The organism is Arthrobacter sp. AZCC_0090 (assembly GCF_014207375.1).
Taxonomy (GTDB): Bacteria; Actinomycetota; Actinomycetes; order Actinomycetales; family Micrococcaceae; genus Arthrobacter.
In genome coordinates, this window is sequence record NZ_JACHEE010000021.1 from 1 (window position 1) to 56,360 (window position 56,360).

Below are 56,360 nucleotides of genomic sequence, written 5' to 3' on the forward strand. Positions count from 1 at the left end.
TGGGCGTCATCCGCCACGTCGACGCCGGCTACCCCCGCGCCATCGAAGTCGCCCACGAACGCGGCGTCCGCATCCCCATGACCGAAACCAACTAAGACTTCGATTCCCAACTAACTCGCACTAGATGTCGCTATGAGCCCCCAAAACGACAACAACTGCGAGCTAGTTGGGGAGGTCAACCGCCCATCTTTGAAAGAATCACTTTCATGATCGAAATCGACGGCGTCCGGCTGCACCTGGCCGATATTGCCAAGGTGGCCGCAGGTGGCACGAAGGTGACCCTGTCGCCGTCGGGCGCTGAACGTATGGCCGCATCGCAGCGGTCCGCTCACGCGACGGCGTTGTCCCGGCCCGTCTACGGACGGTCCACAGGCGTCGGGGCTAATCGCTCGGTTGCCTTGGATACCGCGGACAAGGAAGCCAATGCGCACGGACTGAATCTTTTGCGCAGCCACGCCGTCGACGCCGGACGAGTCCTTGACCGCGAAACCGTCAGGGCAATGCTGGTCATCAGGCTTTCCCAGCTCGCCGCGGGATCGTCCGGCATCAACCCGGCTGTGGCTGATGCCGTCGTGGAGATGCTCAACGCCAACGCCTTGCCGGAAGTGCGGGAATTCGGCGGAATCGGCACTGCGGACCTGCCCGCGTTGGCAGGAACGGCCCTCACTCTCCTCGGCGAGCGCCCCACCATGGACGGCAAGCTCGTCCCGGTGCCACTGGACACCTGGGCCACCGAGGATGCTCTGCCATTCATCAGTTCCAGCGCACTCACGATCGCCCAAGCCGTCCTGGCCCACCAGAAGTTGGTGACCCTTCTGGGGAACCTGACCACCGTGAGCGCACTGTCCTTCGCGGCAATGTCCGGCAATCCGGAAGCCTTGAGTCCAGAAGTCGCAAAGGCCGCGGACGCGCCGGCTATCAGGGACATGGCCGGGGTAATCCGCGGCCTTGTGGAAGGCAGTGGTGATCCGGCAAGGATCCAGGACCCGTACTGCCTACGCACCCTGCCGCAGGTTCTTGGCTCAGTGGCCGAGGAACTCGAGGCGCTCAGCATCCTTTTGGAGCGTCTGGTGGTGGCCGGCCATGAGAACCCCCTCGTGTACGGCGATGCCGAGGATGGCAGCAACGGGGTGGCCCACCATGGCCTGTTCCAGATGACTAGCTTGGCCCGCCGCGTCGATGCCCTGCAGTTGGCCATCGGTGCGGCGTGCGCAACGAATCTCCGGAGGATCAGCCTGTTGTGCGATCCCAGCTACACGGGCCTCCACAGATTCCTGGCGGTCGACGACGGCGGCCAGTCGGGCGTCATGATGTTGGAGTATGTGGCCGCCGCAGCGGTGGGCCGGATTCGGACCAATGCTCAGCCGGTGAGCCTGCAGACGGTGGTCCTCTCCCTGGGCGCAGAAGAAGATGCCAGTTTCGCGAGTGTGGCCACTTCCCGCCTGGATTCCACGGTGCGGGCGCTGTCAACGGTTGTTGGCATTGAACTCCTTTGCGCGTCACGGGCACTCAGGCTGCAGGGCCGGACGCCGGAAGAATTCGCGAGCCTTCGGTTCCGAAAGGCCTTCGACGCCGGTCTGTCGTTACCCTCCGACGTTCAGGACCGGGACCTTCGCCCCGATGTCGACGCGGCGATCCGCTTGACGATCCTTCCCGAGTTCGGGCACTAAGCATGCTTAGCTATGGACTACTGCCCAGGACGGGCGTAACTTAAGGTCCAAACACCGCACTGGGGAGGTGGCGTGTTTGGCCGGGTATCTGGGGTGCCGTGGCATTTGGTTGTTGCGCCCTATGCTTCTCGCCGTCATCGGCGCATTCGTGTGGTTGCTGTGGCTCGCCGGGCCATCGCAGGCCAGTGATCTTCTGCCGTCAGTTCCGCCTGCCCCGTCGCCTTCCGTTTTGCCTGCGCCCGTTGCCCCTTCCGATCTCATAGGGTCAATCGCCCAGGATGTTCCTCCCGCTATTCCAGGTCCGAGCCAATTGGCCGCGATTCCCAAGACCCTCGTCAATCTGTTGCCGGGCGATGCCGTGCCACCGGTCGTTGGTGGAATCATCGACGCCGCGCCACCGCTGGTTGACAACACGATCGGTCAACTCCCAGGACTGCCCGGGCCGCCTTCGGTGCCACCGGTGCCGCCGGTGCTGCCATTGCCACCGGTGCCGCCACTGCCCGGGATCCTGCCTCCCCCGGGAATAGACGTTCCGGCCGTTCCGCTGCAGGGGAGCGGCTCCGGTGCACTGACGCCGCCTGGTTCGGCCACACTCTTCCGTACCAGCGCGCCAACTGCCGACGGCGGATCGGCTGCGTACGCACCAATCCCCGTTTTCATTCCGGACGAAGCTGTTCCGATATTCCCCGCCGAATTGGCGATGACTAACTCGTTGCCTGATCCTAGGGATCCTCTGGCAGACACACCGGCTCCTGCCGCGGCGTCCCCACCTGAGTCCAGCTCGATGTCGGGACCACACGGCGGATCCGCCGGCGGGGCGGCAGATCTCCCGGAACAGCGTGCATTGGCACCGCCCTTCCACGACGGCCGCATCCCTGATGGCGGTCAAGAACCCGCTGCCGAACCCGCGTTCGATCCGGGGTCTTCTCCCGACTGACCAGGCCGCCCCTGCCTCGATGGCAGGCACGACCCACCTGCGCCACACGCGTAGGGACAAGCCTCAGTCAGGAGAAGACCATGCAGGACCAGACGAGATTCATCGGCAATTGGCCCGACCCAATGTCTGAAGGAAGGAGCAAATAGATAGCATCTCGGCAGGCGCTCAGCGCCCATAAGGAAACAACGACGCCGGCCGTGCAGTCAGTCTCACTGCACGGCCGGCGTCGTGGTGCTGAAGACAGGCCAAAGGATCGTTAGAACAGGCCGTTGACCACCGCTTGAGTGAGCTGGTGGAAGACGTCAGTGCGGGCGGGAATGTCGCTCTCGTCCTGTCCTTTCGTGTACACCACGAACACGTAGGAACTGGCGCCCTTGGTGAGGATGCTGGCGTCGTGGAGTTCGTCGTCGAGCAGCCCGTACTTATGAAAGACCGTGATGCTGGCCGGTACAGCGGCTGGGATGAGCGTTTCGTAGTTCGTGTTCTGCATGTAGGACAGCAGTTGCGCGGTGTCCTGCTGGTTCAAGAGCTTTCCGGTGTAGAGGTCGGACAGAATGCCGGCCATCTCGCTTGGAGTCAACGTGTTGTTCAAGGGGTCGTAGCTGACGCCGATTGACGCCGCATACGCCTGCAGTTCCGAGTAGCCGACTGCGTCCATGATCAAGGACCAGGAATCGTTGTCGCTCTCTTGGATCATCTCCTTGATCTGGAATCCGGATGTGTAGTCCCCCAAGGGATCGTCAAGCGACACTTCGCCCTTCTCTACCAGATGGTAGTACGCGGCTGCGGCCAAGACCTTGGCCGTGCTGGCCGCCTCGAATGGCGCCTGGACCCCGTACTGGTGGCTTGAGCCATTCGACAAGTCGATCAGCGTGACGCCGATCTGGTACTGGCTGTTGGCGTTGATGATGCCGTTGATCTCCGCATCCAAGGCAGGGGTCACGCCTGCCGCCGGGGCGGCGGGCACCACTGGCGCCACCGCCGCGGGAGCAGCAGCCACTGCAGACGCCGTCGGTGTCTCGGGCTCCACAGAAGCGGCCGACGACGGCGTGCCGCTAGGTACCGCCGATACGGTGCGGGAGGCGGTTGAGCGCGCATGCGCTGCAGAGTAGATCGTTGCCGTAAGGGTCAGCGCCAAAACAACCGCGCAGGCTGTCAGCAAAGCCGATCGATATCGGAGGGAACCCCAAAAGTTCCGCCGATTTCGCTTCCGTCCGGGTCCGAGTCCGGAACGATAGGGCTCTTGCTCTTCCATAGTGAACCAAACGTAGCTACGGCAGCTATGTAAGAGCTATGAAAATCCTGTCCGCCAGCCACGTGTCGGCTGGGTGAATTTCACGCGTCGCGGATCGGCGAGCCCAACACGGTGAACCGGGTACCGCTCATCTCCCCGGAGAGCAACGGCATTGCCTCAGCGATGGCGGCCCTCACGCCGTCCAACTGCAAAGATGCTTGGTGTGCCTCCGCCGACTCCCACAGCTCGCAGACAAACACCGTGTCCGGGGCTTCGTCATTGATGCCCACCTCGTAGAGCGAGCAGCCCGCTTCCCGAAGCTCCGGTTTCGGCCTGAGGAGGATGCCGACGACGGCGTCGCGCTGGCCAGGTTTCGTGCCAAGACTTCCCACGTTTGCAAAGGTCATGCGCCCATTGTGCTTCATTCCGCCGACGCTATTGGGGACCTGCGTACCGCAGGACAAAGTTCTTGAGGATCTTCATCGGTTCGGTCGCCGAGATCTTCCGGGCATCTGCCATCAACTGCTCAGCGGCCTCGGGCGGGAAGTATCCGGAGTGGCGGTAGGTGCTGATCCGGGTGACCAGCCCCTCGGCGTCGAGCTCCGGATGGAACTGGGTGGCGTATAGGTTCCTCTTGATACGGAACATCTGCACCGGGCAGGCTGCCGAGCTGGCCAGCAACACGGCGTGTCCGGGCAAAACGGTGCACGCTTCCTTGTGACCGGTGAAGGCAACAAAGCGCTCGGACATGCCCTCGAGGAGCGGATCTCGGAGCCCCTCTGCCGTGAGTTTTATGGTGACCCCGCCGAGTCCTTCGCCGTAGGTGCGGTCAATCACCGCTCCTTGGTGGAGGCCCAGGGTTCCGACCCCGTAGCAAGCCCCCAGAAATGGAAAGTCGGCCGCGACAATCCCGTCCAGCAGCCGCGAAAGAGCCTTCTCCACCCGCTTCTGGACGGGGCTCTTGTGCTCAGGCGGATCGCTCGAGGTGAAGGGGCTACCACCCACAATTACGCCGGAATAGTCGGAGAGCTCAAGCGCCGGCAGGGGCTCAGCTTCCAACCGGATGCGGATTAGCTGCTCGGGAGCCAGCCCTCCAAAACGAAGATACGCCTGATACTCTTCCCCGGCGGCGGCGTCTTCGGCACGAGATGCGAGCAGGAGAAACGGCTTCACAGGCTAAGTGTGCGCGCGGCGGCCGTGACGCGCCAGCGTTCGGCTGAAACATCCATCGGGGGCGGTGAGCACCCGTTCACGTGGAAGAAATGTCCGGGTTTCTGGCCCGATGGCATGATTTCAACTCCAGCCACTCCCGAATCCGCGGAAACACGGCGATCCTATGGGCACCTCGCGGGCAGCCCGCGTCCGCGCGCAGGTGGCGTTAACATGCCCGAAACATCCCCGTCATGCGTTCTTCACGCCAGGCCTGTTTATGTAACGTCCCTGCAATTTTTCCTCGCATTGCCCGAAACACGAACCCGGAAATATTGGGCAGGGGAAGAACGGGGCCAGCCACGGCGGCCCTCCTACGCACTCCGATAAGAAGGGAAACGCACGTGCATATCACTGCGGAAAACGTTTGGGTGATGGTGTCAGCGGCACTTGCACTGCTCATGACTCCGGCGCTCGGCCTCTTCTACGGTGGCATGACCCGGGCGAAGGCCTCCCTCAACATGATCATGATGAGCTTCATCTCCGCGGGCATCGTTGGCGCCGTGTGGATCTTGTGGGGTTACTCGATGATCAGCGGCAAGAGCGTTCTGGGGCTTTTCGGCAACCCGTTCAGCAGCTTCGGTTCGGCGGACCTGGTTGGCTCCACCGATCTCATCAAGCTGGGTTTCAGTGCTACCTTCGCGATCGTCACCGTGGCCCTCATCAGTGGGGCGATTGCCGACCGCGCCAAGTTCACTTCCTGGGTCATCTTCGTCCCCATCTGGATCACGCTGGTGTACTGCCCCCTGGCGTTCATGGTCTGGGGCGGCGGCCTCCTGAGCCCCGGCGGAGCCATCAGTTCCGTGTTCGGCCAGGTGATTGACTTCGCCGGTGGCACGGTTGTGGAAATCAGTTCGGGCGCTGCCGCCTTTGTCCTGGCGTTGATCCTGGGCAAGCGTCACGGCTTTGGAAAGGACCCGAACCACCGCCCGCACAACCTCCCCTTCATCATGCTTGGCGCAGGCCTCCTCTGGTTCGGCTGGTTCGGCTTCAATGCCGGGGCTGCCACGACGGCAGAACAGGCAGGCTTGATCTGGGTCAACACCCTCGTCGCCCCCGCCGGGGCCATGATCAGCTGGCTCGTGACGGAGAAGATCCGGCACGGCCACCCCACGTCCTTGGGTGCGGCATCCGGCGTCGTTGCCGGCCTCGTGGCTATCACTCCGGCCTGCGCTAATGTGGCTCCTTCCGCCGCACTTGGCCTGGGCCTCGTGGCTGGTGCCGCCTGTGCCGTGTTCGTGGACCTGAAGCACAAGTTCGGCTTCGATGACTCGCTGGACGTAGTGGGCGTCCACCTTGGTGGCGGACTCGTCGGCACCCTCGCGCTCGGTTTCATTGCGCTGCCGGTCAACGGTAAGGGTGGAGGATTGTTCTACGGCGGCGGGCTCCAACAGCTCGTGGCGCAGATCGTGGCCATTCTTGTCACCCTTGCACTCTCTGGAATCATGACGGCAATCATTGCCCTGGTCATCCACAAGACCGTTGGATTCCGGGTCAGCCACGAGGCCGAGCTTGCCGGTGTGGACTTGTCCGAGCATGCCGAGACCGCCTACGAGTTCGGCGGATTGTCCCGGAGCCACTTCAACGCCCTGCCCCACGTCCACATCCCGGTTGCCGCCGCAGCCGTCCCGGTTTCAGCCCGAGCCGCTGCCGCCGCTTCGGCCCCCGCGGCCTCTGCCGCCGTCGAGCTCCAGCGCCAAAAGCAAGCCGACCCCGCATAAAGGAAGCGGGCATTTCCGCAGCCGCACCGGGCGCGTACGCTCAATTTGTGGATATCGTCGATTTCCTCTCTGAGCGTCTGAATGAGGACGAGGCTGCGGCGCGGAAACTCCTCGGCGACCGGTCAGTCTCCGAAGCGGGCAAATGGTACGAACGCCGGCTTCTCCTGGAATGCGAATCAAAGCGACGGCTACTAAGCATTGTGGAATCTGCACGGCAAACGGCCTTGGCCACGATGGTCCGCCATGCGTTTGGGGATGACCCGCAGTTGATTCCGGAGTCGATCGAATGGACCACAAAATCGTTGAATGCCCTCGCATTGCCCTACTCGGACCATCCCGATTTCGAGCCGGAGTGGCTGGCGGGGACGTAACTGGAGGGGTGCGCGGCGCGTTCCTCACGTTAGCCGGGGCCCAAGAGTAGGAATCGGCAGTATCTTGCCGAAATGCGCCCCTGGCGGTCTACCGACGCTCCAAAAGTCAGTTTTCGGCAGTATCTTGCCGATTTTCGCTAGATGGGCGAGAATGCGAGTATGGAACAAGCAAATCGGCAATATCGTGCCGAATAGGTGGGACCCATGGAAGACCTAGCGGCCATTGCTGCGACTATACGAAAAGCACGCAAGGAAGCCGGGATAACGCAGGCGGATCTTGCGGACCTTGCGGGGACCTCCGAAAGGACCATTCGGGCGATTGAAACGGCCAGTGGGAATCCTTCACTGGCAGCCGTCGTGGCGGTGGCGAACGCCGTCGGGATTCACATAGTGGCCAGCTGATGGTCGACAATTTCCAGGACTTGAAGTTCGTCCGCGCGGCCGACGTCCACAAAGGCGGGGTCCTGGCCGGTCATCTCGTCCGGACGGCCCGCGGCGGGGTGAATTTCTCCTATACGGCAGAGTATCTGACCTCCGGTTTGCCCGCGGTTGCCAGTTCATTGCCTTTGGCAGATCTTCCCGTGGAGACTCCCGCTGGCGCCCTTCCTTCATTTTTCGCCGGCCTGCTGCCGGAGGGGCACCGGCTTAGTGTGCTTAGGGACGCCACCAAAACCAGCCTCGACGACGAACTCACCCTCCTGCTCGCAGTCGGAGCCGATGCCCCCGGCGACGTCCAAGTGGTTCCCGCTGGGGAAAGCCCCGTGGAACCGGCGCCGCTGGCCGACACGTCCCGACCCGAGGATCTGGACTTCGCCGCCCTCGCGAACTCCGTCGATCGCCATGCGATCCCCGGTGTCCAAGACAAGGCAAGTGCCTCGATGCTGACCACGCCGCTGTCACTCAAGGGGCAGCGGTACCTGCTCAAACTTGACCCGCCCAACCATGCCCATTTGCTGGCGAACGAAGCGGCACACCTCTCCGCGGCCAAGGATCTCAAGATCCCGGTGGCAAAGAGCCGCATCATCACGGACATGCACGGGTTACCGGGGTTGTTGGTGGAACGCTTCGACCGCGTCCGGGACAAGAACCGTATCTGGGTGCGCTTGCCTATGGAAGACGGAGCCCAAGTCATGGGCCTACCGCCGGCTTCCAAGTATTCGGTGGCATCGGAGGAGGTGGCCTCTGCATTGGCTGGGATGTGCAAAGCACCTCTCGTGGCAATCCGCAATCTATACCTACAGTTTGTCTTTGCGTGGCTGACCGGGAACGGCGACCTCCATGCCAAGAATCTATCGATCCTCGGTAGCGAGGATGGCGGATTTGTCATGGCGCCGATCTACGACATTCCATGCACGCTGTTGTACGGAGACGACTCGCTCGCATTGCCGGTATCCGGAAAAACCAAAAACCTCAAAGCCAAGCACTGGGCCGATTTCGCGGCGTCTGTTGGCTTGCCGCAGCGCGCAGCTGACAAGGCCAATGCACTGGCCTTGTCAGCTTCTGGAAAGGTCAGCTTGGAGGACCTACCGTTCACGGGGTCACCGCTCCGAGGTGCTCTGCGGGAGTTGCGATTCCGACGGGGAGAGTTGGAGGCTAGCTGACTGCCGCCTGCCGCGCCCACACCCGAGGACCTTTAGATCGACTGCCGGCATCCGAAGAACTCGTGGTTCATGGGAGCAAAGGGTACCGTCCGACCCACTTCATCAGTTCACTGATGATTTAGCTGTCGGTTCCCTGCGAGTCGGGCCACTGTGTTTCAAGGCACCTAGCTTTGGGATCATGAAATTCAAAACAATCCCGGTCATCATCGGAACATTGTCTTGTGCGCTGGTAAGCGGAGCTGCCTTTGCGGCGGTTTCCACCTTTGCCGGCCCTCATGAGGACGGCTCAGCGGTCACGCCAGTCGGTATGCGGGTCACTCCAACCGGACAGCAGACCTCACTCGGAGACCTCCCGCTGAACTCCGCCATCTCCGCCGACGGCAAGAGGCTCGCCGTCACCAACAACGGTCAAGGTACCCAGTCCCTGCAACTCGTCGATCTGGCAGACCACGAGGTAGACCAGACCATCTCCTACAAGTCCCCTGAGTCTCTCTACATGGGTTTGGTGTGGAGCCCGGACGGCACCAGGCTTTACGCAAGCGCCGCAGCAAATTCCAAAATCCGCACCTTCAGCTACTCCGGCGGCAAGCTGGCAGAAGGTGCGCCGATCCAGCTTCCCACCACGACGCCCGCGGGCAAGGCACTCAACCTCTTCCCGGCCGGATTGGCGATCACACCCGACGGGAAGCGGCTGGTTGTTGCCGACCAGCTCGCTGACGCCGTGTCCGTCGTCGACCTCTCCACTGGCAACGTCTCGACGACGCCGGCCGGTCACCGCCCGCTTTCGGTCACGGTTTCGCCGGATGGCACGACGGCGTTCGTCACCAATCAGGGCGCCTCAGACCTCTCCGCTGTGGACATCACAGGCGCCGAACCGAAGGTTTCCCGCACCGTCACGGTAGGTCTCCACCCCAACAAATCCGTCCTGTCGAAGGACGGCCGGACGCTTTACGTTGCCAACGGCGATGACGACACGGTCTCGGTTGTCGATACCGCGGCCGGCACAAGCTCGAGTGTCAGCGTCGCACCTGAAAAGGGCGCACCGGTAGGGACCAATCCCACCGGACTGGCCTTGGACGAAGCCGGGCACCGCCTCTTCGTGAGCAACTCCGGTAACAACGACGTCGCCGTCGTCGATCTTGCTCGCAACACGGTTGCCGGTGTGGTGCCTGTGGGCTGGTATCCGAGTTCGTTGGTCTTCAGCGGCGGGACATTGCATGTCACCAACGCGAAAGGGCTAGGCGCCGGACCTAACAACGGACCTGGCCACCCGAACCCCGAGTCAACCGCTCCGGCCGCGGAAAACCAATACAGCGGATCGATGATCGTTGGTACGCTGAGCAGTTTCAGCGTTCCGGAGGGCGGCCAGTTGCAGAAGGCCACCGAGCAGGTCAAAAACAACAACCGCCCGGACACCACTGGTGGCAACATCATCCCGCGCCAACCCGGCCAAGAGAGCCCCATCAAACACGTGATCTACGTGGTCAAGGAAAACCGCACCTATGACCAGGTGCTCGGCAGCCTCGGCAAGGGCAACGGCGATCCCTCGCTGAATCTCTTCGGCGACGAGTCTGCCCCGAATATGAGGGCCCTGTCCAAGACAGTTCACCACGATTGACAACTTCTACGCCGATGCTGAAGTTAGTGCCAACGGTTGGAACTGGGTGGCCTCGGCCAACTCGAACCCCTACGCCGAGCAGATGTGGCCGGCCAACTACTCGGGCCGCAAGGCGCCGTATCCCAGCGAAGGAAACGCCCCTGAAATCGCGGCCCAACAGCCTGACAACACGTATGTCTGGCAGCGGCTCGCCAAGGCAGGCGTCAGCTTCCGCAACTACGGCTTCTACGTTTCCAACAACGCCGGCACGTTCAACGCCGCGGACCCCGTTCTGGATGCGCAGACCGACTCAATGTCCAGAAGGACAGGAAGGGTCTTCCCGTCCGGAGTCCAAGCTGCGCCGTTCTGCAGAAAGTAATTGGCCTGGGCCACTCCGGACGACCGGTCGGGCAGCGCGAAGTGGTAGGCGCCGTGCAGGAGCCCGGCATCTGAGGATCCTGCATATTGGCCTGCGAAATACGGATTGAGGTAGTCGGTTCCCTCACTGACTTTGACATAGGCAAACTTGGCGCCATTCGCGGCCGCGGTGTGCCAATCCACAGTGCCCTGGTGGCTGCTGACATCCATGCCCGGCACCCCGGATGCGACCGACGCGGGCGCGACGGCCTGCGCAAACATCTGCGTCTGCGCGGCGGGCTCGTGGCTGCGGACAGTTGAACCCATCGCGTGATCATTCGGGGTATTTGACGTCGCGGACGGGGATGGGGATGGGGTAGTCGTCGCGGAAGCCGCGCCCGCTCCGGGCGCGACAAGAACGATGCTTGCCACGAGGACAGCTACGTACCCGGCGACGCCCTTCCGGATACGGGGCCGGACGGCGTTCTGCCGTCTGGAAGCGTGCAGGATGGACACGTTCAGAGGAAATTCCTTCCGTTTTGGCAACGGAAGAGACCCGCGCCTGCCAATAGGCGCCCGCAGGAGCGGACGAGAGGGATATTACCAGCCTTCATCAAGACGAATGACAAACAGGCGAGATCCCCTGCGCGGGTCCGGTCCCTTTCAGACGACGACGGCGGCGCTCCGGACAGTTGCCGGCCGAGTCCCGCGAAAAACGGGGCGCACTTCCCCTGTCAAAGAATTAATCCAGAATCTATTCTGTTGATGGACCGTTATATTCGCGGTCCTCAGGCCACCGGCACGTCCCGGGAAGCCCATCCCGCTCCGGGGGCCGTCTTCGATGAGGAGGCGTCCATGTCAACTCCTGATGTGCCAACGCGGGGGCCGGCCAGGCCCGGTCCATATGTCGGCGCCGGGATACTGCTAGCCATCTCCATTCTGGTTCCCCTGTTCGTTCCGGCGTATTCGATTGACAAGCCGCGGTTTGCCGGCATGCCGTTCTTCTACTGGTACCAAATGCTCTGGGTTCCCATCACGGCATGCATGATTGGCATCGCATATCGGCTGGTTACCAAGGAAGACCGTCGCCGTCGCGAGGCTGCGCGGGGCGCACGCACCGGGGAGCCAGAACAATGAGCGCGCTCGCTGTCCCGCTGGCGACCACCCCCGATCGGCCCGTCAGCGGTGTCGCGCTCACCGTTGTCGTCGTCCTCTTCATTCTGGTGGCGGTATTGGGCTTCTTCGCTGCACGCTGGCGCGCGGGCAAAGAGACCGGATTGCATAGCCTCGATGAGTGGGGTCTGGGCGGTCGCGGGTTTGGGACGTGGGTAACGTGGTTCCTCCTCGGTGGGGACCTCTACACTGCCTACACGTTCGTGGCCGTCCCGGCCGCAATGTGGGCCACTGGAGCCGTGAGCGGCTTCTTCGCAGTGCCGTACACCATCGTGCTGTACCCGATCGTATTCCTGCTGATGAGCCGGTTGTGGTCGGTCTCGCATAGGCACGGGTTCGTCACGCCGGCCGATTTCGTTGGCGGGCGCTACGGCAGTAGGGCGTTGACGGTTGCTGTGGCCCTCACTGGCATTGTCGCAACCATGCCGTACATCGCGCTGCAATTGGTTGGTATCAAGGCCGTGCTGACGGTGTTGGGCCTCGGTAGCGCGGAGAATGTGCTGCTGACTGACCTGCCGCTGATCATCGCTTTCGTGGTCCTGGCCGCCTACACCTACACTTCAGGCCTTCGGGCGCCGGCGCTTATCGCCGTCGTGAAGGATCTCCTCATCTATCTGGCGGTCATCGTCGCGGTGATATACCTGCCGATCAAGTTCGGCGGCTGGGACAACATCTTTGGCGCCGCCCAAACGAAACTCGACGCCATCAGCCCGGCCACGGGCAAGCCAGCCGGCGTCTTCATCCCGGGCGCGGCGAGCTACTCGGCGTACTGGACACTGGCTCTTGGCTCCGCGCTGGCCTTGTTTATGTACCCGCACTCGGTCACCGGGGTCCTTGCGACCAAGAGCAGGAACACCATACGCAAGAACGCGGCAGTGCTTCCGCTGTACTCGCTCATGTTGGGATTCCTTGCGCTACTGGGTTACGCGGCCATCTCTGCGGGCACCAAGCCTATTGACCTCAACGGTGCCGTCAACCCGCAACTCGTGGTTCCGCAGCTGTTCCTCGACAACTTCCCGGCGTGGTTCGCCGGGATCGCCTTGGCGGCTATCGCCATCGGCGCCTTGGTCCCGGCAGCCATTATGTCGATCGCCGCCGCCAACCTGTTCACCCGCAACATCTACCGGGACTTGATCCGGCCCAACGCCGACCCGCGGCAGGAAGCGAAGGTCTCCAAAATCGCCTCCCTCGTGGTGAAGTTCGGCGCGCTGATCTTCGTCATCGCGATGGACCAGTCGGCCGCGATCAACATGCAGCTCCTCGGTGGCATCTGGATCCTGCAGACCTTCCCGGCGATCGTGGCAGGGCTCTACACCCGCTGGTTCCATCGCTGGGCGCTCTTCGCGGGCTGGGCAGCTGGAATCATCTACGGAACCATCGCCGCTTATAACGTGGTCAACCCGGTGACGAAGGCCAACTTCGGAGGCTCCATCGCCGCCATCCCCGGCACCAACGTGCAGGTCTACATCGCGGTGGTGGCGTTCGCGATCAACCTCATCGTTGCGGCCGTCCTGTCGCTGATCTTCCGCGCGATGAAGGTCCCCGACGGAAAGGACATCACCCGGGACTCGGACTACGGAGCCGACGAGGACGACCCCAAAGTTACCCAACTCCAACGGGAGTACCCGCTGGGCGAAACGGGAGGCGGCACGTTCTGACGCCGACGGCGGACGCGGGCAACAAGAGCCGCCCGGAGCTGGATCCCGCCGATGCCCGGATTCCGGGCCATCTGGGCCATTAGGCCTGTTCTGTACCCGAGTTCTCCGGATCCTCGACAGGTTCATGAAGCGCCGGGACGCTGGCGACCGCCATGCCGATCGCACCGATGACCGCGATGAACGATGTTGCGTCCTGGAACGGGACGACAATCATGGGGCTGAGGACGACAGCGTTGGTCATGGCAGCGGCCGCGAATACGGTCGCAATGAACCTCAGATATTGTCGTGGGATGAGAGCGGAAATCAGGGGCAAAATTACTCCCAGCACGGCCAGGAGTGTGAGCAGGGTGGCTTTCGTAGCCACCGGGTCAAGGACCCGCAGTCCGTCGGGAGGGGCGGCAGCCCAGAGCAGTCCGGACGATATGGCCGAGCAGGAGGCTACCGCGATTCCGAGGCACTTCAGGAGAGCCTGGTAGTGACGGGTTATCAGCTGCGAATTCATGAGGTCCTTTCAAATGACGTCTGGGGCGGGGCGACGTACGGCGGTCAACTGTTGAGGCTGCGGTGCACGATTCCCGCCACCTTTCAGAATCGGGCACGCTGGCCCCGGCTGAGTGGTGAAAAGCCGAAATTGAGTGCGTAGAAACCACGTTTTGAGTGGCGTCACTGCCGGCGAGGTGGCGGACGCCCTGGCAGCGGGTTCCGTTCCGTCAGCTCGGTCCACTGTGAACTGTTGCCCCCGGCGGACGGAGGTGACGGCAGCGTGGATGCCGCCGTCAGGAGGAACCTCGGCCTAGTTCGTTCCGTCCTAGGGACGGCGCTCCCTGGGCTGGCTGATACGGAACTCATTGTTGCTAGCGACAGGCACAACCCGTTGCGCAGCTCGCAGGTAGCCCCGGCCGTGTTCGGACCGCAGAAGGGCGCGTCGCTTGCGGATGTTGCAGCCTGGACATGCTGGACTTCGATACCCGCAAGGACAGCTGCGACGTCGTCATCACCGGCGAGGGCAGCATCGACGAGCAGACCCTCGCCGGGAAGCTGCCCGCCGCCGTCGCATGCCGCTCGGGCACCCGGCCGATCATCGCCGTCGCGGGCCGCTCGTTGCTGCCGAAAGAGCAGTGGTCCGAGATGTGGATCTCGCGTGTGTACACACCGGCGAACTACACGGACCAGGATTCGTCAAAGGACCCTGCGCTGTCGCAGAGCTGTTGCGGCGGATCGGGCGGGATATTGGGGAGGGTTTTGGCAAGGGGTGACCTCGTGTTGGGCGTTTAGCGGCGCGCTAGAACTCAGTTTCGCCGTATCACCGGTGATACACTTGATGCATGGGAACTGTGACAGTGCGCGAGCTACGGAACCATGGCGGTGAAGTCCTTGAGCGGGTAGCTCATGGCGAGACGTTGATCGTTACCCGCGACGGCCACGAGGTAGCCGAGCTCCAACCCGTGCGCCGACGCAGCCGCCAAACAGAACAATTGATCGCCAGCCGCCGGCACCTGCCGCGCGTGGATATTGAAACATTCCGAGCAGATCTGGACGAGATCCTGGACGCGGGGCTGTGACCCAGGGAACCCCGGAACGGGGAATTTTGGACACATCCACTGTCATCGGGCTCGGAGATCTCGCCGAGTCCTTGTTGCCTCATGAATGCCTCATCAGCGCCGTGACCCTCGCGGAACTCTCCGTCGGCCCTCTGGTCGCCGCCACAGAGAAGGAACGGGCGGCGCGGCAGGCGCACCTCCAGCAGGCGGAAGCAGACTTCGACCCGCTCCCCTTCGATGCGGCTTGTGCCCGGGCCTTCGGTCAGGTGGCCGCATCACTGCGCCGGAATGGTCGTAAACCCAAAGCACGAGCTTACGACGCCCTCATAGCGGCAACCGCGATAGCCAATAACCTCCCCCTCTACACGCTCAACACCGCAGATTTCGAAAGTATAGAGGGACTCAAAGTTCACTCCGTCCGCTGAGTTCTGGCCTAACAGATACCCAGCACAGCCTCACGGATGGGCGGCGAGCAAGGTTCCGGATCTCGAGCGCTCCGGATTTACAAGTCCCTCAGCGAGGAATCGGCGTCGAGCCGAGCGAGTCTTGCGACGTGGCCGACGGCTCCAAGGCACAAGAACAAAGGCACGCAGAAGAGTGCTCCGAGCACCAGCAGCCAATTGGGCATAGCCCACGCAGCCACCGGCAAGAGGTCGAGTTGGAGGCCGCTGAAGACCGCCGTTCCTGCGATGGAGCAAAAAGTCCCCAGGAGCGCTCCCACCACACCAATAATGAGGCCCACCGCCGCCAACTCCGCCATGTAGACCCCGGCTATCGAGGCCCCCGACCAGCCGATGGCTTTAAGAAGACCCACCTCGCGTGCCCTCTGCTTAATCCAGCTGCCACCGACCGACACTCCAACCCCGAGGCAGAAGATGATCAAGAAGCCACCGGTCACCCAGCTGACAAGGGCAAGAAGCGCAAATAGGCCTGACAAGGACCGGATTTGGCCTGCAACGCTGTTAACTGAGTATCCGAGCGCTCGGACTTGATTTTGTGCATCGACCACATCGTCTGCGGAGTCAACGCGAATATATGCTCGGGGATATAGCAACTCTTTAGCATCCGGCCGGGCGTTGGCGAGTGTTGACTTGAGCACCTTGCTGGATACGTAAGCAGCTTGCGCGCCATCGGTACCCGGCGACGAGTTGTCATAGATACCTGCCACGCGCAGAGATATGGAAACGGGTTCCCCGTTGCCGGGGCCGATTTCCTTCGTGTACACGAAGCTCATTTCCTTGCCGAGTAGCTGAGCATATTTCTGGCCTTGACCCCGGTCGGGGAGCAGGATCTGGCCTTCCCCAGGGCCGTCGCTGGAGACGTCTCCGAGCAGTACCTTCGGGGTGATACCGCTGATAAATGGCGTACCCATGAATGCACCCGGGTTGTTCGGAGTCGGCCAGTTCGCAGGATCCTCTATGGCGAGGTCAATTTGTGCCCAGCCGGAAGACCCCACCACATGATCGATTTGGTCAAAACGGGACAACGAGTCGTCGGTGATCTCTCGAGCTGAGTCTGGACCTACCGAAGTTACCTCAACATAATTCAGGGCAGAGTTGGTGGTGATTTTGTTTGAGTATGAAGTGATGCCCGTCCCAACGATGCTGTCGGCGAAAATGAACACCGCAATGCCAAGACTCATCAGTACCGCGAGTGGCCTCAATTTCGAGAGAGAAAGCCGCACTGACCTCGCAGCAAAGACTCTACTTTTGTTCAAAGAGCAACTCCTTCATGGGAAGTTGACGGTGGGCCACTTGCTGGAAGACTTCGTCATGGGAAGCGACGAGGACACCGCACCCGCCGTTGGCGCCCGTTCGCATGGCGTCAAGGATGGCTTCTGTATTTGTCGAGTCCAGACCCGAACTTGGTTCGTCTGCTAGTAGTAGTGAAGGTTCGTTGATCAGAGCGCGACAAAACGCGACTCTTTGCTGCTGTCCGCCAGAAAGCACCTGGCTTGAATCCAGAAGCCCAACGATATGGTCTTTAGCATTGTTTGGAACGACGAGATCCTTTCCAAGAGTCACTCTCGCTTCTAGAACGGCTTGAAAGTCAAGGGTCGACTCATAGTCGCCAGGGAGCTTCTTGGATTCCACGTTTTTCAACGCTCGTTCCAATTCGCCGGGTTTCTGCTTTTGCAGAGCCGAATAGGAATCGAAGAGGCGCCACACAAGATAGGGCATGTTCGTGATCGAGCTGACGTCAATTGCCCTAAGCCGCACGAGCGCTTCTTCCACAAAGGACTTTCCAGCGATCGCAGACCAGCCTTGCATCCTACCGATATCGATCCAAAACCACAGAGCGGCGATCTCCGCGCCTACATCCTGTTGTCTCGGAGGAATCGCGGCATTGGCCAATCTCGCCTCCAAATCGCCAGGCAAAGCTGCGCCGGTAGCCCTCATCAACTTGAGCGCCGACCAGAGCGTCGGCAGGTCGGCTGTGGACTGCGCGCCGAGTGCTTCACGGACAGTCCCCTTGGCGTTGTCCGCGGCCGGCAGGTAGGAACCAAGGTTTTCGGAGTACAACGCCGTGGTATAGAGATCCCCGCGCTCTTGGCCCTCCCTTTCGGGCATCCTTATGAGGCCGTTGATTCCCTGGAGCTTCTTCAAGTCTTCTTGTATGGCAGAAACATCGTTAGCCGGCGCGGAGAGACTGCCACTGCAGGCAGGCAGGCAGAGCATAGCCACGATTAGCACCGGCAATAGTTTGGCGCTTCGCATGTGCTGCAAGTTTCGACGACATATACCCGGGCCTCTCTTCATTACTGCAGTGCCGATCTCTTCGTCAGACGTGCGCGGAAGCAGTGCGCAAATTGCCGTAGTAGTAAGCAGCGGCCGCCACATCCGCACCTAGGTAGAACGCCCCCCAACCCATGCAGATAGTGCCACTCAGATAGGATCCACGAGCGCCGTTACTGTTGGTCCACTGAAGTGTCGCCGGATTGCTGGTTCCCGATCCCGATACATTGACACCCTTGATGCTGATGGACCCAACTCCGTACTGGTAGAACGAGGTCGTGTTGCGGATCCAGTTGGGTGATACGTTCATCACCGCCGACGAGGAAAAACTCCCACAGCCGCCATTTGAAACCGGCTGGATCCACATATTTGCCGTGATCGGCTGTCCATTATCGAAATACGCGATTGCGGCGCCTGCCTTCCTCATTTTCCTTGCGATTTTCATCCGATTCCCCAATCTCAATTACAGGTCGGCTTTGGAATTCCGACCACATTTCTTGTCAGATATGAATATCGAATTTGCTCTCCCGCTCGTGCCCGATCTCTCCTGCAGAAACTAGTCCCATAGTGCGGCGCGCGAGGCGGCTACTGTTCAGGGGGAGGAGCCCGCTTTCGGGCCCAGATCAGACACCCTACAAACAGGGTCAGGGCTAGCAGCGGAACCAAGAACCAGCCCACATCCCTGCCTCGGAGGAGGAGAGTGACGTTGAAAGCGATGATCCCGCTGAAGATCAAAGCCTGCGAAGGCAGTTCGCCGGAGAGGATCGCGTCGTGTTTACCCCAGATGGCCCCCACGGCTAGAAAAGCAACGCCAAAAGGGACAACGAGAAATAGCGCTAGTGGAACGGGCGCAAGTCCGATGACCAAGACTGTGGCGCCAAACATGAACGAAATCGTGAACCAGCAAGCGGCTATTGCGAGCAACGGCCTATTCGTCATGTCAGCACCTCTTGGTTCGATCCCGGGTCGGAGCCTCTCCTTCGGAGAGGCTAATCGCCCGCTACCTCCGCTAGGGGTGTGATTTCAGCAAATTGAGTGGCCGAAACGGCAAGATTGAGTGGTCGTCCACGACCTACTCACGATCGCCGGTGCCGGACGCTCACTGCTCCGCGCCGTCGACGTTGAGTGCGGCGTTTCCACCACCCAATTTGGGAAAATCGCTACCCAATTCGCCCGGAACCCACCCCTACGCGGCGCGAAAGGGCCGTACCGTACTACTTGCAAATCAGCCATTTCCAGAATCGAAGGATCTCAGTGACGCTGCCAGATAACTTGTCGTTGAACGAAACTCATGCCGCTGGCAGGTCAGAACACTCCAAACTAGTAAGAACAGCACTTCTTATCGCGTTATACATGCCGATAAGTGCAGCAGGCACTCTGTTGGCGATTGCTTTGGCGCCAGGATGGAGGCTGTTCAAGAACGACCGTGTCCTAGATATCGAGCAATTAAGAGGGTACTTGGCGATCTTCGCACTGGATGCCAGCGGGCTGTCCGGTTTCGTTGCCTTTGGCAGCCTGCTCTTGGCCATAAATCGCATCGAAGTGACTTCCCAAGCAAGCATCGATGCTGAAACGGCGGTTCGAGCATTCATCATCCTGAGATTTAGAAACTTCATCCAGTGGGCAGCGATCCTAGGCGCCTCGACCGCGCCCATCGGGGGAATCATCTGGATAATCCTCAATTCCAGCCAACCCGACTGGCCCAGATCTACACTTTCAATAGCTGCTGCTTGCGCGGCATTATGGATCGTCCTCCTTCTGTCTGTGCCGGGTAGCGGATATTTCGGTATGCAATCCATAGCAAAGGAATGGGCCGTAAACCATGCGGCTTTTCGGAGGGACATGCTTGTAAGGAACTGGGGAAGTAGGTGGGGAACCCGAATACAGGAGGCGCCGGTCAAACGACGGCAGGCCTGGCACGTAATTTGGAGATGGTTGATCGTGGCACTCGCGGCCACCGTGGAGATTGCTATTCTGTCTCAACTGATAGACGAGATGAAGCCCGATTGGGGAGATCCCCGCACCCTCCCGATATTTGCGACGCTATTCATATACAATTCCTATGTCGGGGGGATCATTCTCTTGGTCGCCGGGTGGATTTGTGAGGCCGGAATCGCAGCTGCGCATCGAGGTTGGCGCAAGACTGGGCTTGCTATCAAGTTCCTGGCCGCTTCATTAGGACCGAGTGTTGCAATAGCATTCATGGTATTCGACTATTTCCCGTTTAGTGTCATGGCCTGGACCATAGCCATCCTCCAAGTAGGATTCGTCCTAGGAATGCTAAACAATGGGAACCTCAAGAACTCGGTGTGGTTCCCGGTCCGGGGCATGGTTCTGAACGCGCGATCGCAGTCGCATCGATGGGCGTATCTCAGGTGGAGAAGTCTCGATGCATTGCTCAACACCGGTTTAGAAGATCTTCCTCGTCGGCAACGTAAGAGAAAAAAGAAAGAAATCTCCCAGTGGCGTGATCGCATTACCAATAGCGAAATCTAGTTCCCTCGCGGGCTTTCAGTTCGAGCTGAACAGTTCCTCAGCCGCCCGAAGAATGCGGCGCCGGTTTCGGCGGCGGACGAAGCCCCGGAAAGTCGAGGGGTCAGGGCTGTCGCGCCACGACACTCGCGTCGGCCGCCTGGATGACCACAGGGATATTCGACGGATCGACCCCCGCTTCCACGATCCGCCACACGCGCACTTCGGCACCGACGCCCGGCACTTGCGACTGCAGAAGGGATACCCGGGTCGCCTTTTCCGGGCGCCAACGTCCGCGCAGGGTCGAGCCGTCGTCGAGCGTCACGGTGAGGTCGAACGACGAGACCGAGCCGTTCTCGGTGAGTCGAATGTCGCGTGCGAGTACCCTACCCCACTCAGCGCCAGCGTCGTGCCTGGACTGGTCCCATTTGGCCTGCAGCGCATGGTCGAACCTCGCTTCTTCGCCGGTTCCGATCAGGATCGCCCACAACACAGCAGGAATGCCGCCGATCATGACAGTGAAGATCAGGTTGAACCACCAGCCGGGCGACTCCTCCGACCTCCAAAGGAAATAGAGCGCGAAGACGGCGGCAATGGTCACGATCACATTGACGAACGCGAATATCACGCGACCGCGCGGGCCGAGGTGCTTCGGGAGCAGGAGCGACTGGGGCGCGGAAGCAGGTGCATCCAACCGCTCAAGCAGATGCACGACGTGTCCGGCAGTATCCTCAATGGACGGCTTCGACATGGTGGCATCGTAGCCCGCAGGGGCATCCAAGCGGTGAACACCCGGCAAAAGGGCCGCGCGACGCACGACCGCAAAGCCCCGGCCGCCTAGTCAATTGACAGAGCAGCCGGGGCTTTGAGCGGGAAAAGCTACAGCACGGTGGTCCGCGACAGAGACAGTCCCTTCGTCTCGCGGAAGAACAGGATCACAACGACCGCGGAGACCACCGCAACGCCCATCAGGTAGAAGGCCGGCGCCAGCGGGGTACCGAAGCCCGCAACCAGCCCGGTGGCCACAAACGGTGCGGTCCCGCCAAACAGGACGTAGGCCAAGGTGTAGCCGATCGCCGAGCCGGACGCCCGCACCGCCGACGGGAACATCTCGACGAGTGCCGGCACGTTGGACGTTCCGATCACAGCCACCAGGGCGCCCAGGATGCTCGTCCCGACAATCGCGAATCCGAGTCCCAGCGGCATGATGGAGAATGCCGGAATCGTCATGATCACGAAGCCGATGCAGGACACCAAGAGCATCCGTTTCCGGCCAAATCGGTCACTTGCCCGCGCAGCCAAGGGGCAGACCGCGGTGTAGACGAGCATGGTGATGACGCTGGTGATCATCGAGTCCGTGCTTGAGTAGTGCAGGCTCGAGGTCATGTAGGCGATCATGTAGCTGCTCATCAGGTAGTACGCCACTGCGTTGGTGATGCTGTAGCCGAACAGCGTAAAGATTTGCCGCGCGCAGAGCCTGACGGCGTCGCCCAGGGGCCGTTTGGCCACCTTGCCTTTGTTTTCCAAACCGCGGAACACTGGAGTGTCGTCCACGCGAGACCTGATGTACAGCCCGATCAGGCCTAGCGGCGCAGCGAGGAGGAACGGGATTCGCCAACCCCACGCTTGCAAGTCACCCGAGCTGAGATTCGCGGTGATGGCTGCGCCGAGCAATGCCCCGGCCACCGAAGCCAGGCCCACGGTTACCGGGATGATGCTGGCGTAAGTGGCGCGCTTTCCAGCCGGAGCGTATTCAACAATGAACGCCGAGGAGCCCGTGTACTCTCCGCCGGTGGTGAACCCCTGAACGGCCCGGAAGACGAACAACAGGATCGGAGCCCATACGCCGATCACCGCAAACGTCGGCAGAATGCCAATGCAGAACGTCGCAGCGCTCATGATCACCACGCACAGGCCGAGCATCTTGTTGCGGCCGATCCGGTCGCCGTAACGGCCGAAGAACGCCGCCCCGAGCGGCCTCGCGATGAAGCCGCCGGCGAAGATCGCCCACACGGCCAGGAGGGACGCCGTCGTCGAATAGTCCGGGAAGAAAAGCTTGGCGATGGTCACCGACATCACGGCGTAAGCCGCTGAGTCGAACCACTCTACGAAGTTCCCGACGGCGGCCGCCGCGGCTACGCGCTTGAGGCTCCGGCGCGGGGAAGAGTCAGTCTCTGCTGGGTTCTCGATGAGGGTGTTCATGACGCTTGTCCTTCGTGGGGGTCGGAAGGTGAAGAGTGGGGAAGTGCGCGGAGCTGTGCCCTTTGGACTTTTCCGGTGGCCGATTTCGGCAACGCGGTGACGTATTCAATAAAGCGCGGATACGCGAAGCGGGAGAAGTTCGCCTTGACGTGGGACACGATCGACTCGCTCAATTCGGCGTCGCCGCTGTGGCCCGGCATCAATTCCACCCACGCCTTGATGGACTGGCCCCGGAGTTCATCCGGCACTCCCGTCACTGATACATCCCTGACGGGATCGAGTTCCCTGATGACCGCTTCCAGTTCGTACGGCCCCACCCGGTAGCCCGACGTCTTGATGACGTCGTCGCTCCGGCCGAGGAACCAGAAGTAGCCGTCATGGTCAGCGTAAGCCTGGTCCTTGGTGTGGTACCAGTCGCCGCCGAACGCGGCGGCTGAGGCATCGGGCATATTCCAGTATCCCAAGGGGAACTGCGGGTTCGATCGGGACCTGAGGCAGATTTCACCGGTCTCCCCGGCGGGCACTTCGTTCTCATTCTCATCCAGCAGCGCCACCTCCCAGCCGGGGAGCGGCCTGCCCATGGATCCCGGTTTGACCGGGACACCAGGGAAGTTGCCCAGCAAAGGGTAGGACTCGGTGGAGCCGTAATAGTCCATCAACGTGACGCCAAACTGGTTCCGGAACCAATCAATGAGGTCAGGCGTCAGCGGCTCGTTGGAAGAACAGACTGTCCGCAGGTGCAGCGGGAAGCGGGTGCCGGCGTCGGGCACGTCCTCCCGCATCTTGCGGAGGAACGTCGGGTTGACCAGCGCGCTGGTGACCCTATTGCGGCTTAAGCTTTCCAACAACGACGCCGGGTCGAAGCCTCCGGCGGGCCGGAACACCAAGTGACTGGCACCGGCCCGGAGCGGTCCCATGAGCTTGGCGAGCGACCACGCCCAGTCCCCCGCGCCGTAGAAGACGTCGCCGTCGCCGAGGCGGTGGCAGTATTCGAACTCGTTGTGGCCCAGCAGCGTCCGGTGGGCGTGGACGATTCCTTTGGCCCTTCCCGTGGTGCCCGAGGTATAGAAGATGAGGGCGGGGTCGTTGGCCTTGGTGGGCACGTCCTGGAAGACCGCTGGGCGGTCGGCGATGGCGGGGTCGTCGACGTCGATGAACGTTCCAGTGAAGCCTTCGAAGAGGCCCCTGGCCGAGTCCTCGGCGATGATCGCGGCCGCACCGCTGTCCTCAAGCCGGAAGCGGATGGGTTCCGCGGCCCAGAGTAGGGACATGGTGACCAGGATGGCGCCGGTCCGCAGCACGCCGAGGTAGGTGGCCGGGGTGTCGGCCCGCTGAGGAAGGAGAACGGCGACGCGGTCGCCCTTCTTGATTCCTGCAGCTTCGAGGGTGGCGGCGATTTGCCGAGAACGGTCTTGGATTTCACCCCAGCTGATGTCGCGGTGGCCCTCGACGGCGGACTCGAGGATGAGCGCGCGCTTGCCGCGTGGGTGACGATCGGCGACGTCGGCGGCCATGTTGTAGAACTCCGGCACCTCCCAGCGGTGGGAAGCGAGCATGTCCGGGTAGCGGTCTTGCGTTGTAACTGTCATTTCGCGCTCCTTCAGCGTCCGCGGCCGGCGAGGAATCTAGCCATTTCGCGTTGTGGTTCGCCGGTTCCGTAGGCCTCGCGGTGGACGCGCTTTGCTTCGGCCATGGCGTCGCTCAGCTCCTCTTCCTCGAGGCTGCGGAGCCGGTTCTTGGTCAAGCGGACCGCGCCCGGAGGTAGGAGGCTCAAGCGTGAGGCGAGTTCCTTCGCGTCATCCAGCACACCGCCGTCGTCGGCCAGGTAGTTCAGCAAGCCGAGACGCTGCGCTTCGACGGCATCCACAAGTTCGCCGGTGAGGACGAACTGGGAGGTCTTGGACTTGCCCAGGATGCTCCACATCGCCCAGATTCCGGTGATGCTGGGGATACCGGAGAGGACTTCGGGCTGGCCCATGCGGACTTTGGAGTCGCCGACGCGCAGGTCGGCGAGGAGGGCATACTGGAACCCGGAACCGGCCGCGACGCCGTTGACCGCGGCGATGGTGATCTGGTCGAGGTTGCGGACGGCCCGGTACAGGCGGTCGAAGCCGTCGATCCAGGCCTCGGCGGAGGCATGGTCCTCGGGGTTCATCGACGCGGTTTCAGCGAGATCTTGCCCGGCACAGAAGGCCCGGCCGCTGCCGGTGAGGATGACGGTGCGGATGTCCGTGTTGTCTTTGAGGCCTTCCAAGTGGCCGATGAGCTCGTTGCGCATGGACTCGGTCCAGGCATTGAGTTTCTCGGGGCGGTTGAGGGTGATGATGGCTGTTGAGCCGACTTGCTCGAAGAGGACGTCCTGGGACATGGGGTTTCCTTCCGTGGATGCTGCGGGGATTGCATCCATCAGACCACCGTGGAATGTGACCGGTCTAACATCAATTTCCACTCGCCTTGATACCAAACTGGTATGGTTCGGTATGGACCTCCACCATCTCAAGTACTTTGTGGTGCTCAGCGAAGAGCTTCATTTCGGCCGCGCGGCCCAGCGTTTGCACATGGCGCAGCCGCCGCTTTCGCAGCGGATCAAGGACCTCGAAAAGGAACTCGGGGTGCAATTATTTCATCGACGGAAGACCGGAGTGGAGCTATCCGAAGCCGGGGCTTTGTTGTTGGAGCATGCTCGTGGGGTTTTAGATCATGTGGCCATGGCCCAAGAGTCGATGCGGCGGATCCGGCCCGGAGCTTCGGGTGTCCTGCAAGTCGCGGTGCCACCGGACACCAACCCTCGGGCGCTTTCGGCGATGGTTGCCGCATTTGGCGACGCGGCGCCCGACGTGCTGCTGAACCTGCACGAGCTCACCACGGTTGAGCAAGTGGAGAGATTGCGCGACGGTGAGCTGGACGTCGCGGTGGTCCGTCACCCTTTGAGCGCTGTTGGCTTTGAGTCGGGGGCCGTGTATTCGAAGCCGCTGGGTGTGGTGCTGAATGCTTCGCATCCGTTGGCTGGTGTGGATGCTGTGCGGTTGGGTGATCTCTCCGGGAATCCCTTGATCATCTTTCCCCGGCACATGGCTCCGCCACTGTACGACTCGTTCCTTGAGACGTGCCGCGACGCTGGCTATCTGCCCGCGGCCATTGTTCATGCGCGGAACCAACACTTCACGCACGGGCTGATCCTGGCCGGCCGGGGCGTGCACTTCAACGAGGAACCCTGGACCCCGTTGCCTTCCGGCGTGGTTTGGCGGCCGTTGCTTGGGGATCCTTTGGCGTGGCGGACGTCGGCGCTGTGGCTGAAGAGCCGGAGGTCAGATGAGACAGATGCTTTTGTTGAGGCTGTGGGGGTGGGGTTGGCGGCGGGCGGGCACGGGTGAAGCACCACGAACCCTCTACTCCTTGTGTATTGCCCGCGGCAGTCGCATCATGGAGCCGTGACCCGCCATATCGCCGGGAGTGATCGAATGCCAGCCTTGGCCCACGCTTCCCCGCGCGAACAACACGGAGGCGCGGCATGACGGACACGGCCATAGAACTCATCGGCCTCACCAAAAGGTTCGGTTCGTTCACCGCCGTCGACGATCTCAGCCTGACGGTGGAGCGCGGCGAGATCTTCGGCCTCCTCGGACCCAACGGGTCCGGCAAGACCACCACCATCGACATGATCAGCGGCTTGAGCCGCCCGAACTCCGGTGCGATCACGGTCCTCGGCATCGATGTGCTGGCAGAGCCGCGAAGGATCCGGCGCTCGCTTGGAACGGTGCCCCAGGAGAATGCGCTCTACGAGGAGCTTTCGGCCGAGGCCAACCTGCGGTTTCATGCTGATCTCTTCGACGTGCCCCGGAAGGGCCTCGACGAGAAGATCACAGCGCTCCTTGAGCTGGCGCAGCTTCAGGAGCGTCGGAAGAGCCGCGTCTCCACTTTCTCCGGTGGCATGAAGCGGCGACTGGCCCTGGTCCGGGCAATGCTCCACGAACCGCAACTACTCTATTTCGACGAGCCGACCCTTGGAGTGGACGTGCAGAGCCGGCACGCACTCTGGGACCGCATTCTGGAGCTAAAGGATGGCGGCACCACGGTACTCATCACCAGCAACTACCTTGAGGAAGCCAACGCCCTGTGCGATCGGCTCGCCATCATCGATCGCGGTCGGCTGGTGGCGCTCGATTCGCCGGCCAAGCTGCGGCGCAGTTTCGGTGACACAGTGCTTGAGATGCGCACGCGTCCGGCGCCCGGGGACGACGTCGTCCGTAAAGTCCGCGCGCTCCCCGGCGTGGTTTCGGTGATCGCCTCCGACAGTTCGCTGAAGGTCACGGTGGAAGGCGGTGCCGACGTCACCGGAAAGGTCGTCACGGAAGTGATCGGAGTGACGAGCCTTGAGGAGATCCAGAGCCGCGAGCCAAGCTTGGACGAGGTCTTCCTGAGCCTGACCGGTAAGGAGCTCAGGGAATGAGCCTTCGCCACAACCTCCGCGTCGTACGGGCTGTGGCCTCCGCGGACATCCGGCTTACCCTTCGCGAACCACTCTTCGCCATCATCGGAATCCTGATTCCGATCAACTTCTTGCTGCTCTTCCTTCTCTTCGCCCTGAGCGGCGGGCAGGCACCGATCGCCGTCGTGATGAATGACCACGGACCCCTCGCACAGCAGTTCGTCCAGGCCATGGGCAATTCGTCGTCGTTCATCATCCACACGGCCTCCTCCGCTGACGCGGAGCGCGAGATCCACTCCGGCACCATTGTGGCTGTGGTCACCGTGCCTCAGGAGTTCGACGCCGCCCTGGCCGCCAAAGCGCGGATCGACATTCCCGTGGAGGTCAACAACCTGAACGTCGACTTCACCAACGACATTCGGCGTGCCGTTCCGCTCTCGATAACGTCCTTTTACGCCGACGCCTTCCCGGAACAGGTGGTGGTGACCGCCCGCGAGTCCGACGTGCAAGTCCAGGACACCGGCTACATCCCCTACCTTGCCGTGAGCATCATGGTGGCTGGCCTCATGCTCGCGTCCCAACTGCAGGGCAGCGTCAACACCGCGCGGGACTACGAACTAGGAACCATCAAGGAACTGGCATTGGCCCCAGTCAGCCGCCTGACCATCGGGGTGGGCAAGGTTCTCGGTGCCGCCGCCCTCGCGGGGGCGTCCGCGCTGCTGCTACTCGCCGTCGTCGTCTTCCTGATCGGCGTACAACCGCTCCATCCCTTTGAAGTCCTTGGCTTTGGCCTGCTGATACTGGCGGCGTTCCTCGCTCTTGGCGTCCTGCTCGGGACGCTGGTCCGCCGGCGACAGCAGGCGATCCCCCTGTCGATCGCCGCCGTGCTTCCCCTGTTCTTCTTGAGCGGGCCGTTCGGGCCGGCGAACTGGCTGGGCGCCATCCCGGGCGCGATCGCCGCGGCGTCGCCCCTCACCTATGCGATCGCAGCTTTCCAGCATGCCTTCCACGGCTACCAGACTGCTCCGCAGGGCCTGACCGTCGACGCGATCGTGCTGGCAGCCTTCACCCTGACAGCCGTTGCGCTGGCTGCATTCGTCTTCGGTCGGCGAGGGGCGAGGCAATGATGGGCGCGTACTGATGGCGGCGCGACGGGCGGTACTCGCCATTGCGGCCAAAGACATCCTGACATGGTTCCGCACGCCGTCGGCGATTCTGGCGAGCCTTCTACCGCCGCTCGCGTTCCTGCTGATCATCTTCGTTGTGGCCGGTGCCGTGGGCCGGAACCCGGTGGCGCTGGTGGTCGAGGATAGCGGTCCGCAGGCTCAGCGGCTCGTTTCGATCCTTGAGAACTCGAATGCGTTCCGCATCCAGCGGGCCGATCCGGTTGAGGCCACTCATCTGCTGGACACGCTCCAGGTTGCGGCAGTCATCACCATCCCGGCCTCGTTCGACGACGATTACCAGGCACACCGGCCCGACCCCGTGAGCGTCCAGATCAACAACCTGAATCTGGACTTCACCAACGACTTGCGCCGCTCGGTGCCGGCCGCCATCACTGAATTTTATGAGGGCCAGCCAGACACGCCGATCATGGTTGGCGTGTCCGAGTCTGATCTGAGGGCGCACGACGTCGACCTGGTCCAGTTCCAGCTTGTGCCGATCCTGGTGCTGCTGCTCACCATCATGGGTATCGTCAACGGTGGGCTGGCCGCGGCCCGGGAGTTTGAGGACCTGACCATCAAGGCTCTGCTCCTCTCGCCGATCGGCCGCGGAACGCTGATCGCCGGCAAGATCATCGCATGCTGGGTGACCACGATGCTCGTCGCGGCGGTGGTGCTGGTCTTGTCGTTCGCCTTCGGCGTTCTCCGGCCTGCCGGTCGGTATTGGCTCCCGGCCCTAGCAGCCATCGGACTGATCGCGCTAGCGGCTGCCGGCCTTGGTACAGCACTCGGAGGTGCGCTGCGCCGCTTCTCAGCTGTGGCCGGGGCCGGAATCAACCTGTCGATCTACCTGTTCTTCCTCAGCGGAGGAATCAGCGTGGCCGCGTTCCTGCCGGATTGGATCCAGGCCATCGCGCACTTCACTCCGACGTTTTACGGAGTGGATGCCTTGGAAGCCGCCATCTTCTACCAGTCAACCGACAATCTGGGCCGTGACCTGGGGGTTCTGGGTGTGACGGCGGCGGTTGGGCTGGGGCTGGGGATTGTGAGCTTACGACGGCGGTTGGTTGTGGGTTAGGAGCCGAGACTCCTCAGAAACGAACGCTCGACAACGGGACTGTGAGCGGTGATTTACCTCCTCGGGCGGCGTCGTAAACGCACATCAGGCCCTTAGGCGACACCTAAATCTGCCGCTTCAGTGCGTCACCTCAGTAAGCGCACTTACGCAGACGACGCACTACGAGGGCGCGGATGGATATCGGCTATCCGGTTACCGCCAGCAGGCGCATACGTGAGAATTTGCAGGCCGCTCGCAAACTTCCCATTGCCGACGCCTAGAGACGATTGACGGATTTGCTGCTGCACGCCAGCACAAACACGGTTGCCGTCCCGCGGATAGTTGACGTTTCGATCACCATCCGAATCTTTCTCGCGGGCAGGGGTCCAAGCGGCCGTCACTAGGAAGTCAGCGACGGCCACTTGGGCGGAAACTAGGGTTCACTTGCTCGTTCACTTTGTCTATATGCTTCGAGGGCGTCTTTTCGGGCCCAAGAATTAACAAGGGCTCCGTGGCACACGAATTCGATGCAAAGAGCCGGAACGATAATCCAGCTCGACACGCCAACTCTGGCGAGTGTCCCAAATATCACGACTATGAGCACCGCACTGGCGATGTTGAACCAGCGCCGGCCCGGGGTCGCGTTCATTGCCGTCATGAGCTCATCTAAGTAGTGGAGCATGTCCCTCCTCTCTGATTGCCGCCGTCACCGGCAATAGCCGCCTGTATAGCGGAACGCCATAGCCCCGATCGGAGCGGGCGCCAGACGAATGCATTCGCCCCTGGCGTGCGCAGCAATGTGGTTGACCACCCGCCCGCTGCCGTCCATCACCACCGCTGATCCATCGCTTGCAACCACAACTTCCGCGGGTCGGCCATCAAAGGTGAAATCAAAGCCGAACGAGCGGGGCGCGGATTCGTTGTTGATCACGACGAAACCGGCGCCAGATTCATCGCCTCGCTGGGCAAAAACGTATGCGTGATGTCTGTCCACGGACACTGTTGCAGCCTTCACATTGCCTTTCGACTGTTTCACAGCCTTCTGCTGCGGTATCGACGCCGGCTGTACCGTGAGTTTCTGACCGCTGGCTGCGACAATGCTCATCGAACCGCCGTCGCCGAACTCGACCTTCTGGGTTTTAGCTTCGGACGGAGCTCCAGGTGACGATTGGCTCTGTGCGCCCTCGAAGGGCCGAGACGCCAGAACTTGCTCCAGAGGGTTTTGATCTCGGGCGGACGACGCGTTCGCCGCCGGGGACGACGCCGCTAATCCGATGATGGCAATGGCCAAGGCCGATGTTGCAGCCAAGGCTTTCCGAGCAATCACAATGCGCTTTTCCATCAATCCCCCATTGTCTTCTGCGGATAAGCTCCGAATTCGGAACCCGTGCAGGAAGACTAAGGTCGGGAAACGGTGACTAGGTGCTGGGGGCTGCGAATTAGGTGCAACAGCCGACAAAATTAGGTGGTCAAACCTGGCACACCTAGCCGTTGGCGAGGCAACACTTAGATAGAAAGCGCGAATTTCCTTGGTGGCTACCGGAAGCAATGCGGATCAAGAACCTCGAAAACGAACGCAACGTTCCTGCTGTTCCACCTACGGCGAGACCCCTGATGCCCCCCGACAGCTCAATCCGCGACCCCAGCGAGCCCGCCGCCGGTACCCCTTCGACGCTTCGCCATGGTCGCCGAGTTCGAATCGGACCTCATCTGCCCCCGCACCCACGGAGCCATTCAGGGGCTGTACGCGCACCCGACGTAGGGGCTTGTTGAAGCGAGTCTCAGCCAACTCAGGCCAGCTTGGTATCCCAAGCCCCCTCCTTTCCAGATCCCCCTTGACTCCCACCCCCACCTTCCCTAAACTTTTCATAAAGCAGAATCTAAATTCCACAAAGCGGAAACTTGCCAAGACGATTGAAGCAAGTAGCCAAGAGCCAAGCGGAAGATAGATCCCAAGCCCTCCCCCGGAAGGACACCTACGATGACGTACACAGTGAACTGCTCCATCCTCCTGACGGAGCTGCCCCTGCTCGAGCGCCCCGCGGCCGCGAAGGCTGCCGGCTTTGACGCCGTCGAATTCTGGTGGCCCTTCGACACCTCGGTCCCCACGGACGCGGAAACCACGAAGTTCGAGAACGCCATCAAGGACGCTGGCGTTCAACTCACCGGCTTGAACTTCAACGCCGGCAACATGCCCGGCGGCGACCGCGGCCTGGTTTCCTGGCCCGCCCGCTCTTCCGAGTTCCTGGACAACATCGACGTTGTCGCAGGTATCGGCGAGCGTCTCGGCTGTAAGGCTTTCAACGCCCTCTACGGCAACCGCGTGGACGGCGAGTCGGCCGAGAAGCAGGACGCCATCGGCGCCGAAAACCTGGCCAGCGCCGCAGAAGGCGTCGCACGCATCGGCGGCACCGTACTCCTCGAACCCGTCAGCGGCGCTCCCAAGTACCCGCTCCTCAAGGCCGCCGACGCCCTGAAGGTGATCGCCCGCGTCAAGGAAGAATCCGGCGCAGAGAACGTCAAGCTCCTCGCCGACTTCTACCACCTGGCAGTCAACGGGGACGATGTCGCAGCCGTCATTGAGAAGCACGCCAAGGACTTCGGCCACATCCAGATCGCCGACAACCCCGGCCGCGGGGCTCCCGGAACCGGTGAGCTTCCCCTCGGCGAATGGATCGCCCGAAGCCGCGAACTCGGCTACGTCGGCTACATCGGCCTCGAATACAAGGAACCGCAGGAAACGGCCTTCAGCTGGGCCATCCGCCAGCGCGCCACCTCCCACTAGCGAACGCCAACCGCCCAACTGAGTAGCAGTTGATGTCGTTTAGAGCCCTCAAAACGACATCAACTGCGAGCTAGTTGGGTCCAGCACACCTGAGCTAAAACAAAGACTTCAGTAAGGAAAATCATGAGCAACGTTGCAGTTATCGGACTCGGAATCATGGGCCTCCCCATGGCCATCAACCTGGTCAAGGCTGGCCACACTGTCACCGGTTTCAACCGCAGCCAGGACAAGATCGACAAGCTCGTCTCCGAAGGCGGCAAGGGTGCCACGAGCATCGCCGACGCCGTCAAGGACGCCGACGTCGTCATCACCATGGTGCCGGACTCCCCCGACGTCGAGGGTGTCGTGAGCGGCCCGGACGGTGTCTTCGCGAACGCGAAGAAGGGCACCCTCTGGATCGACGCGAGCAGCATCCGACCGGACGTCGCCGCCCGCCTCTCGGCAGACGCCGTCGCAGCCGGCATCCGCCCGCTCGACGCCCCGGTCTCCGGTGGCGAACAGGGCGCCATCGACGCCGTCCTCTCCATCATGGTTGGCGGCGACGCAGCCGACTTCGAAGCAGCCCAGCCGGTCCTCACCGCGGTCGGCAAGACGATCGTCCACGTCGGCCCCTCCGGCTCCGGCCAGACCGTCAAGGCAGCCAACCAGCTGATCGTGGCCGTCAACATCGAGGTCCTCGGCGAGGCCATCGCCTTCCTTGAGGCCTACGGCGTGGACACCGACGCAGCCCTCAAGGTCCTCGGCGGCGGTTTGGCCGGCTCCAAGGTCCTCGACCAGAAGGGCCAGAAGATGCTCGACCGCAACTTCGAGCCTGGCTTCCGCCTGGCCCTCCACCACAAGGACCTCGGCATCGTCACCTCCGCAGCCCGCGAAGCCAACGTCGCAGTCCCGCTCGGCGCGGTCGTCGCACAGCTCGTCGCCGCCACCGTCAACCAGGGCGACGGCGGCCTCGACCACTCCGGACTCTTCAAGCAGGTCCTCCAGCTCTCCGGTCGCAAGTAAAGCCGGCCGCAAGTAAAGCATCCCGGCGACAGGCCGGAAACAAGCAAAACCGGGCAACCGCCGTCGTGAAGTACGACGGCGGCTCGCTCAGTACATCCAAAACAGACTTTTCAAGGAGCACACCATGACGAAGATGCGCACTGTAGACGCAGCCGTCGCCATCTTGGCAAAGGAAGGCGCCATCGAGGCGTTCGGCCTGCCAGGCGCGGCAATCAACCCCTTCTATTCCGCGATGCGGGCACACGGCGGCATCCGCCACACGCTGGCCCGCCACGTTGAAGGCGCCAGCCACATGGCTGACGGCTACTCCCGTGCAGCGGATGGAAACATCGGTATCTGCATCGGCACCTCGGGCCCCGCAGGAACGGACATGATCACCGGCCTGTACGCCGCCTGGGCAGATTCCATCCCCATGCTTTGCATCACCGGCCAGGCGCCCGTTGCCAAGCTGCACAAGGAAGACTTCCAGGCCGTGGACATCGAGTCCATCGCCAAGCCTGTCACCAAGATGGCCATGACCATCCTGGAACCGGGCCAGGTTCCCGGAGCCTTCCAGAAGGCCTTCCAGCTGATGCGCTCCGGCCGTCCCGGCCCGGTCCTACTGGATCTGCCGTTCGACGTCCAGATGGCCGAGATCGAGTTCGACATCGACGCTTACGAGCCCATCGCCGTCGAGAAGCCGAAGGCCAGCCGCAAGCAGCTGGAAAAGGCACTGGACATGCTCACCGCAGCCGAGCGCCCGCTGATCGTTGCCGGTGGCGGCATCATCAACGCCGGCGCCTCCGCGCAGCTGGTTGAACTGGCCGAACTGCTCAACGTTCCGGTCATCCCCACCCTGATGGGCTGGGGCGCCATCCCGGACGACCACGTCCTGATGGCTGGCATGGTGGGCCTGCAGACCTCGCACCGCTACGGCAACGAGACCATGCTGGCCTCGGACTTCGTGATCGGCATCGGCAACCGCTGGGCCAACCGCCACACCGGCGGCCTGGACACCTACACTGCCGGCCGCAAGTTCGTGCACATCGACATCGAGCCCACGCAGATCGGCCGCGTGTTCTCGCCGGACTTCGGCATCGCGTCCGACGCCGGTGCGGCGCTGGACGGGCTGATCGAGCTGGCACGCGAGCGCCAGGCAGCCAAGTCCCTGCCGGACTACTCCGGGTGGGTTGCCGAGTGCACAGCGCGCAAGGGTTCCCTGCAGCGCAAGACCCACTTCGAGAACGTGCCGATCAAGCCGCAGCGCGTGTACGAAGAGATGAACAAGGCCTTCGGCAAGGACACCACCTACGTGTCCACGATTGGCCTCTCGCAGATCGCCGGCGCGCAGTTGCTGCACGTCTTTGGCCCGCGCAAGTGGATCAACGCCGGCCAGGCCGGCCCGCTGGGATGGACATGTCCTGCCGCCCTGGGCGTTGTCCGCGGCAAGCCGGACGAGACCGTTGTTGCCCTGTCCGGTGACTACGACTTCCAGTTCATGATCGAAGAGCTGGCCGTGGGCGCACAGTTCAACCTGCCGTACATCCACGTGGTGGTGAACAACTCGTACCTGGGCCTGATCCGCCAGTCGCAGCGCGGCTTCAACATGGAACAGAACGTGTCCCTGGCGTTCGAGAACATCAACTCCCCGGAAACAAACGGCTACGGCGTGGACCACATCAAGGTTGCCGAAGGCCTGGGCTGCAAGGCCGTCCGCGTGGAAAACCCGTCAGACCTGCCCGCCGCCTTCGACAAGGCCAAGGCACTCATGGACGAATTCAAGGTTCCCGTGGTGGTCGAAGTGATCCTGGAAAAGATCACCAACATCTCCATGGGCGTTGAAATCAACGGCGTAAACGAGTTCGAAGACCTGGCCGAGCGCGGCGAGGACGCCCCCACGGCGATCATCGCCCTGCTGGACTAGTAAGTACTGAAGGAGGTACGGAATGCGTGTGGTCATAGCCCCGGACAAGTTCAAGGGATCGCTGTCAGCCCCCGAGGTCGCCAGCCGCCTGAGCGCCGGACTGCTCGCCGGTTATGCCGCCAGCCGCCCGGGTGAGGGCTTTGAAACCACGCTCATTCCTGTGGCCGACGGCGGCGAAGGGACTCTCGATGCCGCCGTCGGCTCCGGCTTCACCCGCCGGAGCACCACGGTCACCGGCTCTACAGGCCAGCCGATCACGGCCGAATTCGCCGTCCGCGGCACGGAGGCCGTCATCGAAATGGCGGCGGCCTCCGGTCTCGCGGTGCTGCCTGGCTTCGGCGATGGCAGCGCGCCAAACTCCGAAACCGCCAAGAGCTCCACAAGCCAGGGCACCGGGGAACTCATCCGCGCCGCCCTGGACCTGGGCTGCCGGCACATCATCCTCGGCGTCGGCGGCAGCGCCAACACCGACGGCGGCGCCGGTGTCCTGCAAGGCCTCGGCGCAGCCCTCCTCGACGCCGACGGCAACGAACTCCCGGGCGGCGGGGCCGCGTTGGCCCGGCTGGACCGGATCGACTTCTCGAACTTCGACGTCCGTTTGGAGGTCACCGAGTTTGTCCTGGCCTCCGACGTCGACAATCCCCTTTTGGGCCGCACCGGCGCCGCCGCGATCTTCGGACCACAGAAGGGCGCGACGCCGGACGACGTCGCCACGCTCGACGCCGCCTTGACCCACTTCGTCCAGGTCCTCGCCAGCGAGATCGGCCGCGAAGCCCAGGACGCCGCACAGGCTCCGGGCGCTGGTGCGGCAGGGGGCGTCGGCTACATTGCCATCGCGGCGCTGGGCGCGGCACGCAGGCCGGGCATCGACGTCGTCCTCGAATTCACTGAACTCGAGCAGCGGCTGGCCGGCGCGGATCTGGTGATCACCGGCGAAGGCAGCCTCGACGAGCAGAGCCTGCTCGGCAAAACGCCCATGGGCGTGGCCCGGGCGGCGGCGCGTTCGGGGATCCCTGTGATTGCCGTCTGCGGCCGCAGTACGCTGAGCCCGGAACAACTTTCGGAGTCCGGTTTCGAGTCGGTCCACGCATTGACCGAACTCGAATCCAATGTAGAGAAATGTATAGCTGAAGCAGGGCCGCTGCTTGAAGAATTGGGTCAGCACATCGGCGTGCGCCTCTCTGAAAAAGCGGCACCCATCCATGACGCAGCGCGAACCGAGACCAAGGAGCAACTCCATGTCTGAAGAAACCACCACAGCACACGGCCCGTTTGACCTGGTCATCCGCGGCCAGCGCATCCTCACCACCGCCGGCATCACCGCCCGAGAAGTCGGCATCCGCAACGGCGTGATCGTCGCGATCGAACCCCTCGGCAACGGGCTCTCCGGCACCGAAATCATCGAGCTCGCCGAGGACGAAACCCTCATCCCCGGCCTCGTGGACACCCACGTGCACGTCAACGAGCCCGGCCGCACCGAATGGGAAGGCTTCGCCTCCGCCACCCGCGCCGCAGCAGCCGGCGGCGTCACCACCATCATCGACATGCCGCTGAACTCCATCCCGCCCACCACCAACGTGGAAGGCCTCAAGCTCAAGCGCGAAGTCGCCGAGGACCAGGCGTTCGTGGACGTCGGATTCTGGGGCGGCGCCATCCCGGGCAACAAGAAGGACCTCCGCCCGCTGCACGACGAGGGCGTCTTCGGCTTCAAGTGCTTCCTGCTCCACTCCGGCGTCGACGAGTTCCCACACCTGGACGCGGACGAGATGGAAGAGGACATGGCCGAGCTCAAGTCCTTCGACTCCCTCATGATCGTCCACGCCGAGGACTCCCACGCGATCGACCACGCACCGCACCCCGGCGGCGCCCACTACTCCACCTTCCTTGCCTCCCGTCCTCGCGGCGCCGAGAACAAAGCCATCGCCGAGGTGATCGAACGCGCCCGCTGGACCGGCGCCCGCGCGCACATCCTGCACCTCTCGTCGTCGGACGCGCTGCCCATGATCGCTTCGGCGAAGCGCGATGGCGTGCACCTCACCGTGGAGACCTGCCCGCACTACCTGACGCTCATGGCCGAGGAAATCCCCGACGGCGCCACCGCGTACAAGTGCTGCCCGCCCATCCGCGAGGCCTCCAACCGCGAACTGCTCTGGCAGGGCCTGCAGGACGGCACCATCGACTGCATCGTCTCGGACCACTCCCCCTCGACGCTTGACCTCAAAGACCTGGAAAACGGCGACTTCGCCGTGGCCTGGGGCGGCGTCTCCTCGTTGCAGCTGGGGCTCTCGTTGATCTGGACCGAGGCACGGCACCGCGGGATCTCCTTGGAGCAAGTGGTTTCCTGGATGTCCGAGAAGCCCGCAGCCTTGGCCCGCCTGCACAACAAAGGCCAGCTGGCGCTCGGCTACGACGCCGATTTCTCCATCTTCGCGCCGGACGACGCGTTCGTCGTCGACGTCAAGAAGCTCAAGCACAAGAACCCGATCACGCCGTACGACGGCAAAGCGCTCTCCGGCGTCGTACGCAAAACATACCTGCGCGGCAACGAGATCGACAGCCGCACACCCAGCGGCAAACTGATCCGCCGCGGCGGCGTGTAAGGCCACAGCCATGGCCGTCAACGTCCATGCCCCGTATGGGCAACTGCCCGCACGGCTCAACGCCTCGCGGCACCAGACCGTCCGGCCTTCCGCGCTTCGGCCCGGTTTGCACCCGCGCGGCCTGGCCGTGTGGGTACAGCCCGGCGAAGGCCGCTCGATCGATCCCGAGGTTTGGGCCCGGGCCGCTGAAGCGGTCCTGGCCCGGGCACGCAAACTTGCTCCGGGGGCGGAAGTCCTCCTTTGGCCTGCCGCCGGAGCGGCAACATCCGGCGCTTCGGCGTCCGGTCCTTCGGCGCACGGCGCCGAGTCTTCTGGTTCGGCCGCGTCCGACGGCGGCACTCCGCCGGAGGCGTCCGACGCCGGAAACCGCCCTGCCGCTCCGTCACCTGTCTCCCTGGCTGGCCGGCGCAGCAGTGTGGCAGTGGACCTGGCCGCGGACACCGTTCTCCTGGACGGTGTCCCGGTCAGTTTCACGGCGATGGAACACAGCCTTCTGCGTTACCTCGTGGAAAACCTGTCCCGACCCATCCCACGTGAAGAATTGCAACGTTTTTTGGAGTCACTTGACTGTCCCGGCGCGGCATTTCGGTCGATCGACGTGTATGTTGGACGCGTCCGGCGCAAGCTGGGCTCGGCCCGCCATGTCATCGCCACAGTGCGTGGAGGCGGCTACCAGTTCGTGCCCGGACCAGGCTCCACAGTCCGCGGACCCGCGGAATACTGCATCTAGGCAGCCCGTTACACCTATAGATTGATCGCCGGCCACGGCGGTTGCCCGACAAGTCAAGGATCGCAACATGACCCAGAAACTCCTCGCCGGAACCCAGGCCCCCGATTTCGCACTGCTTAACTCCGAAGGTCAGAAGGTCTCCCTGTCGGACTACCGTGGACGCAACGTCATCGTGTACTTCTACCCGGAAGCCGCCACCCCTGGCTGCACCACCGAGGCCTGCGACTTCCGCGACAGCCTCTCCAGCCTGCAGTCCTCCGGCTACGAAGTCCTGGGCATCTCCCCCGACGCCCCGGAAAAGATCGCAAGCTTCGCCGGCGACTACTCCCTGACCTTCCCGCTCCTCTCCGACGAGGACCACGCAGTGGCCCTGGCCTACGGCGCCTGGGGCGAGAAGCTCGTGAACGGCGAAGTGGTAGACGGTCTGGTCCGATCCACCGTAGTGCTCGACGGCGAAGGCAAGGTCAAGCTGACCCAGTACCAGGTCAAGGCCCAGGGCCACGTAGCAGCACTGAAAGCCGAACTCGGGCTGTAACGCTCGCTCACATATAAGGCCGTTCGGCGTGACGCTCGCTCGGATATAAGGCCAAATAGCGGAACCCTCCTGCAGTTCATGATCTGCAGGAGGGTTCTGTGTTTTTCGCTCATACGTGAGCGAGCGTCCGGTTAGTTGCCGCCGGCGGTGTTCCAGGCCTCCTCGGACACGGGGATCCACCACTCCCGGGCTTTGCCTTCCCCGATGTATTCGGGCCAGCGAAAATCCGTCGGCGCGCTGAAATCGGGAGGAAGCAGCGGTGCCACCGCACCGCGGCGGCGCTTCTCGGCGTCGAACTCTGCTTTGGCCTCCACCAGCACCTCCGGCGAGTTGAGCAGATCCAGCACCATGCCGGCGATCATTTTGCCCGTCGCCGTGATGGTGGGGTCAATCGTCTCCGGTATTCCACCCATGGCGGTCATCGCCCAGCCCGGGTACGGGGTGCCCTTCTCGTTCGGCGCCAGCGTGGGCCGTGCCGTGTAAAAGCGAATGGTGGGCGCGTACCAGGTCATTTCCACATAGTCATCGCTGGTCCAGTTCTGCTGGGTTGCCGGGATGTGGCGGCGCAGCTCTGCTTCGGCGTCCCGCGGGGTGATGAGCTCGGCCGTTGCCGGATGGAACGGATTCTCCATGGGCTCCACCCCGCAGGATGCCTGAATCTCACGTCCGATCTCCCTGGCCCGCTCATCCAATACCGGAGCGCCCACGGCAGCGATGTTCTCCCACGCCACTTGGGCCACAGTGTGGTTGGCGATGCCCGGACGGTTGCGGGCTACCCAGCGGGAACTAACGCTGCAGTGCGATGCAGCCGCGGCGAGTTCCGCGTTGCGATCCAGCACCGCCAGCACGGAGTCGGCCTCGGCGAGGCTCGGGCAGCGCCAGGAGTACTGGATCTGGGCCAGCCCCGCCGGCTGGTTGTCCGCCGTCGCCTGCCCGGCAGTGAGGATCGCTTCCGACAGCGACCAACCGCCCGCCTGCGGCAGCATGGAGTCCTGGGTGGTTTTGGTCAGCGAGAACATCGTGAACAGGGCGGCGTCCGCTCCCGGTGCCCGGGCGGCGGAGTGCGACGACGGGATGGGACTATCGCCGTAAGTGTTGTTCCAGCCCTCGGGGTTGTCGCATGTGAAGGTGTAGATCTTGCTGTAGTACGAACCGCAATGAGTGTCCCAACGCGCGGTGTTGCACAGGGGCATCATGTAGAACGGGTGATACGAGATGATGGCATCCAGGTTGTCATAGTAGCCGCGCAGGCCGTGGACCACCTTGGATCCCTGGACCTTTTCGGCCGGTTCGCCCGTGTAAACCAAGGTGCCTGGGATGTTGTGCCGTTCCATGGTGTCTTTCGCCGCGAGGAAGCCTGCGAGCGTCGAGATGCCAAGGGCCGAATGCGGATCGGTGTGGCCCGGAGCGAATCGCGACATCCCGGCACGGGGTTCCCGCTTGGTGGACGCCGCCTGGCAATTGCCCGGGATGGCATCGTATTCGGCATAGCCAAGTATCCTCGCGCCGGGACCGGCGGGACTTGTCCACTCGGCGGCGAACGCGGTGGGCATGCCCCCACTTCCCTCCTCAACCGTGAAGCCATACTCGCGAAGCGTTCTCACATACCAGGCGCACGACTCGTACTCGCGCCATGCCGGTTCGGCCAGTTCCCAGATATTCGTGTGCCAGGCGGAAAGTTGCTCCTTCTGCTGCTCCACCCACCCCCATGCCGCGGCCTTCAACTCGGCGTTATTGATCGTCCCGCTCATCGTGTTCCTTCCTAAAGTCGTACCGGTCCAAAACTGTTCCCAGACACACCGCCCTCCCCCGGCGACCCTCGCTCACATATAGGGGCTTTCCGTCGGACGCTCCATCGCTTGCTTAAAGAAAGTGAGCGAGCGTCCGCCCACGGGCCGTCAAAGGTGAGCGAGCGTCCACGGGATGCCGAGGTGACGGGAGGTTACTGGATGCTCACGTGGATGAGGCTCGGCCCCTTGACGGCGAGCGCCTTGGTGACCACTCCGGCGAGCTCGTCGAGGGATTCAACGTTGAACGCGGTCAGTCCGAAGCCCTCGGCGAGGAGTACCCAGTTTGGCTGGGTCAGGTTCACGCCGACAGGGGCCAGGTCCCGGTCCTCCATGTTTTGCCGGATTTCGCCATAGCCACCGTTGTTGATGCAAATGATGGGCAGGTCCACGCCCTGTTCCACGGCGGTAATGAATTCCTGGACAGCAAACATGAGCGCACCGTCGCCGATCAGGCCCACCACTGGACGATCGGGATCGGCCACCTTGGCGCCAATCGCAGCAGGCAGCCCATAGCCCAAGGTGGCGTACGCGGGGGTGTACAGGAGCTGGCGCGGCTGCTGCATGGGGAAGAAGGACGTGGTCCCGAAGTACGTGATCTGCGAGGAATCGCCCGCGATGACCGTGTCCGCCGGCAGAACGGCCGCAATGATCTCGTTGATTTGTGCCAGCACGGGCGCCATGGAACGGGCTTCCGCCTGCAGCTCGGCACGGAGCGCAGACAGCTCTGGCACCCCAACAGGAGAATGTCCGGCGAGCGCCGCGAGCAGTTGGGGCACGACGGCGGACGCGTTGCCGAGGAGCTCGACATCCGGCGCAACGTTGCACTGCAGCTGGGCTGGATCGATGTCGATGCGGATGCAACTCCCCTGCGGCACGATCTTGCCGCCCCACAGCTCTGACTCGCCCACCTTGGAGCCGATCACCAGCAGCGCGTCCGAGGAATTGCACAGATCCTGTGCCGCGGCGAGCCGGATTTCCGAGCCAAGGGACAAAGGATGGGCTTCCGGAATGGCACTCTTGCCATTGATGGTGGTCACCACGGGGGCTTGCAGGAGCTCCGCGAGTTCGAGCAGCGCGCCGCCCGTTCCGAGCGATCCGCCCCCGGCCAGGATTACCGGATTCGATGCCCGACGCAGGATGTCCGCGGCGGTCGCGACGGCGTCGTCGGCTGCTGTTTTCGGCGCGCCCAAGGGGCGGGCCTCGAGGGCGGAAGGGTCGACGTCGGAGGCAGACTCCAAAAGATCCAACGGGATCTCGATGTGGACCGGACGCGGCCGCCCGTGCTCGAAGAAGGCGAAGGCTTCGTGAATCAACTCGACAGCTTCGCTGCCACTGGACACGCGCGTGCTTCGCCCGATCAGGGCGCGGACCGCGCCGGTGGGGTCCTTGGTCTCATGCAGCAGCCCGATGTCCGAAAATTCGCTGCCGCGCGGCGCGCCCGGGGACAGGATGATCATGGGCCGGGACTCGCAATAGGAAGTAGCCGCGGCGGACATCGCGTTCAGCAGGCCGGGACCGGAGGTGGTGATCACGACGCCGGGAAGCCCCTTGAGCTGGCTCCATCCGTCGGAGCCGTACCCGGCTCCTTGCTCGTGGCGGGTGGTTACCGGGCGGATGCCGAGCGGCTCAAGGTGACGGTAGAACTCGAGGTTGTGAGTGCCCGGGATTCCGAAGATCGCGTCGATCCCGTAGTTCCGCAGCGTGGTCATGACGGCAAGGCCGACGTTGTTGGTAGGGATGGAACTGGTCAAGGTGGGAATCCTTTGAACGTGGGGCCTAGAGAACTTTGGAGAGGAACGCCTTCGTTCGCTCGTGTTGGGGGCGGGAGATGATCTCGTTGGGATCGCCGGCTTCGACAATGATGCCGCCGTCCATGAACGCCACGACGTCAGCCACTTCGCGGGCAAAGCCCATTTCGTGAGTCACCACGATCATGGTCATACCGTCGCGGGCTAGGGCTTTCATGACGTCGAGGACTTCGCCTACGAGTTCGGGATCGAGCGCGGAGGTGGGCTCGTCGAAGAGCATGAGATCGGGTTTCATGGACAGAGCCCGGGCAATGGCCACGCGTTGCTGCTGGCCGCCGGAGAGCTGAGCCGGATAGTGTCCCGTGCGGTCGGCGAGGCCTACCTTGGCCAGGAGCTCACGAGCTTCGGCCTCGGCTTGGGCCTTGGGAACCTTGAGGAGTTTGACGGGACCCATCATCACGTTTTCTAGGGCCGTCATGTGGCCGAAGAGGTTGAAGGACTGGAACACCATGCCGATCCGGGAGCGGCGCTTGTTGATGTCCTTCTGGTGCGCCTCGATGAGCCTGTCGCCATGGACCTCGTAGCCGATCATGCGGCCACCCACGAGAATGGTTCCGGAGCTGGTGGTTTCGAGGTGGTTGACGCATCGAAGTAGCGTGGATTTGCCGGATCCTGAAGGGCCGATCAAGCACGCCACTTGTCCCGATTCGACCGTGAAGTTGATGCCTTTGAGGACCTCCATGCCGGAGAAATCCTTGTGCACGTTGAGAAACTGGACTTCAGACATTGCCGCTAAGCCTTTCGTGCCTGGATGTTGTTGCCGCGGGAGTACCGCTTCTCAATGCGCGCCTGGACGAGCGAGAGGATGGTGGTGAGCAGGATGTACCAGAGGCTCGCCACGATCAGCAGGGGGATTTGCTGGAGGTTGCGCGCGTAGATCTGCTGGGCGTTGTAAAGCAAGTCTCCGACGCCGATCACGATCACCAACGAGGTGGTCTTGAGCATGGAAATGGTCTCGTTGCCCACCGGCGGAAGGATGATCTTCATGGCCTGCGGGATGACCACGTGGCGCAGGGTTTCCATCCGGCTGAAGCCCATGGCGTGGGAGGCCTCGGACTGTCCCGCGGGAACGCCCATGAGGCCTGCACGCACGATTTCGGCCATGTAGGCGCCTTCGTTCAAGCCCAGGCCTAGGATGCCTGCCACGAAGAGCGGCAAGACGTCGTTGGTGTTCCATTCCACCAGCATTGGACCGCCGGGGATGCCGATCCCGATGGTGGGGAACAGAACGGCGGCGAAGCCCCAGAAGAGCATCTGCACCATGAGCGGCGTGCCCCGGAAGAACCAGATGTAAGCACCGGCAACACCACGCAGGAGCGCGTTGTCCGACATCCTCATGACCGCGATCACCAGGCCGATCACGAGCCCCAGGACCATGGCAATGACTGTGAGTTCAATGGTGGTCAGGAGGCCGTTGAGGATGCGGATATCGAGCAAGTACTTGGCGACTGTGGGCCAGCCAAACCCGGGGTTGGTGACGATGACGTAGGCGCCCATCACAGCGAAGAGCCCCACCACCACCATGGCGATCAGTTGTCCGGGCCGCTTGCGCTTGAGCACGGGCCGCGACGCCAGATCCGCGAAGTCATGCCGTGCCTCGACGGCTATTGGCAGCTCGGACACGGTCATGACCCCACCGTCGGGTTGATCTCAGACTTGGTGACGATGCCGGACTTGAGGTTCCAGGCCTCCATGATCTTCGCGTAGGTGCCATCATCCATGAGGGACTGGATCCCCGCCTGGAATGCCTTGGACAGGCCGCCGTCGTCCTTGGGGCTCACCACGCCCGACAGGGATGGTTCCACGAGGATGGAGTCCACGGAAGTGAAGGCGTCCGGCTGCAGCTGGGCGTAGTAGCCGGTCAGTGCGTTGTCCGCCACGAGTGCCTGGGCACGGCCCGATGCCACAGCCTGGTTGACGTTGTCCTGCTGGGGCAGCAGGAGCGAAATCGGCTTGTCCTTGCCGGCGTCGGCGCACTTCTTGTCGAAGGACGGGAGGACGCTCAACGCCTGGGTGGTCCCGGTCTGGGCCGCTACGGTCTTGCCGCAGAGGTCCAGTTCCGAGTTGATGCCCAGAGGATTGCCTTTCTTGACCATGACGGACGTTCCTCCGCGCATGTAGCTGACCATGTTGACCTTGTCCTTGCGCTCGTCCGTGATGGAGAAAGCGGCCCAGGAAGCGTCGTAGCGGCGGGCCTCGATACCGGCCAGGATGCCGTTGAAATCGGCCTTTTCGATGTTGATGGTGACGCCCAACTTCTTCGCGACGGCCAGGGCCATGTCCGGTTCGAGACCGACGATCTTGCCTTGGTCATCGGTGAAGTCGATCGGGGCGTAGGTGGGGTCCGTCACGAGAGTCAGCGAGCCCTTGCTCTTGATCGCAGCCGGGAGCAATGCCTGGACCTTGGAATCGGGTTTCACGGCCTGCGCGAGTTCCTGGCCGCTCTGGCTGCTTTGACCGCTGGCCGATGCATTACCGGATGCGGTCGCGGCCGCACCTTCGGTGTTGGAGCAAGCCGTTGTCAACACCAAGAAACTGATGGCTGCCGCTGCCACGAGCGAGCTTTTCACGCCTTTGCGCATCATTTGTGGATCTCCGGTTCGAGTTGGGTTGAAATAACAATATGTTCAACTTATTGTGAGATGAGTAACAACGCGTGTCAAGGGACCATGGCAACATCGTGGAGAGATGACTAAGGGCAACCACAAGGCGCCCCACCTGGACCAGCGCGACCAGACAAACGAAGGAGCAACGGCATGAGCGAGACAAACCCGGGCCGCCGCACACGAAGCGTCACAGCGGAAGCTATGGCCGAACGCCGGCAGAGCATCCTGCACCATGCATCGCAGGTGATCTCTCGCCAAGGCGTGGAGGGTTGCTCCTTCGCCGGACTCTCCGAGGCCTCGGGCTTCAGCATCGGGATGATCCAGCACTACTTCCGGCACCGGGAGAGGTTGATTGGTGCCGCAGTGGAGTACCGTATCGACGAGTCCCTCGCCGAATGGCAGCGCATCTACGATCACGGCAGCAACGCGGTGGAACGCTTGCACGATCTCCTGACCTTTTCCATTCAGAGCGACACCCCATTCGAAGAAGCCTGGGGTTTCTGGCTGCAGATCTATGCCGCAGCCCACAAGAACTCCGAGATCCGGGACAGCGTGGCAGCAGTCTGGACTTCATGGCGCGGCCTGTTCGTCCGGGCGCTCGAGGAGGCCGTGGACGAGAAACTGATCCAGCCAGCCATCAATATTGACGAAGTTGCCACCCTTCTTTTGGCAACGATCGATGGACTCGCGATCCAGTCCCTGAACGGGGTCCACAGCTTCGCACCCGCCGAGATGATCGAAACGCTGCACCGCTTCGCGGCCCGGGAATTCGGCATCGACGCCGAAGAATTCATCCTCAAGAAGCGTTCCAAACTCGCGGACGCGCACTAAGACTCGCGCCAACTCGCGCGCTGGAAGGGTGCGCGATTTGCGCGCCGGAACGCGCGGATTGAGCGCAACGAAAGGACCATCTGTGGGGGAACATCACGACGCCATGGCCGCCGAGGCCGTGGAGTTTTGCAGCGCACTCATCCATATCGACTCCACCAACACCGGCGATCCCGCCACGACCGGCGACGGCGAATCGCGCTGCGCCGAATACATTCAGTCCTTGCTCGCGGAGTTCGGTCTCGAAGGCGAATTGCTCGAAAAAGCTGCCGGCCGCGGCAACCTGGTGGTCCGGATGAAAGGTAGCGACCCGGATGCTCCGGCCCTCTTGGTGCACGGCCATACGGACGTCGTCCCGGCCAACCGTGCGGACTGGACCATGGATCCGTTCTCAGGCGAGGTCAACGACGGTTTCGTGTGGGGTCGCGGTGCGGTGGACATGAAGGACATGCTTGCCATGACCGTTGCCGCCGTCCGCCAATTACGCCGCGAAAATTTCGTGCCCCAGCGGGACATCGTTTTCGCTTTCGTTGCCGATGAGGAAATAGCCGGCGAGTTCGGCGCCCAGTTCCTGGTGGACGAACACCCTGATCTGTTCCATGGCGTCACTGAAGCGATCGGCGAAATCGGCGGCTTTTCCCTCCAGGTTCGCGACGACCTGAGGCTCTACCTGCTGGGAGTCGCGGAAAAAGGGGTCGCGTGGGCAACCCTGACCGCCCGCGGAACCACAGGCCACGGTTCCATCGTCCCCAACGGAAGCAACGCCGTCGCACGCCTTTCCTCCGCCCTTGCCCGCATCTCGGAACACAAATGGCCGGTGGTCCGGAGTGCCTCGCTCTCCGCGCTGGTGGAGCAGTTGGGTGGGGCCCTCGGCCGCCCGCTCGATATCGAAAGGCTCGACGACGAACTCGCTTCCCTCGGTTTGCTCGCCGCTATGCTCCTCCCGGGCTTGCGTACCAGCACGGTTCCGACGCAGTTCTATGCCGGATATAAGACCAACGTGGTTCCCGGAACTGCCACCGCCACTGTCGACTGCCGCATCGCCCCGGGCACCGATGACGAATTCAAGAAACAATTCATGGATCTCTTGGGACCCGGCATCGAGGTGAGCTGGGAAGACGGCCGTTCGCTCGAAGCACCAGCCCGCGGTGCACTCTTGGAGACCATGCAGACGGCGATCACCGCCGTCGATCCCGCAGGGAAGGCCCTCCCGTTCGTCATGTCCGGAGCCACGGACGCCAAAGCCTTCTCGCAACTCGGCATCAATTGCTACGGCTTCTCGCCTTTGCGGCTTCCCGAAGGCTTTGACTTCGCGGGAATGTTCCACGGCATCGACGAACGCGTCCCCGTTGCGGCCATCCACGCGGGCACTCGCATCCTGCACCGATTCCTCAGCGCACAGTAACCATCCTCAAGCGACTAAACCAAACCACCGAAGGACCACCATGACCACCACAGCAGAGCTTTCCCATACCGGCCGGATGGCCAAGCGTGCGGCCGGCTTCCAGCCCTCCCCCGTCCGCGCCGTCTTCGATGTATCCATGCAGCCAGGCATGATCTCCCTTGCCGGCGGCAACCCCTACTTGCCCGTACTGCCGATGGAGCGCATCGCCGCGATGGCCAGCGACGTCGTCATGCGCCGGGGGCTGGAGGCCCTGCAGTACGGCTCCGGCGCGGGAACTGAGGAACTGCAGGCCCTGATCTGCCAGGTCATGGAGCTTGAGGGCATCAACGCAGCCCCGGAAAATGTACAGATCACGGCGGGCTCGCAAATGGCCTTGGAACTGGTGACCAAGCTCTTCTGCGATCCGGGAGACGTGGTGATCGCGGAAGGCCCAACTTACGTGGGCGCGCTCGGCGTGTTCGAAGGCTTCCAGGCCGAGGTGGCCCACGTCGCCATGGACAACGACGGCGTCGATCCGGACCGCCTCCAAGACGTCATTTCCGGGCTCAAAGCCGCCGGCAAGACCATCAAGTTCTTCTACACGATCCCCAACTTCAACAACCCCTCCGGCATTAGCCTTTCGCTGGAACGGCGGCAACGGGTTGTGGACATTTGCCGAGCCGAAGGCGTGCTGATCGTCGAGGACAACCCCTACGGCCTGTTGAGCTTCGACGGGACGCTCAAGCCCGCCATGCACTCACTCGACCCGGAAAACGTGTTCTACTTGGGCTCGTTCTCCAAGATCTTCGCCCCCGGCCTGCGCGTTGGCTGGGTGGTGGCACCTCAGGACGTGCGTGGTCGTCTCCAGATCGCCTCCGAAGCCACCACTATCTGCCCCTCGGTCTTGAGCCAGCTGGTGGTGGAGCAGTACATCAGCAGTTTCGATTGGCGGGACCAGATTGCCGCTTACAGTGCCGTGTACGCCTCGCGCTGCAAGGCCACGCTGGACGCCTTGGCCGCCTATATGCCCGAGGGAACCCAATGGACCACGCCGACGGGTGGCTTCTTCACCTGGGTCACTTTGCCCGAGGGCATTGACACCGAGCACGTGCTCGCCGCGGCGATCGAGGCAGGAGTCGTGTTTGTCCCAGGCAGTGCGTTCTACGCCGACGGCGATGGCAGCAACCAGCTCCGCATTGCCTTCTCGTATGCCCCGGAAGATCAGCTCACCGAGGGAATCAAGCGCCTCGCGGAGGCCATCCGTCGGGCCTAGGTCTTCCGCAGGCACAGCAAAACCCCGACGGCGGCACTCACCTGGAGTGCCGCCGTCGGGGTTCCCTAACCTCCCCAACACGCCGGAAGGCTACGGGATCGCCGGAAGGCTCCGGCGAACCGGCAGCTTTCCGGCGATCTGGTGCAGGGCGCCCCGTCAGAGCGCGTACGCCCGCACGCCGTTGACCCAGGTCTCCACAACCTCGATGCTGCTGATGTCGCCTTCGGGCGCCTCCAACGGGTCAGCGGCGAGGATCACGAAGTCGGCCAGCTTGTCCGGCTCCAGGGAACCGAGGTCCTTCTCGCGCCCCATGGCCCGTGCACCGTTGATGGTGTGGGCGCGGAGGGCTTCAACGACGTCGATCTTGAGATCATCCGAGCCCAACTGGACCCCGGAGCGGGTCTTGCGGGTCACGGAGGTCTGGATGGCTTCCAACGGCCGCGGATCGGCCACGGGAGCGTCGGAGCTCATGGTCACCGGCACTGCTGCGGCCACGAACTCGCCGAGCGGGTTGAAGCGCTCGCCCGGGGACCCGATGGCATCCGTGACACCGGGACCCCAGTTGTAATAGTGCTGCGGCTGGTTGACGGGCATGATGCCCAGCTCGGCCATCTTGTCGATCTGTTCCAGTGTGGGCAGCCCGCAGTGCTCGATCCTGTGCCGGTGGTCGGCTCGTGGCGAAGCAGCCACAGCCTCGCTGACGGCGTCCAGTACCAATTGGATGGCCGTGGGCGACTGCGCGTGGGTTGCCGTCTGCAGCCCGGCGCTGTGCGCTTTGGCAACCAACGCCCGGTACTCGGCCGGCTCGTGATATAGCGAACCGGTGCGGCACGGATCGTCGCGGTAGCCCTCCGGGAAGTACGCCGTCCAGCCGCCCAGGGTGCCGTCCGCATAGAGCTTGATGCCGGCGAAGGAGAGGAGGGAATCGCCGAATTTGTCCACGAGACCCAGTTCCAACACCTCGTCCAACAGGCTCGACAGGAAGTAGGCGTTGATGCGAGTCACCAATTCGCCCCGCTCCACGAGGTCCAGGTAGGCGCCGAACTCGCGCTTGGTCACCTGGGCGTCGCCGATCGTTGTGACGCCGTGGCTGAGGAACTCGCGCTGGGCATGCAGCAACTGAGCTCGGTGGTGTTCCTTGCTGTCCCCGAGGTGGAAGTTGGGTCCGTGATGCCCCAGCTTGACGCCTTCGTCTCCCGTGAGGATGTCGCAAGCGGCATCGGAGAGTTCACCGGTCAGTTCGCCACGGGCGTCCCTGAAGAAGGTTCCGCCTGGCGGATTGGGGGTGTTGCTGTCCACGCCTGCCTTCGCGAGCGCGTACGAGTTCACCACTCCGCCGTGCCCGCTCGCGTTCATGACGTACACCTCGCGCGTGGTGGAGACGGTGTCGAACTCCTGCCGGGTGGGGTGGCGTTGCTCGGCAAGGTTGCGGTGCTCGTAGCCGTAGCCCCGGATCGGGGTGTCCCCGGGATTGTCAGCCGCCGCCTTCGCCAGCAGTTCCAGCATGGTGGGGATGTCCGGCGCTGCTTCCGGCCCACAGTCCACCCAGGACAGCAACTGTCCGTACATCAGCGGGTGCGCGTGCGGGTCGATGAAGCCGGGCACCAACGTGCGGCCCCGGAGGTCGACGACGTCGGGCACCGCCGTCGTGAGCTTAAGCGCCGCATCGCGGCACTCGTGGGGCGTCCCGACGGCGGCAACGCGGTTGCCGATGACGAGCATCGCCTCCGCGACGGAGTTCAGGGAGTCGACGGTCCGGATGCGGCCGCCGTAGAACAGTGTTGCGGCGGGGGCTATGGGGGAAGTTTCATGGGATGCCAGGAATGACATGGGAAAGACCTTTGCGTGTTGAAGTTTGCGGTGCAGCCGGTGCTCAGCGGGCGGGTTCCAGCTCGAACAACGGAGTGTCCGGTGCACCCGTGCGGGCTTGCGAGATGACGTTCTGCGCCTGGATCCTGACGTATTCGGCCAGCGTGTGGTCCGAAAGGAAGCCGACATGCGGCGTCACCAGGATCCGAGGGTGGCCTATGAGCGGGTGGTCGGCAGGTGCGGGTTCGACGTCGAGCACGTCCAGCGCCGCTCCACGAATGTGGCCGGAGTCGACGGCCGCGCGGAGGGCATCGTTGTCGATCAGCTGACCGCGGCTGACGTTCACCAGATAGCTCCCCGGCCGCATCGCCGCGAGGCTCTCAGCGTTGATGACGTGGTGCGTTTCCTCCGAGAGCGGCATGTGCAAAGACACGACGGCGGACTCGGCGAGGACGTCTTCCAGGCCAGTCCGGCGGATGCCCGCTTTCGCCAACATTTCCCTCGTGGCTGGGATGTCCGGGAGGTAGGGGTCATAGCCGATGACCTCTCCGAAGACGCTGGAGGCGAGCTCCCCGAGGCGGCTGCCGATCCGCCCGAGCCCAATAAGCCCCAGCCGCTCCTGGCTGAGCCGGAACACGGTGCTTTCCGGGCGGGTGTTCCAATCCCCTTCGGCCACGCGTCCCTGGAAGAACGGGATTTCTCGCGTGACCGCCAGGGCAAGCGCAAGCGCGTGCGAAGCAACCTCCTCGGTGGCGACCCCGGGAAGGTTGCTGACCCAAATGCCGCGCTCCTTGGCGGCATCAAGGTCGACGTTGTCGAAACCCATCGAGACAAGGGCAATGATTTTCAAGCCCGGGATGGCGTCCATGACCTCCGCAGTCACCGTGGCGTAGCCGACCAGCAGGGCTTCTGCTTCCTTCGCTTGCTCCGCGATGACCGCGGGGTCCTGGGTGCCGAGATACCGGACCTCGTAACCGTTGTTTTCGAGCAGGGCGGCGCCGGCCGAGTAATCGAGGTCTTCCATGTCCGTATAGACGGCGAGCGGGCGGTGCTTAGTGGACATGGCTCAAGAACTTCCTGGTGCGTTGGTGCTGGGGGTTGTCGAAGAACTCGTCCGGAGTAGCCTGCTCCACGATCACCCCACTGTCGAACAGGGTAACTTCATCAGCTACCCGCCGCGCGAAACGGACCTCGTGGGTGACCACGATCATGGTCATGCCGTCGTTGGCCAGGCTTTCCATGACGTCCAGGACTTCGCCCACCAGTTCGGGGTCCAGAGCGGAGGTTGGCTCGTCGAAGAGGAGGACGTCGGGGTTCATCACCAAAGCACGGGCGATGGCTACACGTTGCTGCTGGCCACCGGAAAGCTCCGAGGGGAAATGTCCTGCCCGGTGCGAAAGCCCCACGCGTTGGAGCATCGCCATCGCCTGTTCCTCGGCTTCCTTGGGATGGACGCCCTTGACGGAAGTTAGCCCGAGCATCACGTTGCGGCAAGCTGTCAAATGCGGGAACAAGTTGAACTTCTGGAAGACCATGCCAATATTGCGGCGCTCTTTGGCGAGCTCGCGTTCCGGCAGGGCCACGGCCCCTCTTGCTTTCTCGCGGACGCCGATGCGTCGCCCGCGGAGGCGGATCTCGCCGTCGTCGGCTGGCTCAAGTAGCGCCATCAGGCGCAACATCGTGGACTTGCCGGAACCGGAAGGACCCAGCACCGCTTTGACTTGTCCCTGGTGGATATCGAATTCGACCCCACGCAGGACGTGCTGGTCCTGGTAGCTCTTGTGGAGACTCCGCACGCTCAGTACGGGATCGTTGGTGGACCAGGTTTCCTGTTTGAGTTCCGGGCCGCTGTGGGTCATGACTGCACTCCTTGGCCGACTGGTTCCAGGACGGAAGGCTTCTTGGATTTGGACCGTGAGGTCCAGACGAATTTCCTCTCCACATAGCTCTGGAGAAGCGTCAGAAGGCTGACGATGATGAGGTAGTAGACGATCGCCGCGGCGTAGTACTCGGCATAGCGGAACGTGATGTTCACGCCCACCTGCGCCGTGGTGAGCAATTCCTGCAAGGAAATGACCGAGGCCAGCGAGGAGAACTTCACCAAGCCGATGAACTCGTTGCCAGTGGGAGGCAGTGCCGTGCGGATGGCCTGCGGCAGGACAACTTTGAGCATGACCTTGACCGGAGACATTCCAAGAGCGCGGCCGGCCAGTGCCTGGCCTTCGTCGATGCTGAGCAGTGCCGAACGGATGATCTCTGCCATGAAGGCGGCTTCCACGATGCCCAGGCCGATGAACGCGGCAATGAACGGGGAGAACCAATCCTGGCGCAGGACGGGGAAAAGCTGCGGCAAGGCGTTCCAGATGATGAGCAAGACAAGCAGCGCGGGGATGGCCCGGAAGAACCAGGTATAGATTCCTGCGACGCCTTGGGCTATCCGGCTGCGGGACGTGCGTCCCAGGGCAACGGCAAAGCCGATGGCCGTGGCCAGGACAAGTGAAAGCACCGCGACGGCGACGGAGAGGAAAGCCCCGGACACGTAGCTAGGGTTCACGAGTTGTTGGACGAAGATGTTGACATCGAACTCCATCACCAACTCCTTTCGCGTTAGGGGGCGGGGGCCGCAGCATGGTTGCGGCCCCCGCGGGGGCGGCTAGGGGACGTCGACGATCGTGGGATCGAGCTTGTTGTCCTTGGCGATCTTGGCCAGGGTGCCGTCCTGGTGGAGTTCCTTCAGCCCCTGCGCGATGGCGGGAGACAGCGGATCGTTCTTGCGGGTGAACACGCCGAACGTGGTGTCCGCGGGGAAGACTCCCGGGGCCACTGTGAGCTTGCCGTCGTTCTGGGCTGCCATGTAAGCGGCTGCCACATTGGTCTCGATCAGGGCCTCGGACTTGCCGTTGAGGACCGCAAGCACGGTTTCAGCAGTCTTGGGGTATTCGGTGAGCTTGGGCTCGTCCTTGCCGGCCTTCTTGCACTCATCCTTGAGCGCGGTGATGCGCGCGGCGTTGGCGGAGGCACTCTGCGCTGCGACGGAGTGGCCGCACAAGTCCAGCGCCGTCTTGTAATTCCCGGCGCTGCTTGGTGCCGAGAGGATTGCGGGTCCGGCGTTCATGACGGCTGAGGCGTCGGCGACGTCCAGCCGGGCCTTGCTCATGTACAGGCCGCCGAAAATTGCGTCGCAGCGGCGGGTTTGGAGTCCCGGCATGAGGCCATCGAAGGTGGTCACTTCGAACTTGGCATCCACGCCCCAGTGCTTGGCCAGCGCGCGGGCGGCATCGGCGTCGAACCCCACGATGTCACCGCTTGAGCCGTTGGCGTAGTACTCGAGCGGCGCGTATTCGGGGTCGATACACAGGGTGAGCTTGCCGCTCGAGGCGAGTCCCTTCGGCGCGGTGGCCGATGCTGGGCCCGTGGAACTGGGGGAAGCTGCCGCGGAGCAGCCGCTCAACAACAGGGCCAACGCCGCGGCCGCCAAGGCGGGTTTCGTGATCTTGAGCATGTGCAGATCTCCAATGACTGTTGGGGTCGCGTGGAAACGCGAGTCGGAGTACGCCGATGTGGCGCTGATCACGATGCTAGCGAATATCCTGCGTTAATCAAGCGAATCCGTTGTTTAATACTGATGTGACACAGTTTTTGTACGGTGATGATGACTTATTGATCCAAAACACTCGCCCATCGCTTGACTCGTGAAAGTATTGATTACGACGGCGGCGCTCGGGCCGCCGGGGCGCCGCACCCCCGGTTCAGCGTCCGTTGCCGCGGCCCAGAGACAAGGCGGTTATTGTGAAGACCATGCAAGATCTGGACGACAGGCTGATCCGCCTGCTGCAGGCCGATGGCCGCGCCTCGTTCAGCGAGCTGTCCAAGCAACTGGGCGTGACGCGCTCTGCGGTGACGGCCAAGGTCAATGAGCTCACGTCATCCGGAGAGCTGCGGATTGTCGCGGCAGTCCATCCGCGCTTGCTGGGCCTGACCGCCGTCGCACACATCTCCATCCAGCTCAACGGATCCGCACGCGCGGCCTTGGACAAGTTGAGCCAGCTGGACGGTGCCGTCTTCGCTTCCCTCACCACGGGCCGGTATGGCATCATCGCCGAGCTCCGCTTGCCGACAGTGGAAAGGCTCTACGAAGACGTGGAGGCCATCCGCCTCTGCGAGGGCGTGGCTGCCGTGGACGTACTGATGTACAAGGAAGTTGTCCGCAGCCTCTTCCTCGGCAAAGAGCCGCCGGATCCCCAACTGGAGTTGGATCAGACTGACCTTCTCATCATGAGTGAACTGCAGGTAGACGGTCGACTCGGCTTCGAAGCCCTCGGTGAACGGATCGGACTCTCCGCCAGCGCCGCCAGGATCCGGGTCCTTCGCCTGCTCGAAGCCCGCGTCATGCAGATCGGCCCCATCCGGAGCCGCTCCGGCTCTTCCCGATCCATGGCCTTTGGCTTCGGGATCTCGACGGCGGCCGGAACCGAGGAAGCAATCGACTTCTTCGCGGCGACGCCGGGCGTGGAATTCATCGCCAGTTGCCTTGGCCGGCATGACCTCGTGGCTACCGTGGGCGTCAGTTCCCTGGACGAAATGTACGAAGTCCTGGACAAGGCGCGGGCCATGGAATCCGTAGCAAGCGTGGAGTGCTGGCTGCACCTGAAAATCGTCCAGGAACGATACGCCAAGCCCCTCGACAAGATGCTCGCCATGAAGGCCCAGGCGAACGGACACTAGCCCCTCCCGGGCCGACGCTCGCTCACATATATGGTCTTCCGGGCCGACGCTCGCTCACATATCGGGCCAAAACAAAGAACCGTCCTGCAGATGATCTGCAGGACGGTTCGGCACTTTCTGGTCATACGTGAGCGAGCGTTTAGGAATTGGCCGTCATACGTGAGCGAGCGTTCAGGGTTTGCCCCCCATCGGTAAGCGAGGATCAGGCTTTTGCGATCGCTTCTTCGAGCGCGCCAAGGACGAGCTTTACCGAGGCCCTATTCGCGTTCGGGCCCATCGTGCCGATCCGCCAAACCGTCGACGTAAACGCACCGGCCCCGGATCCGATCTCCATACTGAAGTTCTCCAGTAGGTAAGCGCGAACCGCAGCCGAATTGACGCCGTCGGGCACTTTGACAGTGGTGAGGCTTGGCAATCGAGAACCCTCCGCGGCAAACAGCTCCAATCCCATCGCTTCAAGGCCATCTCGCAACTCGGCCCCGGCGGCGCGGTGCCGCGCCTGAACAGCGGCGAGACCCTCGGCGAGGATGCGGTCCAGTCCGGCTTCGAGCCCGGCGATCATGGTCACTGGCGCCGTGTGGTGATACGTCCGCCTGCCACTCGCCGCGCCAACATACCCACCCAGAAGGCCGATATCCAGATACCAGGAGCGTGGCTCTTTGATGCGCCGCTCGAAAGCGCGCTCGGACACCGTGAAGGGGGACAATCCAGGGGGCACTCCCAGGCACTTCTGCGTCCCGGCGTAGCCGACGTCGATCCCCCACTCGTCAGCCAACAGTTCCAGTCCACCGATGGACGTCACCGCGTCCACGATCAGCAGGGCGTCGCCTTTGCCGGCGCCAAGGGGCCCGACGTCGGACAGAACACCTGTGGAGGTTTCGGCATGGACGGCGGCAATCACCTTGGGATGCGGGTGCGCGGCGAGTACCCGCTCCGCATCCACGGGTTGGCCCCACTCGTGATCGACGCGCACCACTGTGGCGCCGCAGCGCCGCGCAACCTCGCACATGCGCTCCCCGAAAAGGCCGTTGACGGCGATCACCGCGACGTCGCCGTCGGACACTGCATTAACAAAGGCAGCTTCCATGCCGCCCGAACCCGTGGCGCTCAACGGCAAGGTGCGGGCATTCCGGGTCCCCCATACTGTCCGGAGCCCGGCGCATGTCCGATCCAGGCGTTCGATGAACACGGGATCCAGATGGCCGATCACCGGATAGGCCAACGCGGCGGTCACTTCCGGATAGCAATTGCTGGGACCCGGTCCGAAGAGATACCGGGAAGTCAGGACCTCTGGCATGGCGGAACTCCTTTGGCTCGTTGCTGACATTGTCCACCAGACTGCAAAGGTGAGCGAGCGTTTCGGGCGGGTTCAGGGGGTCGTTGCAACACCTGAGTGATTGGTGGGTGTTGTGGTGGGTGTTGGTCGGCCTGAGGTGTTGCGTGAGGTTGTGCGGG

General features: G+C 62.8%; 52 protein-coding genes and 2 pseudogenes. 29 read left to right on the top strand and 25 right to left on the bottom strand.

Going from position 1 to position 56,360, the window contains the following annotated elements; translation table 11 throughout:
* The first annotated feature begins 206 nt into the window (after positions 1 to 206).
* Entirely contained in the window at positions 207 to 1,670 is a 1,464-nt protein-coding gene (locus HNP00_RS22115; protein WP_184741869.1) for an aromatic amino acid lyase, read from the top strand.
* A 121-nt stretch (positions 1,671 to 1,791) separates the two neighbouring features.
* Positions 1,792 to 2,607: a hypothetical protein gene (locus HNP00_RS22120; protein WP_184741870.1), complete on the top strand. Its 816-nt coding sequence runs from the start codon at positions 1,792 to 1,794 to the stop codon at positions 2,605 to 2,607.
* Positions 2,608 to 2,863: 256 nt separating this feature from the next.
* On the opposite strand, the gene HNP00_RS22125 is transcribed toward HNP00_RS22120, so the two are convergent.
* The 3 genes from HNP00_RS22125 to HNP00_RS22135 all read right to left on the bottom strand — a co-directional run bounded on the left by HNP00_RS22125 (position 2,864) and on the right by HNP00_RS22135 (position 5,014).
* Positions 2,864 to 3,769 carry a serine hydrolase gene (locus HNP00_RS22125; protein WP_260405125.1) on the bottom strand — a complete coding sequence of 302 codons (906 nt, stop codon included), beginning with the start codon at positions 3,767 to 3,769 and terminating at the stop codon, positions 2,864 to 2,866.
* Positions 3,770 to 3,942: 173 nt separating this feature from the next.
* Positions 3,943 to 4,248, bottom strand: coding sequence for a putative quinol monooxygenase (locus HNP00_RS22130; protein WP_184741872.1), 306 nt, complete (start codon positions 4,246 to 4,248; stop codon positions 3,943 to 3,945).
* Positions 4,249 to 4,276: 28 nt separating this feature from the next.
* Entirely contained in the window at positions 4,277 to 5,014 is a 738-nt protein-coding gene (locus HNP00_RS22135; protein ID WP_184741873.1) for a glutamine amidotransferase, read from the bottom strand.
* A 380-nt stretch (positions 5,015 to 5,394) separates the two neighbouring features.
* Here HNP00_RS22135 and HNP00_RS22140 point away from each other — a divergent pair, with 380 nt between their 5' ends.
* The 5 genes from HNP00_RS22140 to HNP00_RS22160 all read left to right on the top strand — a co-directional run bounded on the left by HNP00_RS22140 (position 5,395) and on the right by HNP00_RS22160 (position 10,361).
* The gene (locus HNP00_RS22140) at positions 5,395 to 6,771 is read left to right on the top strand and encodes an ammonium transporter (RefSeq protein ID WP_184741874.1); all 1,377 of its coding nucleotides are present in this window, start codon (positions 5,395 to 5,397) and stop codon (positions 6,769 to 6,771) included.
* A 47-nt stretch (positions 6,772 to 6,818) separates the two neighbouring features.
* A complete protein-coding gene (locus HNP00_RS22145) occupies positions 6,819 to 7,142 on the top strand; it encodes a DUF6221 family protein (protein ID WP_184741875.1) in 324 nt (107 codons plus the stop codon).
* Between the two features lie 204 nt (positions 7,143 to 7,346).
* Entirely contained in the window at positions 7,347 to 7,544 is a 198-nt protein-coding gene (locus HNP00_RS22150) for a helix-turn-helix transcriptional regulator (RefSeq protein WP_184741876.1), read from the top strand.
* Positions 7,544 to 8,743 carry a type II toxin-antitoxin system HipA family toxin gene (locus HNP00_RS22155; protein WP_184741877.1) on the top strand — a complete coding sequence of 400 codons (1,200 nt, stop codon included), beginning with the start codon at positions 7,544 to 7,546 and terminating at the stop codon, positions 8,741 to 8,743. Before HNP00_RS22150 ends, HNP00_RS22155 begins: the two co-directional genes overlap by 1 nt.
* Before the next feature lie 178 nt (positions 8,744 to 8,921).
* Positions 8,922 to 10,361 carry a YncE family protein gene (locus HNP00_RS22160; RefSeq protein WP_184741920.1) on the top strand — a complete coding sequence of 480 codons (1,440 nt, stop codon included), beginning with the start codon at positions 8,922 to 8,924 and terminating at the stop codon, positions 10,359 to 10,361.
* Between the two features lie 225 nt (positions 10,362 to 10,586).
* Here HNP00_RS22160 and HNP00_RS22165 read toward each other — a convergent pair whose 3' ends face one another.
* Positions 10,587 to 11,213, bottom strand: a complete 627-nt coding sequence (locus tag HNP00_RS22165) for a GH25 family lysozyme (RefSeq protein WP_311770651.1) — start codon at positions 11,211 to 11,213, stop codon at positions 10,587 to 10,589.
* Between the two features lie 339 nt (positions 11,214 to 11,552).
* Between HNP00_RS22165 and HNP00_RS22170 the strand changes: the two genes are divergently transcribed.
* Positions 11,553 to 11,834, top strand: coding sequence for a DUF3311 domain-containing protein (locus tag HNP00_RS22170; protein ID WP_184741878.1), 282 nt, complete (start codon positions 11,553 to 11,555; stop codon positions 11,832 to 11,834).
* A complete protein-coding gene (gene mctP / locus HNP00_RS22175; RefSeq protein ID WP_184741879.1) occupies positions 11,831 to 13,528 on the top strand; it encodes a monocarboxylate uptake permease MctP in 1,698 nt (565 codons plus the stop codon). The genes HNP00_RS22170 and mctP overlap by 4 nt, the downstream gene beginning before the upstream one ends.
* A 79-nt stretch (positions 13,529 to 13,607) precedes the next feature.
* Here the strand turns inward: mctP and HNP00_RS22180 are convergent, their stop codons facing one another.
* A complete protein-coding gene (locus HNP00_RS22180) occupies positions 13,608 to 14,030 on the bottom strand; it encodes a hypothetical protein (RefSeq protein WP_184741880.1) in 423 nt (140 codons plus the stop codon).
* A 261-nt stretch (positions 14,031 to 14,291) separates the two neighbouring features.
* Here HNP00_RS22180 and HNP00_RS23880 point away from each other — a divergent pair.
* The 4 genes and pseudogenes from HNP00_RS23880 to HNP00_RS22195 all read left to right on the top strand — a co-directional run.
* Positions 14,292 to 14,413 (top strand): annotated as a pseudogene (locus tag HNP00_RS23880) (hypothetical protein); the annotation flags it as partial.
* Positions 14,414 to 14,479: 66 nt separating this feature from the next.
* Positions 14,480 to 14,803: a glycerate kinase gene (locus HNP00_RS23885; RefSeq protein WP_395893849.1), complete on the top strand. Its 324-nt coding sequence runs from the start codon at positions 14,480 to 14,482 to the stop codon at positions 14,801 to 14,803.
* Positions 14,804 to 14,853: 50 nt separating this feature from the next.
* Positions 14,854 to 15,090 carry a type II toxin-antitoxin system Phd/YefM family antitoxin gene (locus HNP00_RS22190; protein WP_184741881.1) on the top strand — a complete coding sequence of 79 codons (237 nt, stop codon included), beginning with the start codon at positions 14,854 to 14,856 and terminating at the stop codon, positions 15,088 to 15,090.
* Positions 15,087 to 15,494 carry a type II toxin-antitoxin system VapC family toxin gene (locus HNP00_RS22195; RefSeq protein WP_311770652.1) on the top strand — a complete coding sequence of 136 codons (408 nt, stop codon included), beginning with the start codon at positions 15,087 to 15,089 and terminating at the stop codon, positions 15,492 to 15,494. Before HNP00_RS22190 ends, HNP00_RS22195 begins: the two co-directional genes overlap by 4 nt.
* 77 nt (positions 15,495 to 15,571) lie before the next feature.
* Here the strand turns inward: HNP00_RS22195 and HNP00_RS22200 are convergent, their stop codons facing one another.
* From HNP00_RS22200 to HNP00_RS22215, 4 genes and pseudogenes are all read right to left on the bottom strand, one after another.
* Entirely contained in the window at positions 15,572 to 16,711 is a 1,140-nt protein-coding gene (locus HNP00_RS22200; RefSeq protein ID WP_184741882.1) for an ABC transporter permease, read from the bottom strand.
* Positions 16,712 to 16,943: 232 nt separating this feature from the next.
* Positions 16,944 to 17,909, bottom strand: a pseudogene (locus tag HNP00_RS23730) (hypothetical protein); the annotation flags it as partial.
* Positions 17,851 to 18,231, bottom strand: coding sequence for a hypothetical protein (locus HNP00_RS22210; protein ID WP_184741883.1), 381 nt, complete (start codon positions 18,229 to 18,231; stop codon positions 17,851 to 17,853). The pseudogene HNP00_RS23730 and the gene HNP00_RS22210, both read right to left, overlap by 59 nt.
* A 158-nt stretch (positions 18,232 to 18,389) precedes the next feature.
* Entirely contained in the window at positions 18,390 to 18,743 is a 354-nt protein-coding gene (locus tag HNP00_RS22215; RefSeq protein ID WP_184741884.1) for a hypothetical protein, read from the bottom strand.
* A 315-nt stretch (positions 18,744 to 19,058) separates the two neighbouring features.
* Between HNP00_RS22215 and HNP00_RS22220 the strand changes: the two genes are divergently transcribed.
* Positions 19,059 to 20,300, top strand: coding sequence for a hypothetical protein (locus tag HNP00_RS22220; RefSeq protein WP_184741885.1), 1,242 nt, complete (start codon positions 19,059 to 19,061; stop codon positions 20,298 to 20,300).
* A gap of 100 nt (positions 20,301 to 20,400) precedes the next feature.
* On the opposite strand, the gene HNP00_RS22225 is transcribed toward HNP00_RS22220, so the two are convergent.
* The 4 genes from HNP00_RS22225 to HNP00_RS22240 form a co-directional block, all read right to left on the bottom strand.
* The gene (locus HNP00_RS22225; protein WP_184741886.1) at positions 20,401 to 21,027 is read right to left on the bottom strand and encodes a hypothetical protein; all 627 of its coding nucleotides are present in this window, start codon (positions 21,025 to 21,027) and stop codon (positions 20,401 to 20,403) included.
* A gap of 128 nt (positions 21,028 to 21,155) precedes the next feature.
* Positions 21,156 to 22,478, bottom strand: coding sequence for an MFS transporter (locus tag HNP00_RS22230; protein ID WP_184741887.1), 1,323 nt, complete (start codon positions 22,476 to 22,478; stop codon positions 21,156 to 21,158).
* Positions 22,475 to 24,067 (bottom strand): acyl-CoA synthetase, encoded by a 1,593-nt coding sequence (locus HNP00_RS22235; RefSeq protein WP_184741888.1) that lies wholly within the window; start codon positions 24,065 to 24,067, stop codon positions 22,475 to 22,477. The genes HNP00_RS22230 and HNP00_RS22235 overlap by 4 nt, the downstream gene beginning before the upstream one ends.
* An 11-nt stretch (positions 24,068 to 24,078) precedes the next feature.
* The gene (locus tag HNP00_RS22240) at positions 24,079 to 24,846 is read right to left on the bottom strand and encodes an enoyl-CoA hydratase/isomerase family protein (RefSeq protein WP_184741889.1); all 768 of its coding nucleotides are present in this window, start codon (positions 24,844 to 24,846) and stop codon (positions 24,079 to 24,081) included.
* 112 nt (positions 24,847 to 24,958) lie between these two features.
* Here HNP00_RS22240 and HNP00_RS22245 point away from each other — a divergent pair, with 112 nt between their 5' ends.
* The 4 genes from HNP00_RS22245 (at position 24,959) to HNP00_RS22260 (ending at position 29,148) form a co-directional block, all read left to right on the top strand.
* Positions 24,959 to 25,852, top strand: a complete 894-nt coding sequence (locus HNP00_RS22245) for a LysR substrate-binding domain-containing protein (protein ID WP_184741890.1) — start codon at positions 24,959 to 24,961, stop codon at positions 25,850 to 25,852.
* Positions 25,853 to 25,989: 137 nt separating this feature from the next.
* A complete protein-coding gene (locus HNP00_RS22250; protein WP_184741891.1) occupies positions 25,990 to 26,928 on the top strand; it encodes an ATP-binding cassette domain-containing protein in 939 nt (312 codons plus the stop codon).
* Complete coding sequence (locus HNP00_RS22255) at positions 26,925 to 28,034, top strand: ABC transporter permease (RefSeq protein WP_184741892.1); 1,110 nt, start codon at positions 26,925 to 26,927, stop codon at positions 28,032 to 28,034. The genes HNP00_RS22250 and HNP00_RS22255 overlap by 4 nt, the downstream gene beginning before the upstream one ends.
* Positions 28,035 to 28,047: 13 nt before the next feature.
* Positions 28,048 to 29,148, top strand: coding sequence for an ABC transporter permease (locus tag HNP00_RS22260; RefSeq protein WP_184741893.1), 1,101 nt, complete (start codon positions 28,048 to 28,050; stop codon positions 29,146 to 29,148).
* 685 nt (positions 29,149 to 29,833) lie between these two features.
* Here HNP00_RS22260 and HNP00_RS22265 read toward each other — a convergent pair.
* On the bottom strand, positions 29,834 to 30,472 hold the full coding sequence (locus tag HNP00_RS22265) for a hypothetical protein (protein WP_184741894.1): 639 nt from the start codon (positions 30,470 to 30,472) through the stop codon (positions 29,834 to 29,836).
* A gap of 636 nt (positions 30,473 to 31,108) precedes the next feature.
* Between HNP00_RS22265 and HNP00_RS22270 the strand changes: the two genes are divergently transcribed.
* The 7 genes from HNP00_RS22270 to bcp all read left to right on the top strand — a co-directional run bounded on the left by HNP00_RS22270 (position 31,109) and on the right by bcp (position 38,682).
* Positions 31,109 to 31,912 (top strand): hydroxypyruvate isomerase family protein, encoded by an 804-nt coding sequence (locus tag HNP00_RS22270; RefSeq protein WP_184741895.1) that lies wholly within the window; start codon positions 31,109 to 31,111, stop codon positions 31,910 to 31,912.
* Positions 31,913 to 32,035: 123 nt separating this feature from the next.
* Entirely contained in the window at positions 32,036 to 32,914 is an 879-nt protein-coding gene (locus tag HNP00_RS22275) for a 2-hydroxy-3-oxopropionate reductase (protein ID WP_184741896.1), read from the top strand.
* 124 nt (positions 32,915 to 33,038) lie between these two features.
* Positions 33,039 to 34,817, top strand: a complete 1,779-nt coding sequence (gcl, locus tag HNP00_RS22280; RefSeq protein WP_184741897.1) for a glyoxylate carboligase — start codon at positions 33,039 to 33,041, stop codon at positions 34,815 to 34,817.
* A gap of 22 nt (positions 34,818 to 34,839) precedes the next feature.
* Positions 34,840 to 36,063 carry a glycerate kinase gene (locus tag HNP00_RS22285; protein WP_184741898.1) on the top strand — a complete coding sequence of 408 codons (1,224 nt, stop codon included), beginning with the start codon at positions 34,840 to 34,842 and terminating at the stop codon, positions 36,061 to 36,063.
* Positions 36,056 to 37,417, top strand: a complete 1,362-nt coding sequence (gene allB / locus HNP00_RS22290) for an allantoinase AllB (RefSeq protein WP_184741899.1) — start codon at positions 36,056 to 36,058, stop codon at positions 37,415 to 37,417. The genes HNP00_RS22285 and allB overlap by 8 nt, the downstream gene beginning before the upstream one ends.
* Positions 37,418 to 37,427: 10 nt before the next feature.
* On the top strand, positions 37,428 to 38,147 hold the full coding sequence (locus HNP00_RS22295) for a winged helix-turn-helix domain-containing protein (protein WP_184741900.1): 720 nt from the start codon (positions 37,428 to 37,430) through the stop codon (positions 38,145 to 38,147).
* A 67-nt stretch (positions 38,148 to 38,214) separates the two neighbouring features.
* Positions 38,215 to 38,682, top strand: coding sequence for a thioredoxin-dependent thiol peroxidase (gene bcp, locus HNP00_RS22300; RefSeq protein ID WP_184741901.1), 468 nt, complete (start codon positions 38,215 to 38,217; stop codon positions 38,680 to 38,682).
* A gap of 131 nt (positions 38,683 to 38,813) precedes the next feature.
* Here bcp and HNP00_RS22305 read toward each other — a convergent pair whose 3' ends face one another.
* The 5 genes from HNP00_RS22305 to HNP00_RS22325 form a co-directional block, all read right to left on the bottom strand.
* Positions 38,814 to 40,433, bottom strand: coding sequence for an amidohydrolase (locus HNP00_RS22305; RefSeq protein ID WP_184741902.1), 1,620 nt, complete (start codon positions 40,431 to 40,433; stop codon positions 38,814 to 38,816).
* Between the two features lie 191 nt (positions 40,434 to 40,624).
* Entirely contained in the window at positions 40,625 to 42,223 is a 1,599-nt protein-coding gene (locus HNP00_RS22310) for a thiamine pyrophosphate-binding protein (protein WP_260405126.1), read from the bottom strand.
* 25 nt (positions 42,224 to 42,248) lie between these two features.
* Positions 42,249 to 43,007 (bottom strand): amino acid ABC transporter ATP-binding protein, encoded by a 759-nt coding sequence (locus HNP00_RS22315; RefSeq protein ID WP_184741903.1) that lies wholly within the window; start codon positions 43,005 to 43,007, stop codon positions 42,249 to 42,251.
* A gap of 5 nt (positions 43,008 to 43,012) precedes the next feature.
* Positions 43,013 to 43,909 (bottom strand): amino acid ABC transporter permease, encoded by an 897-nt coding sequence (locus HNP00_RS22320; RefSeq protein ID WP_184741904.1) that lies wholly within the window; start codon positions 43,907 to 43,909, stop codon positions 43,013 to 43,015.
* Positions 43,906 to 44,850 (bottom strand): ABC transporter substrate-binding protein, encoded by a 945-nt coding sequence (locus tag HNP00_RS22325; RefSeq protein WP_184741905.1) that lies wholly within the window; start codon positions 44,848 to 44,850, stop codon positions 43,906 to 43,908. Before HNP00_RS22325 ends, HNP00_RS22320 begins: the two co-directional genes overlap by 4 nt.
* A gap of 186 nt (positions 44,851 to 45,036) precedes the next feature.
* On the opposite strand from HNP00_RS22325, the gene HNP00_RS22330 reads away from it, so the two are divergent.
* The 3 genes from HNP00_RS22330 to HNP00_RS22340 all read left to right on the top strand — a co-directional run bounded on the left by HNP00_RS22330 (position 45,037) and on the right by HNP00_RS22340 (position 48,371).
* Positions 45,037 to 45,717 carry a TetR/AcrR family transcriptional regulator gene (locus HNP00_RS22330; RefSeq protein ID WP_184741906.1) on the top strand — a complete coding sequence of 227 codons (681 nt, stop codon included), beginning with the start codon at positions 45,037 to 45,039 and terminating at the stop codon, positions 45,715 to 45,717.
* Positions 45,718 to 45,799: 82 nt separating this feature from the next.
* Entirely contained in the window at positions 45,800 to 47,119 is a 1,320-nt protein-coding gene (locus HNP00_RS22335; RefSeq protein ID WP_311770654.1) for a M20/M25/M40 family metallo-hydrolase, read from the top strand.
* 40 nt (positions 47,120 to 47,159) lie between these two features.
* A complete protein-coding gene (locus HNP00_RS22340) occupies positions 47,160 to 48,371 on the top strand; it encodes a PLP-dependent aminotransferase family protein (RefSeq protein ID WP_184741907.1) in 1,212 nt (403 codons plus the stop codon).
* Between the two features lie 156 nt (positions 48,372 to 48,527).
* On the opposite strand, the gene HNP00_RS22345 is transcribed toward HNP00_RS22340, so the two are convergent.
* The 5 genes from HNP00_RS22345 to HNP00_RS22365 form a co-directional block, all read right to left on the bottom strand.
* A complete protein-coding gene (locus HNP00_RS22345) occupies positions 48,528 to 50,201 on the bottom strand; it encodes an amidohydrolase (RefSeq protein ID WP_184741908.1) in 1,674 nt (557 codons plus the stop codon).
* A 43-nt stretch (positions 50,202 to 50,244) separates the two neighbouring features.
* Positions 50,245 to 51,243, bottom strand: coding sequence for a C-terminal binding protein (locus HNP00_RS22350; RefSeq protein WP_184741909.1), 999 nt, complete (start codon positions 51,241 to 51,243; stop codon positions 50,245 to 50,247).
* The gene (locus HNP00_RS22355) at positions 51,233 to 52,039 is read right to left on the bottom strand and encodes an amino acid ABC transporter ATP-binding protein (RefSeq protein ID WP_184741910.1); all 807 of its coding nucleotides are present in this window, start codon (positions 52,037 to 52,039) and stop codon (positions 51,233 to 51,235) included. The genes HNP00_RS22350 and HNP00_RS22355 overlap by 11 nt, the downstream gene beginning before the upstream one ends.
* A complete protein-coding gene (locus HNP00_RS22360) occupies positions 52,036 to 52,770 on the bottom strand; it encodes an amino acid ABC transporter permease (RefSeq protein WP_184741911.1) in 735 nt (244 codons plus the stop codon). The genes HNP00_RS22355 and HNP00_RS22360 overlap by 4 nt, the downstream gene beginning before the upstream one ends.
* A 63-nt stretch (positions 52,771 to 52,833) precedes the next feature.
* A complete protein-coding gene (locus HNP00_RS22365; RefSeq protein WP_184741912.1) occupies positions 52,834 to 53,754 on the bottom strand; it encodes a transporter substrate-binding domain-containing protein in 921 nt (306 codons plus the stop codon).
* Positions 53,755 to 53,978: 224 nt separating this feature from the next.
* On the opposite strand from HNP00_RS22365, the gene HNP00_RS22370 reads away from it, so the two are divergent.
* The gene (locus tag HNP00_RS22370) at positions 53,979 to 54,905 is read left to right on the top strand and encodes an Lrp/AsnC family transcriptional regulator (RefSeq protein ID WP_260405131.1); all 927 of its coding nucleotides are present in this window, start codon (positions 53,979 to 53,981) and stop codon (positions 54,903 to 54,905) included.
* 202 nt (positions 54,906 to 55,107) lie between these two features.
* Here the strand turns inward: HNP00_RS22370 and HNP00_RS22375 are convergent, their stop codons facing one another.
* Positions 55,108 to 56,202: an alanine--glyoxylate aminotransferase family protein gene (locus HNP00_RS22375; RefSeq protein ID WP_184741914.1), complete on the bottom strand. Its 1,095-nt coding sequence runs from the start codon at positions 56,200 to 56,202 to the stop codon at positions 55,108 to 55,110.
* Positions 56,203 to 56,360: the final 158 nt, after the last annotated feature.

Bases quoted from the DNA above. Each gene is read 5' to 3' on its own strand.
- HNP00_RS22115 (WP_184741869.1), top strand. From the start codon at position 207: ATGATCGAAATCGACGGCGTCCGGCTGCACCTGGCCGATATTGCCAAG.
- HNP00_RS22120 (WP_184741870.1), top strand. From the start codon at position 1,792: ATGCTTCTCGCCGTCATCGGCGCATTCGTGTGGTTGCTGTGGCTCGCC.
- HNP00_RS22130 (WP_184741872.1), bottom strand. From the start codon at position 4,248: ATGACCTTTGCAAACGTGGGAAGTCTTGGCACGAAACCTGGCCAGCGC.
- HNP00_RS22150 (WP_184741876.1), top strand. From the start codon at position 7,347: ATGGAAGACCTAGCGGCCATTGCTGCGACTATACGAAAAGCACGCAAG.
- HNP00_RS22155 (WP_184741877.1), top strand. From the start codon at position 7,544: ATGGTCGACAATTTCCAGGACTTGAAGTTCGTCCGCGCGGCCGACGTC.
- HNP00_RS22160 (WP_184741920.1), top strand. From the start codon at position 8,922: ATGAAATTCAAAACAATCCCGGTCATCATCGGAACATTGTCTTGTGCG.
- HNP00_RS22170 (WP_184741878.1), top strand. From the start codon at position 11,553: ATGTCAACTCCTGATGTGCCAACGCGGGGGCCGGCCAGGCCCGGTCCA.
- mctP (WP_184741879.1), top strand. From the start codon at position 11,831: ATGAGCGCGCTCGCTGTCCCGCTGGCGACCACCCCCGATCGGCCCGTC.
- HNP00_RS22180 (WP_184741880.1), bottom strand. From the start codon at position 14,030: ATGAATTCGCAGCTGATAACCCGTCACTACCAGGCTCTCCTGAAGTGC.
- HNP00_RS23885 (WP_395893849.1), top strand. From the start codon at position 14,480: ATGCTGGACTTCGATACCCGCAAGGACAGCTGCGACGTCGTCATCACC.
- HNP00_RS22190 (WP_184741881.1), top strand. From the start codon at position 14,854: ATGGGAACTGTGACAGTGCGCGAGCTACGGAACCATGGCGGTGAAGTC.
- HNP00_RS22200 (WP_184741882.1), bottom strand. From the start codon at position 16,711: ATGAGTCTTGGCATTGCGGTGTTCATTTTCGCCGACAGCATCGTTGGG.
- HNP00_RS22210 (WP_184741883.1), bottom strand. From the start codon at position 18,231: ATGAGGAAGGCAGGCGCCGCAATCGCGTATTTCGATAATGGACAGCCG.
- HNP00_RS22215 (WP_184741884.1), bottom strand. From the start codon at position 18,743: ATGACGAATAGGCCGTTGCTCGCAATAGCCGCTTGCTGGTTCACGATT.
- HNP00_RS22225 (WP_184741886.1), bottom strand. From the start codon at position 21,027: ATGTCGAAGCCGTCCATTGAGGATACTGCCGGACACGTCGTGCATCTG.
- HNP00_RS22230 (WP_184741887.1), bottom strand. From the start codon at position 22,478: ATGAACACCCTCATCGAGAACCCAGCAGAGACTGACTCTTCCCCGCGC.
- HNP00_RS22235 (WP_184741888.1), bottom strand. From the start codon at position 24,067: ATGACAGTTACAACGCAAGACCGCTACCCGGACATGCTCGCTTCCCAC.
- HNP00_RS22240 (WP_184741889.1), bottom strand. From the start codon at position 24,846: ATGTCCCAGGACGTCCTCTTCGAGCAAGTCGGCTCAACAGCCATCATC.
- HNP00_RS22245 (WP_184741890.1), top strand. From the start codon at position 24,959: ATGGACCTCCACCATCTCAAGTACTTTGTGGTGCTCAGCGAAGAGCTT.
- HNP00_RS22250 (WP_184741891.1), top strand. From the start codon at position 25,990: ATGACGGACACGGCCATAGAACTCATCGGCCTCACCAAAAGGTTCGGT.
- HNP00_RS22255 (WP_184741892.1), top strand. From the start codon at position 26,925: ATGAGCCTTCGCCACAACCTCCGCGTCGTACGGGCTGTGGCCTCCGCG.
- HNP00_RS22260 (WP_184741893.1), top strand. From the start codon at position 28,048: ATGGCGGCGCGACGGGCGGTACTCGCCATTGCGGCCAAAGACATCCTG.
- HNP00_RS22270 (WP_184741895.1), top strand. From the start codon at position 31,109: ATGACGTACACAGTGAACTGCTCCATCCTCCTGACGGAGCTGCCCCTG.
- HNP00_RS22275 (WP_184741896.1), top strand. From the start codon at position 32,036: ATGAGCAACGTTGCAGTTATCGGACTCGGAATCATGGGCCTCCCCATG.
- gcl (WP_184741897.1), top strand. From the start codon at position 33,039: ATGACGAAGATGCGCACTGTAGACGCAGCCGTCGCCATCTTGGCAAAG.
- HNP00_RS22285 (WP_184741898.1), top strand. From the start codon at position 34,840: ATGCGTGTGGTCATAGCCCCGGACAAGTTCAAGGGATCGCTGTCAGCC.
- allB (WP_184741899.1), top strand. From the start codon at position 36,056: ATGTCTGAAGAAACCACCACAGCACACGGCCCGTTTGACCTGGTCATC.
- HNP00_RS22295 (WP_184741900.1), top strand. From the start codon at position 37,428: ATGGCCGTCAACGTCCATGCCCCGTATGGGCAACTGCCCGCACGGCTC.
- bcp (WP_184741901.1), top strand. From the start codon at position 38,215: ATGACCCAGAAACTCCTCGCCGGAACCCAGGCCCCCGATTTCGCACTG.
- HNP00_RS22305 (WP_184741902.1), bottom strand. From the start codon at position 40,433: ATGAGCGGGACGATCAATAACGCCGAGTTGAAGGCCGCGGCATGGGGG.
- HNP00_RS22315 (WP_184741903.1), bottom strand. From the start codon at position 43,007: ATGTCTGAAGTCCAGTTTCTCAACGTGCACAAGGATTTCTCCGGCATG.
- HNP00_RS22320 (WP_184741904.1), bottom strand. From the start codon at position 43,909: ATGACCGTGTCCGAGCTGCCAATAGCCGTCGAGGCACGGCATGACTTC.
- HNP00_RS22330 (WP_184741906.1), top strand. From the start codon at position 45,037: ATGAGCGAGACAAACCCGGGCCGCCGCACACGAAGCGTCACAGCGGAA.
- HNP00_RS22340 (WP_184741907.1), top strand. From the start codon at position 47,160: ATGACCACCACAGCAGAGCTTTCCCATACCGGCCGGATGGCCAAGCGT.
- HNP00_RS22345 (WP_184741908.1), bottom strand. From the start codon at position 50,201: ATGTCATTCCTGGCATCCCATGAAACTTCCCCCATAGCCCCCGCCGCA.
- HNP00_RS22350 (WP_184741909.1), bottom strand. From the start codon at position 51,243: ATGTCCACTAAGCACCGCCCGCTCGCCGTCTATACGGACATGGAAGAC.
- HNP00_RS22355 (WP_184741910.1), bottom strand. From the start codon at position 52,039: ATGACCCACAGCGGCCCGGAACTCAAACAGGAAACCTGGTCCACCAAC.
- HNP00_RS22360 (WP_184741911.1), bottom strand. From the start codon at position 52,770: ATGGAGTTCGATGTCAACATCTTCGTCCAACAACTCGTGAACCCTAGC.
- HNP00_RS22370 (WP_260405131.1), top strand. From the start codon at position 53,979: ATGCAAGATCTGGACGACAGGCTGATCCGCCTGCTGCAGGCCGATGGC.
- HNP00_RS22375 (WP_184741914.1), bottom strand. From the start codon at position 56,202: ATGCCAGAGGTCCTGACTTCCCGGTATCTCTTCGGACCGGGTCCCAGC.